Annotated in this window: 47 protein-coding genes (1 of these 47 running past the window's edge); 29 read left to right on the top strand and 18 right to left on the bottom strand. The window is 62.4% G+C overall.

Translation table 11 applies throughout. The features are described 5' to 3' along the window. From EOA78_RS14090 to EOA78_RS14055, 8 genes are all read left to right on the top strand, one after another. Window positions 1-667, top strand: the 3' portion of a protein-coding gene (locus EOA78_RS14090; RefSeq protein ID WP_127315651.1) for an ATP-binding cassette domain-containing protein. It extends 116 nt beyond the left edge of the window; only the last 667 of its 783 coding nucleotides appear in the window; the start codon falls outside the window, past its left edge; the stop codon is at window positions 665-667. Window positions 668-927: 260 nt separating this feature from the next. Further along, window positions 928-3390 (top strand): glycogen/starch/alpha-glucan phosphorylase, encoded by a 2463-nt coding sequence (locus EOA78_RS14085; RefSeq protein ID WP_127315650.1) that lies wholly within the window; start codon window positions 928-930, stop codon window positions 3388-3390. A 58-nt stretch (window positions 3391-3448) separates the two neighbouring features. Then, window positions 3449-5662, top strand: coding sequence for a 1,4-alpha-glucan branching protein GlgB (glgB, locus tag EOA78_RS14080; RefSeq protein ID WP_127315649.1), 2214 nt, complete (start codon window positions 3449-3451; stop codon window positions 5660-5662). 36 nt (window positions 5663-5698) lie between these two features. Further along, window positions 5699-6967: a glucose-1-phosphate adenylyltransferase gene (glgC, locus tag EOA78_RS14075; protein ID WP_127208680.1), complete on the top strand. Its 1269-nt coding sequence runs from the start codon at window positions 5699-5701 to the stop codon at window positions 6965-6967. After that, window positions 6968-8413: a glycogen synthase GlgA gene (gene glgA / locus EOA78_RS14070; protein WP_127315648.1), complete on the top strand. Its 1446-nt coding sequence runs from the start codon at window positions 6968-6970 to the stop codon at window positions 8411-8413. Between the two features lie 3 nt (window positions 8414-8416). Further along, the gene (locus EOA78_RS14065; RefSeq protein ID WP_127315647.1) at window positions 8417-10045 is read left to right on the top strand and encodes an alpha-D-glucose phosphate-specific phosphoglucomutase; all 1629 of its coding nucleotides are present in this window, start codon (window positions 8417-8419) and stop codon (window positions 10043-10045) included. A 211-nt stretch (window positions 10046-10256) separates the two neighbouring features. Then, a complete protein-coding gene (gene glgX / locus EOA78_RS14060; RefSeq protein WP_127315646.1) occupies window positions 10257-12269 on the top strand; it encodes a glycogen debranching protein GlgX in 2013 nt (670 codons plus the stop codon). Beyond that, window positions 12259-13884 (top strand): alpha-glucosidase family protein, encoded by a 1626-nt coding sequence (locus EOA78_RS14055; RefSeq protein WP_127315645.1) that lies wholly within the window; start codon window positions 12259-12261, stop codon window positions 13882-13884. The genes glgX and EOA78_RS14055 overlap by 11 nt, the downstream gene beginning before the upstream one ends. A gap of 16 nt (window positions 13885-13900) precedes the next feature. On the opposite strand, the gene EOA78_RS14050 is transcribed toward EOA78_RS14055, so the two are convergent. Continuing rightward, window positions 13901-15685, bottom strand: a complete 1785-nt coding sequence (locus EOA78_RS14050) for a pilus assembly protein TadG-related protein (protein ID WP_127315644.1) — start codon at window positions 15683-15685, stop codon at window positions 13901-13903. After that, window positions 15686-16120: a TadE/TadG family type IV pilus assembly protein gene (locus EOA78_RS14045; RefSeq protein WP_127315667.1), complete on the bottom strand. Its 435-nt coding sequence runs from the start codon at window positions 16118-16120 to the stop codon at window positions 15686-15688. 415 nt (window positions 16121-16535) lie between these two features. Between EOA78_RS14045 and EOA78_RS14040 the strand changes: the two genes are divergently transcribed. The 7 genes from EOA78_RS14040 to EOA78_RS14015 all read left to right on the top strand — a co-directional run bounded on the left by EOA78_RS14040 (window position 16536) and on the right by EOA78_RS14015 (window position 23244). Continuing rightward, window positions 16536-18128: a peptide ABC transporter substrate-binding protein gene (locus tag EOA78_RS14040; RefSeq protein ID WP_127315643.1), complete on the top strand. Its 1593-nt coding sequence runs from the start codon at window positions 16536-16538 to the stop codon at window positions 18126-18128. Between the two features lie 162 nt (window positions 18129-18290). Next, on the top strand, window positions 18291-19214 hold the full coding sequence (locus EOA78_RS14035; RefSeq protein WP_127315642.1) for an ABC transporter permease subunit: 924 nt from the start codon (window positions 18291-18293) through the stop codon (window positions 19212-19214). Continuing rightward, window positions 19207-20328, top strand: a complete 1122-nt coding sequence (locus tag EOA78_RS14030; protein ID WP_127315641.1) for an ABC transporter permease subunit — start codon at window positions 19207-19209, stop codon at window positions 20326-20328. Before EOA78_RS14035 ends, EOA78_RS14030 begins: the two co-directional genes overlap by 8 nt. 1 nt (window position 20329) lies before the next feature. After that, window positions 20330-21949, top strand: coding sequence for an ABC transporter ATP-binding protein (locus EOA78_RS14025; RefSeq protein WP_127315640.1), 1620 nt, complete (start codon window positions 20330-20332; stop codon window positions 21947-21949). Window positions 21950-22275: 326 nt separating this feature from the next. Beyond that, window positions 22276-22656 (top strand): hypothetical protein, encoded by a 381-nt coding sequence (locus tag EOA78_RS37050; RefSeq protein WP_029355824.1) that lies wholly within the window; start codon window positions 22276-22278, stop codon window positions 22654-22656. Further along, window positions 22653-22790 (top strand): hypothetical protein, encoded by a 138-nt coding sequence (locus EOA78_RS37045; RefSeq protein ID WP_164783748.1) that lies wholly within the window; start codon window positions 22653-22655, stop codon window positions 22788-22790. The genes EOA78_RS37050 and EOA78_RS37045 overlap by 4 nt, the downstream gene beginning before the upstream one ends. A 226-nt stretch (window positions 22791-23016) precedes the next feature. After that, the gene (locus tag EOA78_RS14015) at window positions 23017-23244 is read left to right on the top strand and encodes a hypothetical protein (RefSeq protein WP_127315639.1); all 228 of its coding nucleotides are present in this window, start codon (window positions 23017-23019) and stop codon (window positions 23242-23244) included. 185 nt (window positions 23245-23429) lie between these two features. Here the strand turns inward: EOA78_RS14015 and EOA78_RS14010 are convergent, their stop codons facing one another. Then, window positions 23430-23681, bottom strand: a complete 252-nt coding sequence (locus tag EOA78_RS14010) for a DUF6074 family protein (RefSeq protein ID WP_127315638.1) — start codon at window positions 23679-23681, stop codon at window positions 23430-23432. A gap of 331 nt (window positions 23682-24012) precedes the next feature. On the opposite strand from EOA78_RS14010, the gene EOA78_RS14005 reads away from it, so the two are divergent. Next, window positions 24013-27360, top strand: coding sequence for an AAA family ATPase (locus tag EOA78_RS14005; protein WP_127315637.1), 3348 nt, complete (start codon window positions 24013-24015; stop codon window positions 27358-27360). Window positions 27361-28509: 1149 nt separating this feature from the next. Here the strand turns inward: EOA78_RS14005 and EOA78_RS37935 are convergent. Continuing rightward, entirely contained in the window at window positions 28510-28758 is a 249-nt protein-coding gene (locus EOA78_RS37935; RefSeq protein ID WP_348628478.1) for a hypothetical protein, read from the bottom strand. A 32-nt stretch (window positions 28759-28790) separates the two neighbouring features. Here EOA78_RS37935 and EOA78_RS13990 point away from each other — a divergent pair, with 32 nt between their 5' ends. Both EOA78_RS13990 and EOA78_RS13985 read left to right on the top strand, forming a co-directional pair. Beyond that, a complete protein-coding gene (locus EOA78_RS13990) occupies window positions 28791-29462 on the top strand; it encodes a hypothetical protein (RefSeq protein ID WP_127315635.1) in 672 nt (223 codons plus the stop codon). 4 nt (window positions 29463-29466) lie between these two features. Next, complete coding sequence (locus EOA78_RS13985; RefSeq protein WP_245477495.1) at window positions 29467-29730, top strand: hypothetical protein; 264 nt, start codon at window positions 29467-29469, stop codon at window positions 29728-29730. Between the two features lie 109 nt (window positions 29731-29839). Here EOA78_RS13985 and EOA78_RS13980 read toward each other — a convergent pair whose 3' ends face one another. The 10 genes from EOA78_RS13980 to EOA78_RS13935 form a co-directional block, all read right to left on the bottom strand. Then, window positions 29840-30847, bottom strand: a complete 1008-nt coding sequence (locus EOA78_RS13980) for a formate dehydrogenase subunit gamma (RefSeq protein WP_127315634.1) — start codon at window positions 30845-30847, stop codon at window positions 29840-29842. Window positions 30848-30900: 53 nt separating this feature from the next. Continuing rightward, the gene (gene fdh3B, locus EOA78_RS13975; RefSeq protein WP_127209329.1) at window positions 30901-31497 is read right to left on the bottom strand and encodes a formate dehydrogenase FDH3 subunit beta; all 597 of its coding nucleotides are present in this window, start codon (window positions 31495-31497) and stop codon (window positions 30901-30903) included. Between the two features lie 15 nt (window positions 31498-31512). Continuing rightward, on the bottom strand, window positions 31513-34428 hold the full coding sequence (locus tag EOA78_RS13970) for a formate dehydrogenase subunit alpha (RefSeq protein WP_127315633.1): 2916 nt from the start codon (window positions 34426-34428) through the stop codon (window positions 31513-31515). A gap of 7 nt (window positions 34429-34435) precedes the next feature. Then, complete coding sequence (locus EOA78_RS13965; protein WP_127315632.1) at window positions 34436-34654, bottom strand: formate dehydrogenase; 219 nt, start codon at window positions 34652-34654, stop codon at window positions 34436-34438. A gap of 33 nt (window positions 34655-34687) precedes the next feature. Next, window positions 34688-35266: a molecular chaperone TorD family protein gene (locus EOA78_RS13960; RefSeq protein ID WP_245477494.1), complete on the bottom strand. Its 579-nt coding sequence runs from the start codon at window positions 35264-35266 to the stop codon at window positions 34688-34690. A gap of 196 nt (window positions 35267-35462) precedes the next feature. Beyond that, window positions 35463-36164, bottom strand: a complete 702-nt coding sequence (locus EOA78_RS13955) for a DUF3306 domain-containing protein (protein WP_127315631.1) — start codon at window positions 36162-36164, stop codon at window positions 35463-35465. Beyond that, a complete protein-coding gene (locus tag EOA78_RS13950; protein ID WP_127315630.1) occupies window positions 36161-36673 on the bottom strand; it encodes a DUF3305 domain-containing protein in 513 nt (170 codons plus the stop codon). Before EOA78_RS13950 ends, EOA78_RS13955 begins: the two co-directional genes overlap by 4 nt. 13 nt (window positions 36674-36686) lie before the next feature. After that, entirely contained in the window at window positions 36687-37703 is a 1017-nt protein-coding gene (locus tag EOA78_RS13945; RefSeq protein WP_127315629.1) for a DUF6352 family protein, read from the bottom strand. Beyond that, a complete protein-coding gene (locus EOA78_RS13940; protein ID WP_127315628.1) occupies window positions 37700-38242 on the bottom strand; it encodes a DUF6505 family protein in 543 nt (180 codons plus the stop codon). The genes EOA78_RS13945 and EOA78_RS13940 overlap by 4 nt, the downstream gene beginning before the upstream one ends. Then, a complete protein-coding gene (locus EOA78_RS13935) occupies window positions 38233-38970 on the bottom strand; it encodes a biotin/lipoate--protein ligase family protein (RefSeq protein ID WP_127315627.1) in 738 nt (245 codons plus the stop codon). The genes EOA78_RS13940 and EOA78_RS13935 overlap by 10 nt, the downstream gene beginning before the upstream one ends. Before the next feature lie 102 nt (window positions 38971-39072). On the opposite strand from EOA78_RS13935, the gene EOA78_RS13930 reads away from it, so the two are divergent. Next, on the top strand, window positions 39073-41112 hold the full coding sequence (locus EOA78_RS13930) for a 4Fe-4S binding protein (protein ID WP_127315626.1): 2040 nt from the start codon (window positions 39073-39075) through the stop codon (window positions 41110-41112). A 3-nt stretch (window positions 41113-41115) separates the two neighbouring features. On the opposite strand, the gene EOA78_RS13925 is transcribed toward EOA78_RS13930, so the two are convergent. Next, window positions 41116-42402, bottom strand: coding sequence for a c-type cytochrome (locus tag EOA78_RS13925; RefSeq protein ID WP_127315625.1), 1287 nt, complete (start codon window positions 42400-42402; stop codon window positions 41116-41118). 109 nt (window positions 42403-42511) lie between these two features. Here EOA78_RS13925 and EOA78_RS13920 point away from each other — a divergent pair, with 109 nt between their 5' ends. Then, a complete protein-coding gene (locus EOA78_RS13920) occupies window positions 42512-42718 on the top strand; it encodes a DUF6494 family protein (RefSeq protein ID WP_029350232.1) in 207 nt (68 codons plus the stop codon). Window positions 42719-42760: 42 nt separating this feature from the next. On the opposite strand, the gene EOA78_RS13915 is transcribed toward EOA78_RS13920, so the two are convergent. After that, a complete protein-coding gene (locus EOA78_RS13915; RefSeq protein ID WP_127315624.1) occupies window positions 42761-43636 on the bottom strand; it encodes a helix-turn-helix transcriptional regulator in 876 nt (291 codons plus the stop codon). A 100-nt stretch (window positions 43637-43736) separates the two neighbouring features. On the opposite strand from EOA78_RS13915, the gene EOA78_RS13910 reads away from it, so the two are divergent. The 5 genes from EOA78_RS13910 to EOA78_RS13890 are packed head-to-tail and all read left to right on the top strand — an operon-like array spanning window position 43737 to window position 49122. Continuing rightward, window positions 43737-44429, top strand: a complete 693-nt coding sequence (locus tag EOA78_RS13910; protein ID WP_127315623.1) for an ABC transporter permease — start codon at window positions 43737-43739, stop codon at window positions 44427-44429. Window positions 44430-44431: 2 nt separating this feature from the next. Further along, the gene (locus EOA78_RS13905; protein WP_127315664.1) at window positions 44432-45154 is read left to right on the top strand and encodes an ATP-binding cassette domain-containing protein; all 723 of its coding nucleotides are present in this window, start codon (window positions 44432-44434) and stop codon (window positions 45152-45154) included. 35 nt (window positions 45155-45189) lie between these two features. Next, complete coding sequence (locus EOA78_RS13900) at window positions 45190-46002, top strand: substrate-binding domain-containing protein (RefSeq protein ID WP_245477497.1); 813 nt, start codon at window positions 45190-45192, stop codon at window positions 46000-46002. A 50-nt stretch (window positions 46003-46052) separates the two neighbouring features. After that, window positions 46053-47174 (top strand): molybdopterin-binding protein, encoded by a 1122-nt coding sequence (locus EOA78_RS13895; protein ID WP_348628477.1) that lies wholly within the window; start codon window positions 46053-46055, stop codon window positions 47172-47174. 7 nt (window positions 47175-47181) lie between these two features. Continuing rightward, a complete protein-coding gene (locus tag EOA78_RS13890; RefSeq protein ID WP_127315621.1) occupies window positions 47182-49122 on the top strand; it encodes a molybdopterin biosynthesis protein in 1941 nt (646 codons plus the stop codon). Here EOA78_RS13890 and mobA read toward each other — a convergent pair. Together mobA and fdhD are read right to left on the bottom strand one after the other, a co-directional pair. Then, the gene (gene mobA / locus EOA78_RS13885) at window positions 49106-49738 is read right to left on the bottom strand and encodes a molybdenum cofactor guanylyltransferase MobA (protein WP_127315620.1); all 633 of its coding nucleotides are present in this window, start codon (window positions 49736-49738) and stop codon (window positions 49106-49108) included. The two genes, EOA78_RS13890 and mobA, sit on opposite strands and share 17 nt — an antisense overlap. Then, window positions 49728-50621, bottom strand: coding sequence for a formate dehydrogenase accessory sulfurtransferase FdhD (gene fdhD / locus EOA78_RS13880; protein WP_127315619.1), 894 nt, complete (start codon window positions 50619-50621; stop codon window positions 49728-49730). Before fdhD ends, mobA begins: the two co-directional genes overlap by 11 nt. A gap of 182 nt (window positions 50622-50803) precedes the next feature. Here fdhD and glp point away from each other — a divergent pair, with 182 nt between their 5' ends. The 4 genes from glp (at window position 50804) to fdhF (ending at window position 57121) form a co-directional block, all read left to right on the top strand. After that, entirely contained in the window at window positions 50804-52060 is a 1257-nt protein-coding gene (gene glp / locus EOA78_RS13875) for a gephyrin-like molybdotransferase Glp (protein ID WP_127315618.1), read from the top strand. A gap of 128 nt (window positions 52061-52188) precedes the next feature. Then, window positions 52189-52428 carry a sulfurtransferase TusA family protein gene (locus tag EOA78_RS13870; RefSeq protein ID WP_127315617.1) on the top strand — a complete coding sequence of 80 codons (240 nt, stop codon included), beginning with the start codon at window positions 52189-52191 and terminating at the stop codon, window positions 52426-52428. Window positions 52429-52656: 228 nt separating this feature from the next. Beyond that, a complete protein-coding gene (locus tag EOA78_RS13865; RefSeq protein WP_127315616.1) occupies window positions 52657-54330 on the top strand; it encodes an NADH-ubiquinone oxidoreductase-F iron-sulfur binding region domain-containing protein in 1674 nt (557 codons plus the stop codon). A 1-nt stretch (window position 54331) separates the two neighbouring features. Continuing rightward, complete coding sequence (fdhF, locus tag EOA78_RS13860; protein WP_127315615.1) at window positions 54332-57121, top strand: formate dehydrogenase subunit alpha; 2790 nt, start codon at window positions 54332-54334, stop codon at window positions 57119-57121. Window positions 57122-57671: the final 550 nt, after the last annotated feature.

Here is a 57671-nt window from a genome sequence, read left to right as displayed (position 1 = left end):
CGACAACGGCGCCGGCAAGTCGACGCTGATCAAGGCGATCTCGGGCGCCGTGATTCCGGACGAGGGGATCATCGAGTTGGACGGCAAGCAGGTGCTCTTCAAGTCGCCCATCGAAGCTCGCGAAGCCGGCATCGAAACCGTCTACCAGAACCTTGCGCTGTCGCCGGCGCTGTCGATCGCCGACAATATGTTCCTTGGTCGCGAGATCCGCAAACCGGGTTTTCTGGGCGACTGGCTGCGCATGCTCGACCGCCCGGCAATGGAAAAGCGCGCCCGCGACAAGCTCACCGAACTTGGCCTGATGACCATCCAGAACATCAGCCAGGCCGTGGAAACGCTGTCGGGCGGTCAACGCCAGGGCGTGGCGGTGGCGCGCGCCGCCGCCTTCGGCTCGAAGATGGTCATCATGGATGAGCCGACGGCGGCGTTAGGCGTCAAGGAGAGCCGCCGCGTGCTCGAACTGATCCTCGACGTGAAGAAGCGCGGCCTGCCGATCGTGCTGATCTCGCACAACATGCCGCATGTCTTCGAGGTGGCCGACCGCATTCACATCCATCGGCTGGGCCGTCGCCTCTGTGTCATCGATCCCAAGCAATATACGATGTCCGACGCCGTTGCCTTCATGACCGGAGCGAAGCTCCCGCCGGAGGCGGCGCTGGCAGCCTGATGCATGTCGCCCAAAAGCATGCCCTCGGGCGAGGAACCGAGGGTGCGCAGCGGTTTGGGATGACGACATGCACAAAAATAGGAACTTAAGGCGCGTCGCAGAGGCTGCCCAAACATGACGCGCCTTAAGTTGGCAAATTGCCGTGGGGTAAGCTGCCCCGCGGCAATCTAACTCGATTGAACGCACAACGATATGCGCTAGCATGCGCTGGGAGGAATGGTGAAAGCCGGTATGATCATGGCAACCGCACGAGAGGCAGCATGACGCACGCGATCACATCCAAAGCTCCCATTCTCGAAAACTCCGATCCCAAGGCGCTTGCCGATGAAGTCTTGAAGGCCCTCAAATACAGGCTCGGCAAGGGCACCAATGTCGCGACGCAGTACGACTGGCTTACCGCCTCGATCAAGGTCGTGCGCGACCATATCGTCGATCATTGGATGCAGGCGACGCAAGAGGCCTACGCCCATCAGGAAAAGCGCGTCTATTATCTGTCACTGGAATTCCTCATCGGCCGCCTGATGCGCGACGCCTTCTCCAATCTTGGCCTGATGGATAATATGCGCGAAGCGCTGCGGTCTCTCGGCGTCGACCTCGACCTCATCGCGGCCCTCGAACCAGATGCAGCCCTTGGCAATGGCGGTCTTGGCCGGCTCGCCGCCTGCTTCATGGAAAGCATGGCAACCGTCGACATTCCCTCGCATGGTTATGGCATTCGCTACGCCAACGGCATGTTCCGGCAGGAAATCCATGGCGGCTGGCAGGTTGAGCTGCCTGAGACTTGGCTCGATCACGGCAATCCTTGGGAGTTCGAGCGGCGCGAACGTTCTTTCGAGGTCGGTTTCGGCGGCTCGGTCGAATCGATCACATCGAAGGACGGCAGGCTTGAGCGCCACGTCTGGAAGCCGATCGAACATGTTCTGGCGGTTGCCTACGATACGCCGGTGGTTGGCTGGAGGGCCAACCGCGTCAACACCCTGCGGCTCTGGTCCGGCATGCCGATCGATCCGATCCTGCTCGACAAGTTCAACGCCGGCGACCACATCGGTGCACTCGCCGAAAGCAACAAGGCCGATGCCTTGTCGCGCGTCCTTTACCCCGCTGATTCCCATAGGGCCGGGCAGGAACTGCGGCTAAGGCAAGAGTATTTCTTTTCCACCGCATCGTTGCAGGACATCATCCAGCGTCATCTCAGCCAGTATGGCGACCTGCAGTCGCTGCCCGACAAGGCGGCGATCCATCTGAACGACACCCATCCGGCCATCGCCGTGCCCGAGCTGATGCGCCTGTTGATGGACGTCCACGGTATGGATTTCGACCAGGCCTGGAGCATCACCAAGCGCACCTTCGGCTACACCAACCACACGCTGCTTCCCGAGGCGCTCGAAAGCTGGCCGGTGCCGCTGTTCGAGCGGCTGTTGCCGCGCCATATGCAGATCGTCTACGCCATCAACGCAGAAGTGCTGCTGGAGGCGCGCGCCTCAGACCAGTTCTCTGACGAGCAGATCAGCCAGATCTCGCTGATACAGGAAAATGGCGAGCGCCGGGTGCGCATGGGCAATCTGGCCTTTGTCGGCTCGCACTCGATCAACGGCGTCTCTGCCCTTCACACCGAGCTGATGAAGGAAACGGTGTTTGCCGAACTCCACAGGCTCTACCCCGACCGCATCAACAACAAGACCAACGGCATCACGCCGCGGCGCTGGCTGATCCAGTGCAATCCCGGTCTCACCGCGCTCACCCGCGAGGCGATCGGCGACCGCTTCCTCGACGATATAGACGCAATCAAGGAGCTCGATGGTTTTGCCGACGACGCCGCCTTCCGCGACAAGTTCGCGGCAGTCAAGCGGGCGAACAAGGCCAAGCTTGCCAATCTCGTCGCCGACCGCCTCGGCATCAAGGTCGATCCCTCCGCGCTGTTCGACATCCAGATCAAGCGCATCCACGAATACAAGCGTCAGCTTCTGAACATCCTCGAAACAGTCGCCCTCTATGACCAGATCCGCTCCCATCCGGAGCGCAACTGGATGCCACGCGTCAAGTTCTTTGGCGGCAAGGCAGCGCCCAGCTATCACAACGCCAAGCTGATCATCAAACTTGCCAACGACGTCGCCAAGGTCATCAACCGCGACCCGGCCGTTCGCGGCTTGCTCAAAGTGGTGTTCGTGCCGAACTACAATGTCAGCCTGGCCGAGATCATGATGCCGGCCGCCGATCTTTCAGAGCAGATATCGACCGCCGGCATGGAAGCCTCCGGTACCGGCAACATGAAGTTTGCGCTGAACGGTGCGCTGACCATCGGCACGCTTGACGGCGCCAATGTCGAGATCAAGGAATGCGTCGGCGACGACAACATCTTCATTTTCGGCCTGACCACCGAAGAGGTCGCCGAGCGGCGCAGCAACGGCTACGATCCGCGATCGGTAATCGGAGCGTCTCCCGAACTGGCGCAGGCCGTGGCTGCCGTTTCGTCGGGCGTCTTTTCGCCTGACGATCCGGAACGCTATCGCGACCTGATGAACGGCCTCTATCAGAGCGACTGGTTCATGGTCGCCGCGGATTTCGATGCCTACGCCGCCACCCAGCGCGATGTCGACGCCGTCTGGCGCAACAGCCCGGATTGGTACGCCAAGGCAATCCGCAATGTTGCCCGCGTCGGCTGGTTCTCGTCCGACCGTACGATCCGCCAATATGCGAAAGAAATCTGGAACGTGCCGGTCTGATATGATTGCATGAGGCCACGAACAACGTGGTCCGGGTGCCGGGGAGGGTCACTGCCTGATGAGGAAGCCGCGCGCGACCGCTGCGACAAGCGGGCCGGATGGACTGGCTTCAGCCGGTGATGTCGCGGCAATTGTCGCCGGTACGCATAGTGATCCTTTCGCTGTCCTCGGTGTGCACGAGGTTGACAACGGCTTTGTCGCCCGCTGCTTCGTCCCTCATGCCGAGTTCGTCACTGCCTATACGCTGACCGGCAAGAAAGCCGGCGAACTCTCCAGGCGCGACGAAGGCGGCTTCTTCGAGGGCCTCCTGTCGCTCAGAAAGCGTCAGCCGCTGCGCTATCACGCGCGCAATGCCGGCGGTGACTGGTGGCTGACCGATCCCTATTCGTTCGGTCCGGTGCTCGGTCCGCTGGACGACTATTACATCGCCGAAGGTTCGCACCTCAGGCTGTTCGACAAGCTTGGTGCGCATCTCATCGATCACGAGGGTGCGTCCGGCGTGCATTTCGCCGTCTGGGCGCCCAATGCAAGGCGCGTTTCGGTGGTCGGCGACTTCAACGAATGGGACGGCCGCAGGCATACGATGCGCATCCGTCGAGACACCGGCATCTGGGAGTTGTTCATTCCCGATATCGGCGCCGGCCGGCCGTACAAATACGAGATCATCGGGCCCGATGGCGTGAGGCTGCCGCTGAAGGCCGATCCGTTCGCTTTCAAGTCCGAACTGCGCCCGGCCACCGCTTCGGTGACGGCGCTTCCGCCGGCGCATCAATGGGGTGATGAGGCGCACCGCAATTTCTGGCGCAACGCCGATCCCAGGCGCGAGGCGGTGTCGATCTACGAGGTCCATGCCGGCTCCTGGCAGCTTCACGACGACGGCAGCTTCCTGTCATGGGACGAACTCGCCGGCCGGCTGATCCCCTACGTTGTAGACACGGGTTTCACCCACATCGAATTCATGCCGATCTCCGAACATCCCTATGATCCGTCCTGGGGTTACCAGACGACCGGCCTCTACGCGCCGTCGGCCCGCTTCGGCGATCCGGACGGTTTTGCCCGGTTCGTCGACGGCGCCCACCGCGCCGGCCTCGGCGTCATCCTCGACTGGGTGCCGGCACATTTTCCGGTGGACGCGCATGGCCTGGCCAATTTCGACGGCACCGCGCTCTATGAGCATGCCGACCCGCGCAAGGGCTTCCATCCCGACTGGAACACCGCGATCTACAATTTCGGCCGGCGCGAGGTCGTCTCGTTCCTCGTCAACAATGCGCTGTTTTGGGCCGAGAAGTACCACGTCGATGGTTTGCGGGTCGATGCCGTCGCCTCGATGCTCTACCTCGACTATTCGCGCAAGGCCGGCGAATGGATTCCCAACGAAAAGGGTGGGCGCGAGAACCTTGAAGCGGTCAGCTTCCTCCAGAGAATGAACAAGGAGGTCTACGGCCATCATTCTGGCGTGATGACGATTGCCGAGGAATCGACCTCATGGCCAAAAGTTTCGCAGCCGGTGCATGAGGGCGGGCTGGGTTTCGGCTTCAAGTGGAACATGGGATTCATGCACGACACGCTGGAGTATTTCTCCAAGGAGCCAATTTTTCGCAAGCATCATCACAGCGACATCACCTTCGGCCTGGTCTACGCCTTCAGCGAGAATTTCGTGCTGCCGCTCTCCCATGACGAGGTCGTGCACGGCAAGGGGACGCTGCTCGGCAAGATGGCCGGCGACGACTGGCAGAAATTCGCGACGCTGCGCGCATACTACGCCTTCATGTGGGGCTACCCCGGCAAAAAGCTGTTGTTCATGGGGCAGGAATTCGCCCAGCGCCGCGAGTGGAGCGAGGCGCGCGCGCTCGACTGGAACCTGCTCGATTTCCAGGCCCATCGCGGCGTCTGGCAGACGGTGCGCGATCTCAACTATCTCTACCGCTCACGCCCGGCCCTGCATGCTCGCGATTGCGAGCCGGAAGGCTTTTCCTGGCTGATCGTCGACGATAGCGCGAACTCTGTCTTTGCCTGGCTGCGCAGCGCGCCGGGCGGAAACCCGGTCGCCGTCATCTCCAATTTTACACCGGTGCCCCGTGACGATTATCGCGTGCCGTTGCCGACGGCTGGAAGATGGCGCGAGATCATCAACACGGACGCCACCGACTATGGCGGTTCCGGCAAGGGCAATGGCGGTGCCGTCGAGGCTCGGGCGGAAGGAGGAGGCATCTCGGCGACGATCCTGTTGCCGCCGCTGTCGACGATCATGCTCGAATTTGCTCCGGACTAAGCGATGTCTCGCAGCGCGTAACTTGGGAGGATAAAAATGGCAGAGATAAAACGGACCCAGCCGCTGGCGCGCGATGCCATGGCCTATGTTCTGGCCGGCGGCCGTGGCAGCCGCCTCAAGGAATTGACCGACCGGCGCGCCAAGCCCGCAGTCTATTTCGGCGGCAAGACGCGCATCATCGATTTTGCGCTCTCCAATGCGCTCAATTCCGGTATTCGCCGCCTCGGCGTCGCCACTCAGTACAAGGCACACTCGCTAATCCGCCACCTGCAGCGCGGCTGGAACTTCCTGCGGCCCGAGCGCAACGAAAGCTTCGATATCCTGCCGGCCAGCCAGCGCGTGTCGGAAACGCAGTGGTATGAGGGCACGGCCGACGCGGTCTACCAGAACATCGACATCATCGAGGCCTACGGGCCCGAATACATGGTCGTCCTGGCCGGCGACCATATCTATAAGATGGATTACGAGCTGATGCTTCGCCAGCATGTCGACGCCGGTGCCGATGTCACTGTCGGCTGCCTCGAAGTGCCCCGCATGGAGGCGACCGGCTTCGGTGTCATGCATGTCGATGCCAAGGACACCATCATCTCCTTCATCGAAAAACCGGCCGATCCGCCCGGCATCCCCGATAAACCGGACTTTGCCCTGGCCTCGATGGGCATCTACGTGTTCAAGACCAAGTTCCTGATGGAGCAATTGCGCCGCGACGCGGCAGAGCCGGGCTCCAGCCGCGACTTTGGCAAGGACATCATCCCCTATGTCGTCGAGCACGGGAAGGCGATCGCCCATCGCTTCGCCAAATCCTGCGTGCGCTCGACCGCAGAGAACGAAGCCTACTGGCGCGATGTTGGGACCGTCGACGCCTATTGGGAAGCCAATATCGACCTCACCGACATCACGCCGGAGCTCGACCTCTACGACCGCGACTGGCCGATCTGGACCTATGCGGAGCTGAAGCCGCCGGCAAAGTTCGTGCATGACGAGGATGGCCGCCGCGGCTCGGCTGTGTCGTCGCTCGTCTCAGGTGATTGCATCGTCTCTGGTGCTTCGCTGAAGCGAAGCCTGATCTTCACCGGCGCGCGCATCAACTCTTATTCGACGCTCGAGGAAGTCGTCATGCTGCCCGACTGCCAGGTCGGCCGGAACGCAAGATTGAAGCGCGTGGTGATCGACCATGGCGTGAGGATACCGGAGGGGCTGGTGGTCGGCGAGGATCCCGTTCTCGACGCCAAGCGCTTCCGCGTTTCCGAAAAGGGCATCTGCCTCGTCACGCAGGCGATGATCGACAAACTGGGATTGCAATGAATGCAGGTTCTGTCGGTCACGCCCGAAATATTCCCTCTGATCAAAACTGGCGGGCTTGCCGACGTGACCGGCGCGTTGCCCGTCGCGCTCGCCGGCAAGGGCGTGACGATGCGCACGCTTGTTCCCGGCTATCCCCAAGTGATGGACACCTTCAAGAAGAAAAAACCCGTTCACCAATATCCGCTGCTGCAGGGCGGTAAGGCGTCGGTCCATGCTGTCCAGATTGCCGGGCTCGACCTGTTCGTGCTCGACGCGCCGCATCTGTTCGATCGTCCCGGCGGTCCCTATGGCAATGCCACCGGCGCCGATTGGCCGGACAATTGGCGGCGTTTCGCGGCCTTGAGCCAGGTTGGCGGCGACATCGCCGGCGGCGCCATCTCGGGCTACCAGCCGGACATCGTCCATGCCCATGACTGGCAATCGGCGATGACGCTGGCCTATATGCGCTACGGCAAGGCGGTCGGCACGCCGTCGATGATCACCGTCCATAACCTCGCTTTCCAGGGTCAGTTCGGCGCCGCCATCTTTGGCGAGCTTGGCTTGCCGGCGGCGGCCATGGCGCTCGACGGCGTCGAATATTATGGCGGTGTCGGGTTTCTCAAGGCCGGCCTGCAGGCCGCCTGGGCCATCACCACAGTCAGCCCGACTTATGCGCAGGAGATCCGCTCGCCGGAATTCGGCATGGGGCTCGATGGGCTCGTCAACATGCGATCCGTCGATCTCTATGGCATCGTCAATGGCATCGATACCGAAATATGGAACGCTGAAACCGACAAGCATCTGGTCTCCAACTACACGGCCAAGACATTGAAGGCGCGGCATCCCAACCGGACCGCGGTCGAGGATCGTTTCAATCTCGACCGCGACGACAGTCCGATCGTCTGCGTCATCAGCCGGCTCACCTGGCAGAAGGGCATGGACATACTGGCGACGGTGATCGACGGGATCATTGCGAGGGGCGCACGCCTGGCGATCCTGGGGTCCGGCGACGCCGGCCTCGAAGGCGCGCTGCTGGCCGCCGTCGCCCGCCATCGCGGTCGCATCGGCGTCGTTGTCGGTTACGACGAGGGGCTGTCCCACATCATGCAGGGCGGCTGCGACGCCATCGTCATCCCGTCGCGTTTCGAGCCTTGCGGGCTGACGCAGCTCTACGGCCTGCGCTATGGCTGCGTGCCGGTCGTCGCCCGCACCGGCGGCCTTGCCGACACGGTCATCGACGCCAATGAAGCGGCCGTTTCGGCAGGTGTGGCGACCGGCTTCCAGTTCGCGCCCGCCGATGCTGGCGCCTTGCTGCACACCATCCGCCGGTTGGTGGAAGCGCATGCCAGCCCCACGATCTGGACGTCGATGCAGCGGCAAGGCATGAAGGCCGATGTGTCGTGGCATAAAAGCGCAGAAAAATACCTCGAACTCTATCGCTTGCTGCTTTCGAAAAGGGCTGTCTGACGCATGATACGCACCATCGCCACCAAACCCTACTTAGACCAGAAGCCCGGCACTTCCGGGCTGCGCAAGAAAGTACCGGTGTTCCAGCAGGAGCACTATGCCGAGAACTTCATCCAGTCGATCTTCGATGCGTTGGACGGGTTCGAGGGCAAGACCCTGGTGATCGGCGGCGACGGCCGCTTCTACAACCGCGAAGTTATCCAGAAGGCCATCGCCATGGCGGCGGCAAACGGCTTCGGCAAGGTGATGGTCGGACAGGGCGGCATCCTGTCGACGCCAGCAGCGTCCAATGTCATCCGCAAATACAAAACCTTCGGCGGCATCATCCTGTCGGCCAGCCACAATCCGGGCGGCCCGCACGAGGATTTCGGCATCAAATACAATGCCGGCAATGGCGGCCCTGCGGCGGAAAAGCTGACTGATGCGATCTTCGCCAAGACCAAGGTGATTTCGAGCTTCAAGATCGCCGACATCGGCACGGTCGATCTCGACACGATCGGCACGGTAGAGGCGGGCGGCATGACGGTCGAGGTGATCGACCCGGTCGCCGACTATGCCGAGCTGATGGAAGGCCTGTTCGATTTCGATGCCTTGCGCGCACTGTTCAAATCGGGTTTTCGCATGCGCTTCGACGCCATGCATGCCGTGACCGGCCCTTACGCCAAGGATATCCTGGAGAACCGGCTCGGCGCACCGAAGGGGACCGCCCGCAACTTCATTCCCCTGCCGGATTTCGGCGGCCACCATCCCGATCCCAACCTGGTCCATGCCAAACACCTCTATGACGAGATGATGGGACCGGATGCGCCGGATTTCGGCGCTGCTTCCGACGGCGACGGCGATCGTAACCTGATCATCGGCAAGGGCATTTTCGTCACTCCGTCGGATTCGGTGGCCATGCTCGCCGCCAACGCCCATCTGGCACCGGGCTACAAGGCCGGCCTGAAAGGCATCGCGCGCTCGATGCCGACCAGCGGTGCGGCCGATCGCGTCGCCGAAAAGCTCGGCATCGGCATTTATGAAACGCCGACCGGCTGGAAATTCTTCGGCAATCTGCTCGATGCCGACATGGCAACGATCTGCGGCGAGGAAAGTGCGGGAACCGGCTCCAACCATGTCCGCGAAAAGGACGGGCTGTGGGCGGTACTTTTGTGGCTCAATATCCTTGCTGCCCGGGGCGAAAGCGCCAAGCAGATTGTCACCGAGCACTGGGCCGCCTATGGCCGCAATTACTATTCGCGCCACGACTATGAGGAGGTCGAGACCGACCGCGCCAACGCGCTGGTCGACGAATTGCGGACGAAACTCGCATCACTGCCCGGCACCAGCGTGCGTGGCATGAAGATCGCCAGCGCCGATGATTTCGCCTACCACGACCCGGTCGACGGCTCGATAGCCAAGAACCAGGGCATCAGGGTGCTGTTCGAAGGCGGATCGCGCGTCGTCTTCCGTCTTTCCGGCACCGGCACCTCGGGCGCGACGCTGCGCGTCTATATCGAGCGCTACGAGCCGGACACGTCCAGGCATGATCTCGACACGCAGGAGGCGCTTGACGATTTGATTGCGGCAGCCGATGATATCGCCGGAATTCGTAGCCATACCGGCCGCGCCAAGCCAAGCGTGATTACGTGAAGCTGGCGCGGCGCGCCTTTCATTCTCCCCTTGTGGGAGAAGGTGGATTGGCGCGTAGCGCCGAGCCGGATGAGGGGTGTTGGACGGAGTGCTGTCGGTGCCTAGCTGGAGCACCCCTCATCCGTCGCCTTTGGCGACACCTTCTCCCACAAAAGGGGGAGCCAACCTGCCAACGCCTCAAACTGTCTATGATCTGTTGCTGTGAGTGCACGTGACCTCGCTCGGCGCGACCGTCACCCGCGAAGGCATTCGCTTTGCCGCATGGTCGTCGGCGGCCCGCCGGCTCTGGGTCTCAATCTTCGACGAGCAGGGTAACAGGGAGATCGACCGGCTCGAACTCCGGCCGGAAGGCGAGGGCGTTCACGGGCTTTTCGTTGCCGGCCTCGCTGCCGGCACCCGATACGGGTTTCGCGCCGATGGCGACTATGCGCCCGACAAAGGGCTCTGGTTCGATCCCGACAAGCTGCTGGTCGACCCATATGCCGTCGAGATCGACAGGCCTTATATCTATGATATCAGGCTCGCCGCACGACGGGGCGAGGGCACCGATACCGCGCCGCTGCTGCCGAAAGCGATTGCCGCCACCCTGCCGCAACCGGTGCCTGCCTTGCCGCCGCTATTCCAGCCCGGTGGCCTGATCTACGAAGTGCCGGTGCTCGCCTTCACAATGCTGCATCCGGACATCCCGAAGCCCCAGCGCGGAACGATTGCAGCTCTTGCCCATCCGGCCATCGTCGAGCACCTGAAAAAACTCGGGGTCGGGACGGTCGAACTGATGCCGGTGACGGCATCGATCGATGAGCGGCATCTGCCGCCGCTCGGGCTGCGTAATGCCTGGGGCTACAACCCCGTGACCTTCATGGCGCTCGATCCGCGCCTGGCGCCCGGCGGTCTCGCGGAATTGCGGCAGACGGTCGCCACGCTGCGTGAGGCCGGCATCGGCGTAATCCTCGACCTCGTCTTCAACCACACCGGCGAAAGCGACAAGCTTGGGCCGATGCTGTCGCTGCGCGGCCTCGACAGCCGCGCCTACTTCCGACATTGGCCGGACGGCAGCTTGGCTAACGACACCGGCACCGGCAACACGGTCGCCTGTGATCATCCGATCGTCCAGGAAATGATCCTCGACACGCTTCGTCACTTTGTCCGCCATGCTGGCGTCGACGGTTTCCGCTTCGATCTGGCGCCGATTTTGGGTCGTGTCGATGGCGTGTTCGACGCCGCGGCACCGTTGCTCAGGGCTATTCGGGACGATCCGGCCCTTGGCGACCGGGTGCTGATCGCCGAACCCTGGGACATCGGCCCGGACGGCTATCAGCTTGGCAATTTTGCGCCGCCCTTCCTCGAATGGAACGACAAATATCGCGACGACATCCGCCGGTTCTGGCGCGGCGATAGCGGCATGGTCGGCGCGCTGGCGACCCGGCTTGCCGGCTCGTCCGACGTGTTTGCCAAGCCAGGCCAGCAGACAAGCCGCAGCGTCAATTTCATCGCCGCGCATGACGGCATGACGCTGGCCGACATTGTTGCCTACGAGCACAAGCACAATGAGGCCAATGGCGAGCAGAACCGCGATGGCCACGACGACAACTTGTCCTGGAACAATGGCGTCGAGGGTGATACCGGCGACCGGGGGATCGTTACGGCCCGTTTCGATGACCAGTGTGCGCTGCTCGCGACACTGTTTGCCTCGCGCGGCACGGTCATGCTGACCGCCGGCGACGAATTCGGTCGCACCCAGAAGGGCAACAACAATGCCTATGCGCAGGACAACGAGATCACCTGGCTCGACTGGACCGGGCGTGACCAGGCGTTGGAACAATGCGCCGTTTTGCTCGCCGCGATGCGTCGTTCCGTGCCGGCGCTTTCCGACACGCGCTTCCTGACCGGAGAGCCGCGGCCCGGGTCAGAAATACCGGACGTCGTCTGGCTCACTGAAACCGGCATGCCGCTCGATGAGGCAGGCTGGCACGATTCGGGGCGGTACCGCCTGATCATGATGCTCGGCGGCGATGATTGCCGCCTTGCCGTGGTCATCAATGGCGATCGCCGGGCGTGTATGTTCACGCTGCCGGAGCGCGACGGATTTCGCTGGGAGCCAGCCATCGAAACACCGGATAGCGCAGCAGGAGTTTCACGGCCGGTGCCGGGGCGAACGGTGAGTTTTATGATCGAACACAAAGCCGCGCAGGCTCAGATAAAGGAGAACGGCGGTGGCAAATGACAACGCCGAGTGGTGGCGCGGCTGCATCATCTACCAGATCTACCCGCGCTCCTTCCAGGACACGGCAGGGGACGGCAGTGGCGATCTGCGCGGCATTGCCTCAAGGCTGGCTCATGTCGCATCGCTTGGCGTCGACGCCGTCTGGCTGTCGCCCTTCTTCAAGTCGCCGATGGCCGATATGGGTTACGACGTGTCCGACTATACAGCCGTCGATCCGATGTTCGGCACATCAGAGGATTTCGAGGCGGTGGTCGCCGAGGCGCACCGTCTCGGCCTGAAAGTCATTATCGACCAGGTCCTGTCGCATTCGTCCGACCGGCACGAATGGTTCGTCGAAAGCCGCGCGAGCCGCGATAACCCTAGGGCGGACTGGTATGTCTGGGCCGATCCGAGTCCTGACGGCACCGCGCCCAACAACTGGCTGTCGGTCTTCGGCGGCCCCGCCTGGGAGTGGGACGCGACCCGCAGACAATACTACATGCACAATTTCCTCGCCTCGCAGCCGGACCTCAATTTCCACAATCCGGAGGTTCAGGACGCCCTGCTGGAGACGGTGCGGTTTTGGCTGGAGCGCGGCGTCGACGGGTTTCGGCTCGATACGGTCAACTACTATGTCCATGACCGCTGGCTGCGCAGCAACCCGCCCCTGGCGTCGAGCGTCGCCGGCACGAACACCGAAACCAATCCCTACCTCTATCAGGAGCATTTGTTCGACAAGACGCAGCCCGAGAACCTCGCTTTCCTCAAGCGTTTTCGGGCGCTGCTCGACGAATATGAGGGCCGCGCCGCTGTCGGTGAGGTCGGCGACGAAACCCGCTCGCTGCAGACGCTCGCCGCCTATACCGGCGGCGGGGACAAGCTCGACATGTGCTACACTTTCGACCTGCTCGGTCCGCAATTCTCGGCGGCGCATGTACGTGGATGCGTCGAAGCGTACGAGAGTGCTGTCTCCGACGGCTGGGTCTGCTGGGCGTTTTCCAACCACGATGTCGTTCGCCACGCGACCCGCTGGACTAGGCCCGGCGGCGATCCGGAAAGGGTGGCGAAGTTCTCGATCGCGCTGCTGTCGTGCCTGCGTGGATCGATCTGCCTCTATCAGGGCGAGGAGCTCGGGCTGGAGGAGGCGGAATTGGCGTTCGAGGATCTGCGCGATCCTTACGGCATCCGCTTCTGGCCGGGATTCAAGGGCAGGGATGGATGCCGCACGCCGATGGTCTGGGAGAAAGGCGCCGACAATGCCGGGTTTTCAACAGGCGAGCCGTGGCTCCCGATCCCGGAAAGCCATCGCGCCCGCGCGGTTGATGTCCAGAGCGCCGAGGAAAAGTCGGTTCTAGCCAGCTACCGGGCGATGCTGGCGTTGCGCAAGCAGCATGCCGCATTGGTACAGGGTTCGATCCGGTTCCTCGATGCCGAGGGCGATGTCCTTGCCTTCATTCGTGAAGGCGACGGCGAGAAGCTGCTCTGCGTTTTCAATTTCGCCGACGAGCCGGCCAGTTGGCCGTTGCCGCAGGATATCGATGTCGCAGAGACGATCGATCTTGGCGCTGGTGCCGCCTTGCAGGAAAAAACTCTGTCGCTGCCGCCCTTGAGCTGTTTTCTCGGACGAGCCGGCTGACCTCTCTACTTGGTCCTCATTGAACGAGCACGGAGCGCCCGCAAGTCGCGCCCATGACCCGGACGTCTGCCTCGCCGACATGCACGCCCAGTGCCGCAAGCACGTTGTAAACCAATTCGTCGACCGGCGCCGTCACGCCGTTCAGCAGCGCCACCACTGCCGGCTTCACCGTTCCAAGCAGGGCGGTTACATCAAGCCCGAGGCCCAGCGCACTGACCGAAAGCGACAAATTGCTGACCAGCGACGTGGTGAGAGATTGCGTCAGGTTTTTCGTGGAAGCGGTTTTTATCGTCTTGTTTGCGATTTCGGTGTTGTTGAAGGTCAGTATCGTCGGATCGTTGTTGGCGATCTCAAACGCCGCAGACCCATTCACGCCGATCAGATTCAGGGTGAGAAACAGAAGCTTCACGCTGACCTGCGCGATTTCGGCATTTTGAAACGACTGTGGGTTGCTGAAATCGGCGAAGGCGGAGGGGCTGTTGTCGGCATCGCTGGCGCCAAGGTGCAGCGAGGCAAGGCCCGGACGTGCGGCAATGGTAACCTTCAAACTGTCGGGGTGCCCCGTCGGGCAGCTGATGTCGGTCAGCTTGGCTTCGGCAGAGGCCACCTCGACATGCAGCGGCAGTTTGACGGCCAGCAGGCTGATGCCGCCACCGAGATTTGCATTGCTGCCGCCGACGGACGCCACCAGCTTGATCCGCGTCTGCGCCGTACGCACCACGGCGCCCTTCTCGCCGATTGTCAGCCATGGCGAGAATTGCGCCGGTTCGCCGATGGCTACGGCAAGCGTGGTCGAGGTAAGCCCCGGAATGGTGGCTCCGAGATTGACCTGGACCTGGTTCGAACCGTTGGCCAGTGCAGCGGCGGTGGTCAGCATGCCCATGGCGCTTGCATCGACGGAAAGGCCAGCCGGCTTTTGTCCGAGGCCCAACTGGCCAATTGATCCAAGGTCGACAAGATGATTGAGCGGGATTTTGACCGTGCTGGTGGCTCTGGACGCGATTGTCTGCAGAACGAGCTTGCTGCTGCTGCCAACCGTTGAAACGTTAGCTAGGGCCGTGGCCACCTGGCCCACAGTCGCTTTTGATGCCAGCACGTCTGAATAGCTGACGCCTGTCAGTTGCAACTGGACGGCAAGAGCGTCGACGAACGAAAGCACATTTACATCGGCCGAGATCAGGGCGTTATAGTCCATGACGCTGAGCGAGATGTTAGTGCCCAGGAGGCCGCTGAGAAGCGAGTTCAAGATGCCGCCATTGACGCTGAGAAGTCTGGACCCGACCGAGAACATCGCCTGTGGCGTGACGCTGGCAAGGGCTTCGGTGCCGATGACCGGCGTAGGGATAAGCGAACTTGCGAAATAGCGGGCAGGAATCTTTTTCAGTGCGACATGGACGGCATTGTACGGCGTCTTGCCGGCCTCGAAGCGCTTGTCGACGCCGAGCGACGACTCTGGTGAGTATCGGCCGGCGGTGACCGACACGACGGTTTTTCCGAGGGCAGGGGCGATCGTCTGTCCTGCCTTCTGAACCACGATACCCGGCATTCCGTTGTCGCCGAGCGTGGTCACCACCGCAGCCTCAATGTTGTTGATGTTGGAGGCGGCGGTGATTGCCGCCAGATCGGTCATTGCCTGGGCTTCCCGGCGCTCCGTGTAGATCGAGCCTTCGTCGATGGCGAAGGCGGCCAGCGCCAGCGCGAACGGTGCACACAGCGCTGTCATGACGGTGAAGTTCGCCTTCAGGTCGCCAAGCATTGAGCAGGCGACCCGGCCGATCCTCTCCAGCAAGGGTTCCGACATTCAGATGCCTCCAACCCGGATTGTCGACTGGCGTGAGATCGTGGTTCCAGGCATGGGCAGTGCCGGGAACAGGTTCCAGACTGGCAGGTTACGGGCATCATATTGGATGGACACGACGAACTGGTTTCCGTCGGCTGTGCTGTCCTTGGCCTGATAGGTCAGCTTGTCGGATTTGACGAAGGGATATCCGCCGGCATTGTTGTTGACGAAACTGGTCACCAGCGCCTGGCGCTCGCCTTCGTTCAGCCCGGCAATCGCCGTGCGGGCGGCGTCCGCCGCGATTTGCTGCACGGAGTGGCTTGCACCGAAATAGATGCCATACGCAACCATTCCGAGCAAAAGTAAGATAAAAATGGGTGAAAGCAGCGCGAACTCGATCGCGGAAGTTCCGGACTGGTCTCTAAACTGGCGAAATTTGAGTGTTAACGAGTGCATTTTACACCGCAGTACAGAGATTGTCTTAGTTTCTGTGCTGTTCATGTCCTTCGCCCGTCGAGACATACCGAACCCTGCAAGTTGTAACCCCTGGTTGCTTAAGGCCGGATTAAGACATTTCGGCAAAGTGGAATCGACGACCAGTTTCTTGCCGGAAACGAGTGCTTGAAGCGGGAGAAACGGCGCCAAGCGCATGGCTTCGACTGCTGTTCTGCCGGTCCCGAGGTGGCTGTCGCTGCGCCTTACTTAAGGTGACCTCACGAGCCTGTTGAAATAAAAAATCGCCGCGTTACTGTTTGGCCACCAGCTGCCGGAAAGGGAACCGGCGGCGCGCTCAAAGGGGCCATCTAATCGGTTTCGGGGCGTCAACACTCAAGAGGCGCAGCTGAACGGCCGCCTCGACAGGGAGAACTCCATGCTGAAAAATATGCTGAAGGCGACGGTGTTCGCCACAACCATGGCCTTGGCTGCCGGCACGTTCTACACGCCGGCCTTCGCCGAGGTCGTCTATAACCGCGGCACCGCCGCCGAATCGGAGTCGCTCGACCCGCACAAGACCTCGACAATTTACGAAGCAAATATTTTGCGTGACCTGTTCCAGGGGCTGACCATGCAGGACGCAAAGGCGAACCTCATCCCGGGCGCCGCCGAAAGCTGGACAGTATCGGACGACGGCACCGTCTACACCTTCAAGCTGCGCAAGGGCGCCGTCTGGTCGGATGGCGCTCCGGTCACGGCAGATGACTTCGTCTACGCTTTCCAACGGCTGGAAGATCCGGCCACCGGCGCCGAATACGCTTCGATGCTCTATCCCGTGAAGAATGCCGAGGAGGTGAACACCAAGAACGCCAAGCCCGAGGAGATGGGCGTCAAGGCAATCGACGCAAATACACTGGAAGTGACGCTGAAGGCGCCCACGCCCTATTTCCTTGAAATGCTGACCCACCAGGCGGCCTATCCGGTCAGCAAGGCCTCGATCGAAAAGCTCGGCGCCGATTGGATCAAGCCGGGCAATCTGGTCTCCAACGGCGCCTTTACACTGGCGGAGTGGGTTCCCAACGACCACATCAAACTGGTCAAGAATCCGAAATTCTGGGACGCTGCGAACGTCAAGCTCGACGTCGTCAACTACATCCCGACCGAAGATCGTTCGTCGGCGATGAAGCGCTTTGAGGCCGGCGAACTCGACAGCTACGACGACCTCCCGACCGAGCAGCTCGCCGACCTCAAGGCCAAGTTTGGCGATCAGATTCGCGTCGGGCCTTACCTCGGTACCTATTATTTTGCGATCAAGACCGACAAGGCCCCGTGGGACAACGTCGAACTGCGCAACGCCATCTCCATGGCAGTCGACCGCGATTTCCTTGCCGAAAAGGTCTGGCAGAACTCGATGCTGCCCGGCTATTCGATGGTGCCTCCAGGCATTGAGGGCTATACGCCGGCAGTGGCCAAATACGCGGATATGTCGCAGATCGACCGCGAGGATGAAGCCAAGAAGGTACTCGAGAAGCTTGGCTATACCCCCGAGAAACCGCTGAAGATGGAAATCCGCTACAACACGTCGGAAAACCACAAGAACACTGCGGTCGCCATCCAGGAGCAGTTGAAGCCGCTCGGCGTCGAAATCACGCTGCTCAACACCGACACCAAGACCCACTACTCCTTCCTTGAGCAGAAGGGCGACTACGACGTGGCGCGTGCTGGCTGGATTGCCGATTACAAGGATCCGGAAACCTTCCTCGGCATCTCCCGCAAGGCAAGCGGCAACAACTATTCGGGCTACAACAGCCCGGAATTCGAGAAGGCCATGGACGAGGCGGCCGCCGCCGGCGGCAAGCCCGAAGAGCGCATGAAAGAACTCGCCGAGGCCGAGCGCATCCTCGTCGACGAGGTCGGCAACATCCCGCTTCTCTACTATAGCTACAAGGATATCGTTTCTCCGAAGCTTCATGGCTTCGAGGATAACGTTATGGACGTGCATCCGTCCCGCTTCATCTCCAAGGACTGATCTCCTTGGCCGGACTGCCGCTCCTTTACAGCGCCGCGCGTCCTTCGGGACGTGCAAAGGGCGCTGTAACGCCTTGATTTTGCGCGTGATCCTTTCCGAACCTTCGGTTCGGGTCATGCGTTAGGGGCGGCGGCTCCGGTTTGCTAGCAAAGCGGGGAACCGATGCTGCGATACGTATTCCGGCGGCTCCTGACCGCCATCCCGACGCTGTTCGTCATCGTGACCATGGCGTTCTTCCTGATACGTGTCGCGCCTGGCGGCCCGTTCAATCAGGAGCGGGGCCTCAGCCCCGAGATCAAGGCCAATCTTGAAGCGCAGTTCGGCCTCAACGACCCGCTCTGGCTGCAATATGTCCACTATCTCGGCAATCTGCTGCGCGGCAATTTCGGTCCGAGCTACAACATGCCGGATTTCACCGTCACCGAATTGTTTGCCAGGGGCCTGCCCGTTTCAATCCAGATCGGCGCCTCGGCCCTGATCCTGGCACTGCTGCTCGGCGGCCTCCTCGGCACTGTTGCCGCGCTCAACCAAAACAAGCTTGCCGACTACTCGGTGATCGCGCTGGCCGCTGCCGGCAGCACCATCCCGACCTTCGTCATCGCCCCGGTGATCCAGCTTGTGTTCGGCCTGACCTGGAAGCTGCTGCCGATCGGCGGCTGGGGCGATGGCGCCTTGCTCAACAAGGTCGGGCCGGTGCTGACGCTCGCATTGCCGCAGATCGCCATCGTCGCTCGCCTGATGCGCGGCTCGATGATCGAATCGTTGCGCTCTCACCACATCCGCACCGCACGCGCGCTCGGCCTGTCGGCCTGGTCGGTCATCGTCAAGCATGCGCTGCGCGGCGCCATACTCCCGATCGTCTCCTTTACCGGCCCGGCGGCGGCGGCGCTCCTCACCGGTTCGATCATCGTCGAGACGATCTTTTCTATTCCCGGCATCGGCCGCTATTTCGTCGATGCCGCGCTCAACCGCGACTACACGCTGGTCATGGGCACCGTGGTGGTGATCGCGCTGTTCACCATCGTCTTCAACCTGATCGTCGACGTCATGTATGCCTTCGTCGATCCGAGGGTGCGCTATGACTGACATCGCAGCCAGCGCTCCGGCCGTCGTCGGCCGCTCCCTATGGGGCGATGCCTGGGCACGGCTCAAGGCCAATCGCGCCGCCATGTTCAGCCTGTATTATCTTGCCTTTATCGCCGTAATCAGCGTGTTCGGGCCGTCTTTGCTGCCGCATCGATACACCACCATCTACGCCGACCATGTGCGCACGCCGCCAAGCTTCTCGGCCTATCCGAAGGCCGACATGATAGAAACCGCGCTCAATGAGGCGATCAAGCGCATGCGTGTCGACATCAAGGAGTGGCGGCAGGAAGGCAACCGCATCTTCGTCACCGTCACATCGCCCAAGCCGATCGACGACCGCAATGTCCGCTACCTCGACCGTTCGGATGCCTTCGATGATACAAAGATCGAGGGTAAATCGCCTGACGGCCTTGAAACGGTGATGAGCGCTTCGATCAGACAGCAATATTTCCTGTTCGGCACCGACAATACCGGCCGCGATCTGCTGTCGCGAACGCTGATGGCCGGGCGCATCTCGCTGGCCATCGGCCTGCTCGCCGGGGTTGTCGCGGGCGTCATCGGCGTGCTCTACGGTGCTACGGCCGGCCTTGCCGGGGGCAAGGTCGACGAGGTGATGATGCGCATTGTCGATGTGCTTTACTCGCTGCCGTTCATCTTCTTCGTCATCATGCTGGTGGTGTTCTTCGGCCGCAACTTCGTGCTGATGTTCCTGGCGGTCGGCGCCGTGCTGTGGCTCGACATGGCGCGCATTGTGCGCGGCCAAGCGCTGTCGATCCGGCGGCAGGAATACGTCCAGGCGGCGGAGGCGATGGGCGTCGGCCAGCGCGGCATCCTGATCCGCCACGTCATTCCCAACCTGCTTGGCCCGGTGGTCATCTACATGACGCTGCTGGTGCCGCATGTCATCATCCTGGAGAGTTTCCTGTCCTTCCTCGGGCTCGGCGTGCAGGAACCGATGACCAGTTGGGGCGTGCTGATCTCGACCGGCGCCAAGAACATCGGCACCGCCAACTGGTTGCTTTTGTTCCCTGCCTTCTTCCTCGTCTCGACGCTGTTCGCGCTGAATTTCGTCGGCGACGGCCTGCGCGACGCGCTCGACCCCAGGGATCGTTGAGATGGACACTTCCGAAACCATCCTCAGCGTCAAAGACCTTCGGGTCCGCTTCCGAACGCTCGATGGCGCGGTCGAAGCCGTAAAAGGCATCAACATCCACGTCAATTCAGGCGAAACCGTTGCCGTGGTCGGCGAATCCGGTTCCGGCAAGAGCCAGACGATGATGGCGGCGATGAGCCTGCTGGCCTCGAACGGCGAGGCGACAGGCGTCGTCGACTATCGCGGCCGCAACCTTTTGACCCTAAGCAAGTCCGAGCTCAATCAGATCCGCGGCCGCAAGATCAGCATGATCTTCCAGGAGCCGATGACCTCGCTCGATCCGCTCTATTCGATCGGCAATCAGCTGATCGAACCGATCCGCCGGCATCGCGGACTTGGCGCGGCGCAAGCGCGCGAAGAGGCGCTCAAGCTCTTGCGGCTGGTTCATATTCCCGATCCCGAGCGGCGGATGAAATCCTATCCGCACGAATTGTCGGGTGGCCAGCGCCAGCGGGTCATGATCGCCATGGCGCTGGCCAACGATCCCGACATACTGATAGCAGACGAACCGACGACGGCGCTCGACGTGACGATCCAGGCGCAGATCCTCATGCTGCTCGCCGAACTGCAGCGCAAGCTCGGCATGGCGATCGTCTTCATCACCCACGATCTCGGTATTGTCCGGCGCTTTGCCGACCGCGTCTATGTCATGCGCTACGGCGAAGTCGTCGAGGAGGGCGAGGCGGAAGCGATCTTCGTCAATCCGCAGCATGCCTATACCAAGATGCTGCTGGCCGCCGAGCCGACCGGAACCAAAGCGCCGCCACCGCCAAATGCGCCGGTCCTGCTCGAAGGCAGCAATGTCGAAGTGACCTTCAAGATCGGCGGCGGGTTTCTTGCTGGAGAGCCGCTGATCCTGCGCGCAGTCGATCACATTTCGATCAGGCTGAAACGAAACCAGACCATCGGCATCGTCGGCGAATCCGGTTCGGGAAAATCGACGCTCGGCCGAGCCTTGCTGCGGCTCCTGCCAAGTGATGGCCTCATCCGCTTTGGCGATCGCGATATTTCCGCCGCCGACCGACAGGCCATGCGGCCGCTGCGGCGTGAATTGCAGTTGGTCTTCCAGGACCCGTTCGGTTCGCTGTCACCGCGCATGACCGTCGGCCAGGTCATCACCGAAGGGCTGCTGGTGCATGAGCCGACCCTGTCGGGCAGGCAGCGCGATCTGCGCGCCGTCGAGGCCCTGCTTGAGGTCGGGCTCGATCCGAATGCGCGCAATCGCTACCCGCACGAATTCTCTGGCGGCCAGCGCCAGCGCATCGCCATCGCGCGGGCGATGATCCTCAAGCCCAAGGTGGTCGTCCTCGACGAGCCGACCTCGGCGCTCGATCGCTCCGTCCAGAAACAGATCGTCGAGCTGCTGCGCAAGCTGCAGGCCGACCATGAACTGTCGTATCTGTTCATAAGCCACGACCTCGCTGTCGTGCGCGCCATGGCCGACTACATCATCGTCATGAAGCAGGGCAAGATCGTCGAGGAAGGGCCGACCGAGGCGATCTTCAGCAATCCGCAGGCTACCTACACGCAGACGCTAATGGCCGCGGCCATCGACGTCACACGGTTTCGCTTGAGCGCATAGCGCAGCCGCTGAGGGCCGCGGTGGTTGAAGGCACGTCCCTCGGTATCCTACATCCAGAAACGCACGAGGCAGCGCTGAAGCGCGAGGTCGAAACGGAAGCTCAGGCTATTCGCGTTAACGTTTAGGGCAATTCCAGGAAAAGTGTTAAACGGTTTCCCGTCCGGAATTGCGCAAAACAAAGAGATAGAGCGGTTCGGCATTTCCGTGAAACGATGAACCGCTCTAAGATGATAAGTTGGACCTTGAGGGCAAGGCGACGCTTGGCCCGAGTGTTACCGAGCCTGGACGCCGCGCAAGCGGTCGGCACAGGGGATGGCGGGCGAGGCATGTCAGCTGTTCAAGATGGCGAGGGCGGCATGACCTCACATCAGGTCTTCAGCAACCCGGTCAAATTTCTTCAGGCCTATGCTTGGAGGCTTTCGCTTAAGAAGCCCCTGTTCAGTTGCGGCCGTCTGGAAGGCAGCGATCGCAGCGTGTTGGCTGCAGTGTCCGGCCAGGCATTCGTCAACCATTCGGATTGCTTCAAGTCGGGATGGCTTGCCCATGACTGGCCACGGTTGCTGAAGCGCTGTCTTAGCGTCGGCTATCGACGCGACCACCACCGGCTTGTGATTCAGGTAAATTGTAATCGGAATAAACGCCGTCATTTCTATCGCTCGCCAGGATTGAAGGTGGCTAAACGCGAAGGCATGGCGGTGGTTGCATGAACGCGCATCATCGTGCATTCAGATTGCCGCTGCCCGATGCCGTCGAGGCTGAACTGAGCATCTCCAACCGCAAAGTCCGTCTGCCGCGCCTGCTTCGCGAATGTGCTGTGCGCATAGACTGGCGCCATGGTTAGCGTAGCAGCGCCGGAAAGCCGCTCACCCGGACCTGCAGACTCGACGGATGGCGAACGTCCTCGCCCGAGTGACGGCGGCCCTTTCGAGGCTAGTAGCCGCGGCCGGTACAACCCCGGCCGGTATATCATTGTTAAATGACGGCTACGACGTAGGGTGCGATAGAACGTAGTCAGCAGCCACCCCTGAGCTTCTGAATGAGGGCGTTGGCTCTCCGAGGAATACCGCATGCCTATGCGTCACCCAGCAGACATCGCCATTTACCCTAATGACCTCGAAATGCTGCAACGGGTATTTATCCGGCATTGCACAGCCAACCAGTGCAGCATGGCATCGACCATGGCCCATGACGCAGCATCTGAGCTAATATCATTGTTCCAGGCCGGCATCGAGGACGAAGCCGAACTCGATCTCATCCTTTCTCGCCGCTCTCAGCCGTTTCGGAAGGCGGGCTAGGCTTATCGGCTTCGGTCGGCGAAGACGCCTTGGCCATGCCGCGGGTGAGATGCCGCCTAATCTGGTCAGCGGGAATGGAGAAGGTTGGAAGCCAGCTCCGTTCCCTCAGCCAGAATTTCACCATCGCAGTCTTTGAATGCTGCGCATCCTGTCTCCACGCGGCAATCCCTCGTCCTGAGCCGATTCTATTCTGCAAGTTTCGCAGCACTGCGGGTGGCTATATCGCCTAAGACAGCGTGAAGAAGCATTCCAACTTCCTGTTTGGCCAGCCCCGGTGCAATTCCTGATTCGGACAGTTGAATGAGAATTGTCTTGGCGGTACTGCGCCAGAAGGCATTCGCGTCCTCCCCGGTCTTCGATTCCAGGACCCGGGCGATACCTTGAACCAATTTTCGCCGCCGATGCAGCGGAAACACGGTTATGTTTGAATCACACATGATCACCTCACCCCTCAGTCTCGCGAATAAGCATCGGCGGGTTAAAAAATTTGGTTAACAGGCTTTTTTGACAGTGGTCGGCAATGGAATAGGGCGTCCGCCAGGCTCTGCGGACGGTGCCGCGATCGCCCCACTGGACGCGGCGGCATGGGCGAGTGCGAGTTCCTGCCAAGAAACATTGATGATGATGAGCGGCGGGGGATCGCGCCGGATAACGCCCAGAAGCTGCCCTTCGCCGCAGTCGGCTCGTGAGGTTTCCGCGCGCATTCCCTGCCGTTTTGCGGTAGGCTGAAGAACCTGGCGATACGAAACGACGAAGCCGGGGGAGCCCATGGACATCAGCGCATGGCTGCGTGATCTCGGCCTGGGACAGTACGAACAAGCGTTCCGCGAGAACGACATCGATGCTGAGGTCGTCGCCGACCTCACAGCCGACGATCTGAGCGGGCTCGGCATCACCTCAATCGGTCACCGCCGTAAGCTGCTCGCCGCCATCGCGGCCCTGCGTGCTGGCTTAGTTCCGGCGCCCAGCCCTCCCGCGGTGGCACCCACGGCCGTCTCCGGGACCGCCCTGCCGTTTCCCGAGGCTGAGCGGCGGCAGCTCACTGTGATGTTCGTCGACCTCGTCGGCTCGACGGCGCTCGCCAGCCGCCTCGACCCAGAGGACATGCGTGAGGTCATCGGGAGCTACCACCGCTGCGTGGCGGAGGCGGTTGGCCGCCTGGGCGGCTTCGTCGCGAAGTACATGGGTGACGGGGTACTGGTCTATTTCGGCTGGCCACATGGTGACGAGACTGATGCCGAGCGTGCCGTGCGCGCAGCCTTGGCTGCGCTACAGGCGGTCGCCCAGGCCGCGCCAGCCGGTGAACGGTTGGCCGCGCGCATCGGCATAGCCACCGGCCTCGCCGTAGTGGGCGACTTGCTGGGCGCCGGCGCTGCACAAGAGCAGACGGTGATAGGTGAGACTCCAAACATCGCCGCGCGACTACAATCGCGCGCTACTCCCGGCTGTGCAGTGATTGACGCAGAAACACGGCGGCGCATCGGCGGAATGTTCGAGTGCCGCGAACTTGGCGCGCTCAATCTAAAGGGCCTGTCTGGCCGCGTGGGCGCCTGGCAAGTGCTGGGCGAGGCTGCGGTTCAGAGCCGCTTCGAGGCAATGCACACCGCCTCCCTCGCGCCGCTGGTCGGGCGCGATGACGAACTCGACCTGCTGCTGCGCCGCTGGCGGCACGCAAAGGACGGCGAAGGGCAGGTGGTGCTCATCTCCGGCGAGCCCGGCATCGGCAAGTCCCGCCTGATCGCTGCGCTTGAGGAGCGCGTGGCCGGGGAGGCGCATCTAAAACTTAAGTACTTCTGCTCGCCGCACCAGCACGACAGTGCACTGCAGCCTATCATCGCACGGTGGAGGAATGAGGCAGGCTTTGTGCGCGGCGAGCCGGCGGACGTACGGCTCGACAAGCTGGAAGCCCTGCTACTCCCCCTCGGCGCCACCGCCGAAGAGCTGACGCTCATTGCCGAGATGCTCGGCGTGCCAGGTGGAGAGCGGTATCCACCACTAGCGCTCGGCCCGGAGCGCAAGAAGGAACAGACGTTCAGAGCCTTGCAGCAGATTCTCGACGAAAGGGCCCGCCGGTCCCCCCTGCTGATGCTGTTCGAGGACGCCCATTGGGCCGACCCAAGCTCCCTTGAGTTGTTTGACAGGTTGATCATGCGCTTAGCCTCGCTGCCGGCGCTGGTGGTAATCTCGTTCCGGCCAGAGTTTCAAGCGCCTTGGGTCGGCCAATCCGGCGTGATCTTGATTGCGCTGAGCCGTCTCAGCGATCGCCAGGCAGCGATGCTCGCAAGCCAGGTAGTCGTCGGCCAGACGCTGCCGATCGGGATGCTGGAGCGCATTGTGGCGGAGACCGACGGTGTGCCTCTTTTCATCGAAGAATTGACCAAGGCCGTGCTCGAGGGGGCCAGCCAGCCCGGTGTCCTTGACTCTGCGCTTCCAGTGCCCAGCACCTTACAGGGCTCCCTTATGGCGCGGCTGGATCGGCTGCCAGTCGCAAAACAGGTTGCGCAGACCGGTGCGGTAATCGGCCGAGAGTTCGGCCATGAGCTGCTGGCCGCGGTGGCGGGACTTCCCGACGTGGCATTGGCGCAAGGATTGGACGAACTTTTAAGTTGCGGTCTCGCGTTCCGCCGCGGCACGCCGCCCGAAGCCACTTACTCGTTCAAGCATGCGCTCGTTCAAGACGCCGCCTACGCGAGCCTCTTGCGTAGCACACAACGGAAGCTGCATGCCCGCATTGCTACAGTGCTGGAAGAGCGGTGGTCGGAGGCGGTCGAGACCCAACCCGAACTGCTCGCCCATCACTTCACCCAAGCGGGTTTGGCAGAGCGTGCCGCGGAATATTGGCAGCTGGCAGGCGAGCACGCGTTCCGGCACTCGGCCGCTGCGGAGGCCATAGGCCATCTCACCAAGAGCATCGACCTCGTGCGAAGTTTGCCCGAAAGCGGCGCTCAAGCAGAACGCGAGCTGCATCTCCAGACGATGCTCGGCCAGGCATGCATCGCTCGCTACGGTTACGCTGCGCCGGAGACCGCCGCGGCTTTCGCCCGTGCCCGGGACCTGGTTGAGGCCGTTGGCGACATCCGACAACAATTTCCCGTGCTGTATGGGTACTGGGCTGTCCAATACGTTCGGATGGCTTTACGCGAGCAAAACGCGCTGGCCGAACAGACTCTAGCATTAGCCGAGCAGCACCGCGATCCGGAGCGATTGTGCGTCGCGCACCGGGTTTGCGGTGCAACCAACGAGATGATGGGCGAATTGCTTGTCGCCCGCGAGCACCTCGAGCAAGCCGTTGAGCTTTACGATCGAGAGCGGCACGGCTCGACTGCTTTTACTTTCGGCCAGGATCTCGGAGTTGCAGCGCTATCGCACCTCAATTGGGTGCTGTGGCTACTTGGCTATCCCGATCAGGCAGCTGGCCGGCAAGCCGACGCACTGAGCTTGGCGCACCGTGTTGGCCACAAGAACACGCTGGGATTTGCGCTGATGTACAGCGCGATGGCGAGTGCTTATGGCCGCACCGCGGGATCAGCCGCGGAACACTCGGAAGCATTACTGGAGTTGGCCCGGGAGCAGAAATTTGATCTGTGGACTGCAGGTGCGACGGTGGTCAAAGGCTGGGCCATTGCCCGCCAAGGCCAGGCAGCAGCCGGCGTTGCAGCGATCCAGAGTGGGCTCGCGCAGTGGACGAGCAGTGGCGCGGAGTGGATGCGCCCCTTCTTTCTAGGCCTGCTTGGCGAGGCTTGCGCACTCTCCGGGGACGTGCGACGGGGGCTCGGCGCATTGGACGAGGCTCTGGCGGCGGACGAACGGACGGGGCAATGTTGGCCGGACGCTGAACTGCATCGATTGCGAGGCCAGCTTGTCGCAGTTCTTCCCGACGGCGGCAGACCAGACGAGGCGATCGCAGCGTTCCAGCGCGCGATCCAAATCGCCCGGCGTCAATCCGCGAAGTCCTGGGAATTACGTGCTGCCACCGATCTTGCTCGCCTCTGGCGCCATCAGGGCAAGCACGCCGAGGCCAGCGATCTGCTCGCGCCCGTGCATGCCTGGTTCAGCGAGGGCTTTGAGACACCAGACGTCCAAGAGGCCAAGGCGCTTCTCGACGTCCTGAGGTGACTGGAGCCTCGGCTATTCCCAGCCGCGCCCGAACCTCAATGCGTTATCTTGACTCTTCTCTGCCCTGCCTTTGCAGCGGCAAGGCTCTGCCCAAAACAGTCGATCAAGTCTACTGATTTCTGACCCAACGCGCCCATTGGATGGATTACGGATTAGCCCCGGAACATCGAGCTATGATATCTTTCCACCCGGTGTCATTCGCATAACGGACTGACGCTCCGCGGGTCCTCGCCATGCAACGCAAGCTTGCGCCCTATCCGTTCCGCTCAATGAGAATTCGTCGGCTTGATCCGTGCGCCTGTTGGTCTCGATGCGTCATCGGAGGCAGATGTTCACCAGGCAGATGCGCTGGCCGAGACAGCAGGTCCGCTCTAAGGAGCAGACGCTCCCGCCCTGCAACCCGTTGCCTGTCTCCGCGACGACGGCCCAAGCGTCTTCGCTCCGGCTATAGTAGGTGAGAACAACGTCACCGCCGCGGTGTCCGATGCTGAGTGCGGTGTTGGCCCCAGCCCGCGGCTGGCGCCATAACGAGGATGATCTTGGTCCGATAAGGGGTCGTAGAACGAACCCGAAGCGGCCAAATAGCAGATGGAATATTCGACCATGTGCGGGGGGCGTCAGTGCTAAAAGATGACGAGCGGGTTTGTGCGCGACCTGTCGTCCCGTGTATTCGCCATGGCGCAATTGTACGAAAACTCCCAGCGCTGGCATTGCGCTTTATCGATGACATGTGGCTGCTGCTGTCCGCCGGTTTTCTATGCTTGATGGGGTAGGAAAGCAAAATGAGCGATGTGGATGAACACCTCGATCTGACGGAGATCAACGCCGTCCGCAGGTTGTTGACGTCAAAGCCACGCCAGGCGGGCTGACCCGGCTCGCCATCATGTACAAGACGGATTTTGCCACAAGTGTTATCGTAGCGCTGGAGGAGAAGCGGACGCTGCGGCAAGCGTATGGAAAAGCCCTAACAAATTCGCGGCTGGCGACGCTCTGAGGAGCGCAGGTAAGTCGGCTAGCAGACCAGCAGGGATGAAAGTGGCGGCCGGATCGGCTCGGAACTAGTCGCCGTCGATTAGGAGCAGGCCAAGGAATTGTCGATCAGGTGGCGGGCAAGGGCCTTTCGGAGTCGCAGAACTGTCCTGGGGAGCCTCAAAACGCCTTGAAGGTTAGCGTCGTCAGCGAGCAGACGATGCCCGGCACATTGGCGACATTCTCGTTAATGAATTTGCCGATATCAACGCCATCTTCGAAACATGCGAACGAACTACGTGGAGGAATTCCGTTGGGCCGAAAATCCATGAAGGCCGCCGCCCAGACCGCGGCCGAATTACGGGGCAGGTTAGGCCTTGCAAGTCCATGGATCGTTCGGGCACCCTCCGGCGTTATGCTGTCAGCCAAGCGGGTGATTTCATCAGGGAAGGAGCAAAGCGATGAAAGAAATGGTTCTCGCAGGAATCGTCGCGCTGTCGGCGTCAACATCGCTGGCGCAAACGAGCACTGCCCCCGAGCCTACGGCTCCAGCGACCGAAACTGCAACGCCTGCTGCCGCGCAGGCAAGCGGGCCTGCAAATCTCTGCCAAGAGCTCCTCGCCTTCATGAAGGCGCCTGCCGAAGTGGCTACCCCGACAGCTGCTGCCCCGGCTCAGCAGCCTGGCACATCTACTAGCAGCACAGCCGCGCCCGCCAAGCCGGAGACCGGGACGGGCTCGGCGCAGAAAATTACGGGGCAATCTGGAGTTGCCACCGATTCTCCACAACCGAACAAGGAGAAGGTGGCCAGCGGATCGGCGACGAACGCGCCCCAAAAGGAAAGCAGGGCCGCGCCGTTGCCCCCCTCCGATACGTCGAGCACCCCCAAGGATTCCGTGATAAATGTCGCGAAAGCGGAGGAACTGGCCGCCGCCAAGGACATTGCGCAATGCCAGAAGACCGCGCGGCAAATGAGAGTGGCCGGCGTCGCCATGCCGCCGCCGTTGCTTGCACTGGCCGCGCTCGACCTCAAGTATCAGCAAAAATCCGGTGAGGCCCCCCAGTTATCCGGATCTGGCAATCCACCTGCGACGGGGCAAGGTCCAGCGCAGCAGACGCAGGCGCCACAATGAGTGCATGACTGCGGATTTTGAGCAGGTGAGAAAGGGAGAAGGCGGGATGGGTATGATCTTTACCGGAATTGTCGTTTCGATCGCAATTGCGTTCGGGGTCGGCTATTTTCTTCTGAGCGCGCAGCAGCAACAGCCAGCATGGCAGGTTTACAGCAGCGAGAGCACTCGCGTGGGCGATCCGGGACACAATCTGGTCGGTCAAAACTGGACGGGCGAGCCGGGCGACAACTCTACCGCAGCCGTGGGCGGGGAGGAAACGCCTTCCTAGATCTTCGCTCGCTGACGTGGGTTTCGAGGCACCGCCTCGCGCAATGAAAGCCGTACGAGCACGCCAAAAGAACCAAAGGCCCGGGCATTTCGATTTTGCGCAGAAGTTACTATTCGGCCGCTTCGGCCGCCGAGCGCGGCTTTATCGTACCTTTCGCCTCCTGCCCTTCAACCCAAAGGCTATGATGCTCCTTTGCCCAGTTCATATCGACCGTGCCCGAACCCATTGCTTCATAGGCGCCTTCCATCCCGAGCGTGCCGATATAAATGTGAGCGATAAGAACAGCGATCAGGATTATGCCCACAGTCGCATGAATATACTGGGCCGTCTGCATGCCGTTTATGTCGGTGAATGCGAACGGAAACAGCATGAATACGCCCGATACCGACATCGCAATTCCGCCCAGGACGACGGCCCAGAAGATGAGCTTCTGGCCCGTGTTGAAACGGCCGGCCGGCGGATGCGTCCTGTTGGTTTTGTCGAGAAAGCCGCCGCCGACTCTGAGCCAATGCGCGTCATGGCGATCCGGAAGGTTGTCCCAGGCCCATGTCACCAGCATGACTAATATGCCGAGCATGAACGCCCAGGAGACGAAGTCGTGGGCATATTTCGCCCAAATCGACCAGGTTGAAAATGCATCGGGCCCGATCAGCGGCATCAGCAGACGCTTGCCGAAGATAAAGTTCAAGCCGGTGATGGCTAGGATGATGAACGCCGTGGCAGTCATCCAGTGGGTCAGCCGCTCAAGAGCACCGAAGCGCAAAATCTTCACGCCCGATTCGGGCGCCAGTGTGCGGATGCGGCCCCTGTAGAAATAGAACAGCGCCAGCAGCAGCAAAATGCCGAGTATCGCGATGCCGCCGATCCACGGCAGCCAGCCCTCGTGGAAGCTGCGATAATCGCGGCCTTGCGGCTGCTCGAGCAAGCCGGCGGCCGTATTTGGCAGGGTGACGCGCCCCTCGATCTTTTGCAGCTCATCAAGAAGCTGCCGTTCGCTCACCGCCTGTGCGGTTGGGTTGCTCCCGGATGGGGTTTGCGCGTAGACGGGCCCTGCGACCAGCAGCGTGAGCGTCATGAACGCTGCGACAGCCACTCGACCAAGCCTGTTGTCCGGCATTTGTCCGTCCTCCGTGATAGCTCCGTTGCGCGCGGGACGATCCCGACTACCTCCTAGACGTCGATTGTTTCTCGATAGGCCGTCTGCCAGCCCCAGGCTCCCGAACCATAGCCACGCTGCGTTACACGCTCCTTGTAGATCGCCGCGATGATCTCCCCGTCGCCGGCCAGGAGCGACTTGGTCGAACACATTTCGGCGCAAAGCGGCAGCTTGCCTTCGGCCAGCCGGTTGGCTCCGTATTTGGCATATTCAATTTCGGTGGAATCCTCTTCCGGGCCCGCGGCGCAGAAGGTGCATTTGTCCATCTTGCCGCGCGAACCGAAGTTGCCCACACGAGGATATTGCGGCGCGCCGAAAGGGCAGGCGTAGAAGCAATAGCCGCATCCGATGCACAGATCCTTGGAGTGGAGCACCACCGCGTCCGCCGTGGTGTAGAAGCAGTCGACCGGACAGACCGCCGCGCAGGGCGCGTCGGTGCAATGCATGCACGCCATCGAGACGGAGCGTTCGCCGGGCTTGCCGTCATTGATGGTGACGACGCGGCGGCGGTTGATACCCCAAGGCACGTCGTGCTCGTTCTTGCAGGCGGTGACGCAGGCATTGCACTCGATGCAACGATCAGCGTCGCAAAGGAATTTCATCCGGGCCATTTCTGTTCCTCCCGTTCACGCCGCAACGATTTGGCAGAGCGTGCACTTCGGCTCCTGCATGCCCGTCACCGGGTCGTAGCCGTAGGTGGTGATGCTGTTGGCGCTCTCTCCCAGAACATATGGATCGGAGCCCTGCGGATAGTGAGCCCGCAGATCCTTACCCTGGAACCAGCCACCGAAGTGGAAGGGCATGAAAGCGACGCCCCGGCCGACGCGCTCCGTGACCAAGGCCTTCACCCGCGCCTTCGAGTTGTTCTCCGCACCATTCACCCAAACCCAGGTCCCATCGCCGATGCCGCGTTCGGACGCATCGGCCGGGTTGATCTCGACGAACATCTCCTGCTGCAGCTCGGCCAGCCATCTGTTCGACCGCGTTTCCTCGCCCCCGCCTTCATATTCAACGAGCCGGCCGCTGGTCAGGATCAGCGGGAACGTCTTGGCGATGCCCTTTTCCACCGCCGCCTGCTGCACGCTGAACCCTATGTTCGGCAGCCGGAACTGTGTGGCGTCGGGATAGGTCGGGTATTTTGCGACCAGGTCCACCTTCGGCGAGTAGATTGGCTCGCGATGGATCGGCACTGGGTCGGGCAGGTTCCACGCTACTGCGCGAGCTTTGCCATTGCCGTAGGGATGGCAGCCATGGCTGAGTACGACGCGCTGGATGCCTCCTGACAGGTCTGTCGACCACGAGACCTTGTTGAGGTCGTCGCCGATCGTTTCGATCACGGCGAGTTCTTCCGCCGTCAGATCCTTGTCCCAGCCGAGTTTCTTGAGCACGGCCATGGTGAACTCCGGATAGCCGTCGGTGAGTTCCGAGCCTTGCGTGTACGAACCTTCCGCCAGGAGGGTCTTGCCGTTGCGTTCGACGCCGAAGCGGGCGCGGAACGGGCTACCGCCGTCCATGACATGCAGGCCGGTGCTGTAAAGATTGGCCGTACCCGGGTGGCGGATCTCCGGCTTGCCCCAACATGGCCAAGGCAGGCCGTAATAGTCGCCACCGACCTCGGGATCATCCTTCGGAGCCCGCATCGTCACCAGGTCGAACTTGTGCTGGTTCTTCATATGCGCCTTGAGCCGCTCCGGCGACTGACCGCAATAGCCCGTCGACCAGCTCCCGCGGTTCATCTCGCGCAGCACGTCCTCCGGCACCGGCCGGTCGCCTTCGACTTCTATCTTCTTGAACATCTTGTCGGCAAGCCCGAGCTTCTTCGACAAGAGATAGATGACCTGGTAGTCGTCCTTCTGCTCGAAGCTCGGCTTTACGATCTGCTCGCCCCACTGGATGGCCCGATTTGACGCGACGCGCGAGCCTGACGTCTCGAACTGCGTGCAGACCGGCAAGAGATAAGTGTTGTCCTGACGCCCCGCCTCCACGGCCAGTGATGCCCAGGTCGTGGGATGGGGATCGGCGACAACAAGCAACTCCAGGCCTGTCAGGCCCTTCATCGATTCCGGAATACGAGCGATACTGTTGCTGGCGTGGCCCTGAATGAACATAGCACGCATGCTGTCGCGCTGGCCTATCTTGTCCTTGGGCAGCGAGACGGAATCGAACCACCTTGTCAGCGGAATGCCCGGGGTTTCCATCGCTTCCTTGGAGTCGAACTGGCTCAGCAGGTCCTCGTAGGGGATCTCCCAGACGCGCGACCAATGCTTCCAGGCGCCTTCCGTCAATCCGTAATAGAAGGGCAGGGTGACCACATCGAGCCCGATATCCGTCGCGCCCTGTACGTTGTCATGGCCACGGAAGATGTTCGCGCCGGTACCCGGCTTGCCGACATTGCCGGTGGCGAGACACAGGATGCAGCTCGCGCGCGTATTGGCGGTACCAACCGTGTGGTGTGTCTGGCCCATGCACCAGATCATCGTCGACGGCTTCTGCGTGGCGAACAGCTCGGCTACGCGCTTCACCTGATCGCCAGGCACGCCGGTGATCTGCTCCACCTCCTCCGGCGTGTACTTGGCGACTTCCTTGCGGACCTCATCCATCCCGTAGACGCGCTGCGCGATGAATTCCTTGTCCTCCCAACCGTTCTCGAAAATATGCCAAAGCATGCCCCACAGCAGCGCTATGTCAGTGCCAGACCGGAACCGGACATACTCGGTCGCATGGGCGGCGGTGCGCGTGAAACGGGGATCGATGACGATCAGATTGGCTTTGTTGAGTTCCTTGCCTTCCAGCAGATGCTGCATCGCTATCGGATGCGCCTCAGCCGGGTTGCCGCCCATGATGATCATGGTCTTTGAATTGCGAATATCGTTGAAGGAGTTCGTCATCGCGCCGTAGCCCCAGGTGTTGGCTACGCCGGCGACGGTCGTCGAATGACAGATGCGGGCCTGGTGGTCCTGATTGTTTGTTCCCCACAGGGCCGCGAGCTTGCGGAAGAGATAGGTTCCTTCGTTGGAAAACTTGGCCGACCCCATCCAGTAGACGGATTCCGGGCCGGACTTTTCACGGATCTCGAGCAGTTTGTCGCCAATCCCATTGATCGCGTCGTCCCAGGAGACACGCTCCCACTGCCCCGCGGTGAGCTTCATCGGGTATTTCAGTCGGCGGTCGCTGTGTACGAGCTCGCGTACGCTTGCTCCCTTGGCGCAATGGGAGCCACGGTTGATCGGGCTGTCCCAGGAAGGCTCCTGACCGGTCCAAACCCCGTTCTGGACTTCGGCGGTAACGGTGCAGCCGACCGCGCAATGCGTGCAGACGCTTTTCTTGAGTTCAATGGGCTCGCCCGGCTGCGGCGGACTGATGACCGCCGCAGCCTTCTGAACAGTGCCGAGCTGGAACGACCCGATTGCAGCCATTCCGCCGGCCACGAGACCGGAACGGCGAAGGAAGGTTCGCCGGTCGATGGGAGCGGAGGCGACCGTTCCCATCAGCGTGTGCAATCTTGTGCGGCTCGCCTGACCGCTCTTGCGCTTGGTCAGCATGGCGCCCTCATTTCTTCAACGTCTCATAACCGTTCACACGGTAGAATGCCTTGACGTGCTCGGTCTCGCGGTAGCGGGCCCTCGCCTCCTCCTCGCCGGGATCATAAGCTTGCGCTTCTCCGGGGGTGAGCGTCACGGCGGCGGCGGCCACGGCGGTCGTGGACGCGCCGCCGAAGGCGCGAAGGAAATTGCGGCGGTTCATTGCCGTCTGTTTCTTTTCCTGCATCTGCGATCCTCCCTATGTGTCGACGCGATCAGGTCACGAGCTTCGTCGCGCCTCCATGGCGAAGCCTTCGGCTTCGATGTCGATGAAAATCCGCCCCAACACGCCCACTGCCCGGTAAAACCTGGCGGACGCCGCGTTTTCCAAATCGGCGAAGAAGCGGCTCGCCCAGGGCGCGATGTGACGTTCAAAGAAGTCCCGCTCCTCGCCAGCGGGAACCACGAAATCTGTGGCGGCAAAGCCGCTCATGATCTCGAATAGCGTGCCGAGATGATCTTCCGGGTCAAAATGACCGTCCGCGCGTTCAAGGCCGAGGCGCTTCATGTCCCCGCGCAGACGGGCAAGCGGCCGTTCGTTGAGGAACCCGGTCAGATAGTATGAGGCGTATGGAAGGAGTTCGCCGCGCCCGACCCCAATGAAGAGCTCGAAATACTCGCGATTGACCGCTGCCGGGGAGGCCGCAGCCGCGGCCTGGCCGAGGGCGGCATGAGCCACGCCGAGCGGGGTCTCGGTGTCGCCCCGCAAACCGGAAAGCCGCGCCATAAGGTTTGCATCCGGAGCGGCCAGGAGAAGCGTGGCGAGCAGCGCGTACTCATCCGCGCGTGCGCTGTTCACGTCGTCGATGTCAGCATCTTTAACGCCGGGAACCAGAGCGTCAGCTCCGCGCGACGTGCCGATTGCCTCCTCTAGGCGCAAGTCTGGGTTCATCTACTGACCTCGACCGTGCCCCTCAACGAGTGGGTAAAGTGAATACTAGTCCCCCGCCCAGCAATTGCAACAGCAACTGTGCCAAAATGGCCACATATCCAGATCAGCGCGGCACGGCGCCGCCATGGCGCCGCTGGCGATTGCTCGGGGGTGATGTCGCGGCGCCGGCGGCTTCGTCGCGGCCGGTGGCGGTCTCGGCGACGTCGGCCGAAGGGGATTGGGGGAGTGCGGGCTCGATCGAACTGTCCGGCGTGATAGGCTGCGACCCATCGGGTGAGGCGCTCGCGTCCTCGTCCGCCAACACGGCGGTCGCCGCAGGCGGCTTCTCCGGTGCCTCCGAAGCCATGGCGGCGCGTGCTGGATCGGCCGGGTTGCCGCCGCTCAACGTCGACAGGAAATCCACGACAGCTTCGCTGGATGCTTTCAGGGGGCCGAATCCCGCCATGGATCCCGGCCTATTGAAGTCCCAGGCATATTCGGAAGGTCCGATATGGTCACGAATTGCTGGATCGAGCGACCACATCTTGCGCAATGCGGCGCGCTTCAACATCTTGGGCACGCCTTTGTGCAGGAAGGCCGAAAGGTCGCTTTGGGCCGTCAAATCCTCGACACGAGGGAGGGGCTCGGCGGGCTCGGCGGCCTCCGGCTCCACAATTGCTGGTGCAAGCTGCTCCCCAATACCGGCTGGCGCCGCAGCTGCATCAGCCGCAAGCTGATCCTTTTCCGGCTCGGCAGTCGCGCTGTAACGCGCCGCCCGTTTTCGGCGCGACCAGCGGGCGAAGACATTGTCACTTCCCGCGCTCATTCGGCATCATCCCTCGTTCCGGAGCGAGGACCGCGCCTCGCCAGGGCATTGCTGTCCGCCCGATCGCGCTTGCGCTTGATGAAAGGACGCTCAACGTGATGCGTCTCGATGAAGGCGGCCACCCATTGCTGAAGCTCGATCGGCATCGGCACGGCCTCGATGATGTCGGGGCCAGCCTCTGTCAGCGACTCGCCTTCGAAAGGGTCAGCCGTCACCAGGTGCAGCACAACTCCGGGTGGAGCATCGCTCGACCGGAGCGCGATCCAGAGGCTAGGCTGCCCCGAACAGAGGTTGTCCCGGTACATGCCCGTGTCGCACCCGAAGAGCTCGAGCGTGAAAGTACCGGCATAGAAGCGCGTCAGCCCCTCGGATTCGTGCAGCACTGACCATGGCGCCGCGCTCGGCGCGCCCGCCAGCACGGCCACGGGCACCCAGACATGGTCGATCCATGGGTTGTTCAGAGCCCGTCGCTCGACGATCACCCCGACTTCCCTAGTCTCCCGCACCATGGCACCAATCCTCTTAGTTCACCGTCCCCGGGGCGCGAAACGGCAGGCCTGCGATGAGGTTCTGCGGCTTCATGCGGATCGTTCGGTCGGGGGTCATGGCCATTATGAGCCAGACGGGCCTGGCGCCCACTTCCGGCTGAACTTCGCCTATGTTGGAAAAGGTGAGCCGGAATAGTGCAATGACGCGCTTTGCTGTCTCCGGGTCGAGTTCGCCGCCGGCCCAGAGCGTATTGCCGATGCGGGTCGCTTCGGCGTCGAGGCCGACGAACCAGGCCCAGTCCTCGTCCTCGATCCGCTCCACCGGCTCGATCTCCACGCCCACCGCAACAAGATGGCGAATCCAAATCTCCATTGCGGTCGCAAGGCCGCGTCGGGCCGGACCCCGGGCGCTGCCGAGCTTGAGCACCATATCGAAAGCGTCGCTCCTGGCGAAGTAACTCTCGGGATTCCTCTCGTCGAGTATCTCGAGTTCCGTGACAGCTGGGCCACCTAGCATGTTGAGGAGCGGCGAGGCATGGCGGTTCTGTTCATGCAGTGCAATTATTTCGGCATCGGCGAGAAGCACAGCCCCCTCGTGAGACGTCACGCGTTGCGGCCGATAAAACAGCTCAGCGGCTCGCAGAACGCAGGCGTCATGCTGACCATCCAGCGCATTGCGCAGCACGACCTGCGCAAGCTGGTTCATGAACACCGGGGGAATATTTTCCGCCGAGCCGCGCGCCAGCGCGAGGTATGCGGCTTCGAGTGAGGGAGCGGCCAGCACATGATCGCGAAAGGCAATCATGAACTCCCAGTTCTCGCGCGCATCCGGATCCTCCAAGGCGGCGATCTCCTCCTTTGCGACCGGCCGGCGCGGATGATGCATCAAAAGCTCGTGATGCAGGCGCAACTCCGCCGGGCAGGCGGATTCAGGGGGGAGAAGCTCTGGCCGCGCAAAATATGCCTTCAGAAAGGAGTCGGTCACGAGCAGGCGCCCGGCCTCATCTCTGTCGAGAAGGTGATGACCTGAGGAAACCCAGAAATCCTTCACTTCTGCCTCCCGGCGAATGCAAGGAGATCGAACTTTTCCGCCGACGCGTCTTCGCCCTCGATTTCGACGAAGCGGAATGCCGTTGCCGGCTCCAGCCGGCTCGCCTTACGATGCAAGGTGCGGAACGACTCCCGGATGCCGGCCTGTTCGCTGGTACGGTTGACCCCAATTAGCGTGTTCGGCGGGTGCTCGCACAGCGATTGCGCGAAGGCTATCTCCTCTTCGGCGGCGGCGCGCGCCGTTTCGATGTCCGGCGCACCGCATCGCACCACAAGCTGCTCGGCCAGCCGATCGACGGCTGCCGCGCGATCATGCGCGGTCGCGTCCGTGACCACGACGAGGGTGGACCAGCCGAAGCTGTCAATGCCCAGGAACCCGGCGCGGAACGCCTGCCGTTCCTTGCCGGAAAGCGTGGCCGTATCGGCGCCGAAGAACAGGAAGGTGCCGGTCACGGCCCATTCGCCTGGTTCTGCAGCGCGCGAATAGACAAACGTGTCCGAAGCATCGAGGCGGATCGTTCTCGGCAGCTTCAAAGCCATGGCGTTCCCGTCCTCGGATCGAGCCAGGAAGGTCTGGCAAGCGCTTCAGGCAGGCTTTTTCGCTCGCCAAGCCTTTGAGAGGTCCTGTGGGAAATCAGTAGATCCCCATTGCCGGCAAGCTCTGGATGCTCATCGCCCTTTCGGGGCAGTCGGTCGAGCCAGCGGCTGGCGATCGAACCGAAGCCGGTGTCGCTCCATTCGTGGAATGCGGCCATCAGATGGCGGGAGAAGCTCGCAACGATCTCACCGGCATCGAGCGCAGCGAAGCCTAGTTCGTCAAGCGCGCCAAGCAGCGGACGCAGACCGGGCTCGCCGGCCCGGATGACGGCGGTGCGGATCATGCCGGAGAAGACGAGCCAGTCGGGGATTTCGTGCTCCCGTGCTCCTTCTGGCCAGCCCAGGCGGGCGCCGCCGACGAGAACTCCGTCGACGCGAATAGTGTCTGGCCAGTCGAAGGTGATGGGCCGCGACGGCGGAGCATGGACCGCAAGCGCATCGGCGAGCGCGTTCATGCCTGCATAGATCGCGCGACGCGCTTCCTCCAGGGGCTCCTCAGGCTCAAGCACCACTGCGAATTCGGCCAGATCGTAGCGGCGCACCCAGGCGAGCGTGCCTGCGCCTTCCTCCGCCGCGATCGCGCAGGCATGCGCGAAGGCGTCGCCTGCCTCTCTCAGCGGCACGAGGCTGTAAGGCGGTGGCAGTTGGAGGTCGCTGACAGATGGGCGCATAGTGCCGATCCATATTTTGATGACGGCGACTGTAATGTCTTTATAATACTTCCGAGGAAGAGGCGCTACCGCGTGGGCAAGGAAGATGCCACGGGAGTCGGAATGAGCCTGGCCAAAAGACCCACGGTCCTGGTCTGCTCCTGCGAGCGGAGCATGCCGGGCTTCGGCGCCAGCGTCGCCCGCGGATGCCCGGGCGCACGGGTCGAGGCGGGGGACCAGTTCTGCGGCGCGGAGCTCGATCGGGTGCGCAGCGCACTGGGCAGCGGCGAAGCAGTCACCATCAGCTGCACGCAACAGGCGCCGCTTTTCGGCGAGCTCGCCGAGGAACTCGGTTTCGCAGGCGATCTGGTTTTCGCAAACATTCGCGAGACAGGGGGCTGGTCGCAAGGCGCTGCTGGCGCCGGCCCGAAAGCGGCGGCTCTGCTCGCTATGGCGGCCGAACCCGCTTCGGCGCCCGCCCTCGTTACGCTTTCGAGCAATGGTGTCGTCCTGGTCTATGGCTGCGACGCGATGGCGATCGATGCGGGCCGGCAACTCGCCGAGAAGCTGGACGTCACGGTGTTGCTTAGCCGTCCGCGCGAAATTGCGCCGCACCGGGTCTGGGATTTTCCCGTCATGCAGGGCACGATCCGCAAAGCGCGCGGCCATCTTGGCGCCTTCGAGCTGACGGTCGACGATTTCGCGGCGCCCAGTCCATCTTCGCGCGAGCGGCTTCGTTTCGGGGTAGCGCGCGATGGAGCGGTCTCGAACGCCGACATCATCCTTGATCTCTCCGGCGGAGTTCCGCTTTTCCCTGCTCATGAATTGCGCGACGGCTACGTGAAGGCCGATCCCGGCGATCGCGCCTCCGTCGCCATTGCCATAGCAAGGGCCGCCGACTTGGTTGGCGAGTTCGACAAGCCGCGCTTCATCGATTTCTCCGCCGATCTGTGCGCCCATTCGAGATCGCGCATCACCGGCTGCACGCGGTGCCTCGACCTGTGCCCGACAGGGGCGATAACGCCTGCCGGCAACCACGTCGCGATCAATGCGGAAGTATGCGCCGGCTGCGGCAGCTGCGCGGCGGCATGTCCCACGGGTGCTGCGGCCTACGCCGTGCCGGATGCAGAGTCGCTGCTCCGGCGGCTGCGGACGCTTCTGTTCACCTATCGGGAGGCGGGCGGCCTGGATGCGATCGTGCTTTTCCATGATCTCGGCCATGGCGAGCCGCTGATCGACGCTCTCGCCCAGTTCGGCGCGGGTCTGCCCGCAAATGTCCTGCCGGTCGCCGTGAACGAGATAACCCAGTTAGGGGTCGAGGCGTGGACCGCGCCGGTCGCCTGGGGCGCTTGCGCCGTAAGGGCGCTGTCCTCGGCCAAGCCAAGGCATGAGCTTACGGGAATCGCCGCAAACATCGCAATCGGCAACCTTCTGAGCCGGTCTCTCGGTTATGGTGCGGAGGTCTGCGGATTGATCGAAGCGGACGATCCCGACATCCTCGCCTCGGCGCTCGACCTGATTACCCCAGACGTTGCATCGCGGCGTCCGGCGGCATTCCTGCCGCTCGGCAAGAAGCGCAGCTTGCTGACGAGCACCATGGTCGAGCTCCATCGAGCTGCGCCGACGCCGGTCGACCGCGTGGCGTTGCCTGCTGGAGCTCCGTTCGGCGGCCTGGACGTCAATGTCGACGGCTGCACGCTCTGCCTCTCTTGTGTTTCGGCCTGTCCAACAGGGGCGCTTTCCGACAACGAGCAGCAGCCGGCCCTATATTTTTCCGAGAGCGCCTGCGTGCAGTGCGGCCTTTGCGCCGCGACCTGCCCGGAGAAGGTCATCTCCTTGACGCCGCAGGTGGATTTCCAGGCATGGGGCGCTCGCAGCCGCATCTTAAAGCAAGAGGAGCCGTACAACTGCATACGCTGCGCGAAGCCGTTCGGCACAAGGAGCACTGTCGAGCGGATCGTCGCCAAGCTCGAAGGCAAACACTGGATGTTTGCAGGCGAGAACGCACGGCGGCTCGACCTTGTACGGATGTGCGACAATTGCCGTGTCGATGCGGCCATGAATGAGGGCTTCGATCCTTATGCCGGCCCTGCTCGCTCGCCGCCGCGAACCACGGAAGACTATCTGCGGCAGCGCAAGAGCTCGAGCGATAAGGCGGTCTGAGCCCTAGTCAGTACGTGTCTCGGCCTGAAGAAAGCGGATTAGGGCTGCCCGATCCTCGGCGTTGCTGATCGTCTGTTCAGGCATCTTGGTGCCGGGGGTGTAGGCGTTCGGACCCAACTCGAACAGCTCTGACACTGTTTCCGGTGTCCAGACGATGTCCATCTTTCGGAAAGCGGGCGAATAGTGGTAACCCGGCACGGATGCTATTTTGCGCCCGAAAATGCCATGCAGCGTCGGCCCGGCTCGATGGCCGTCCTTCGGGTCGAGCGTATGGCAAGCTACGCAGGCGCGAAATACTTCCGCGTCCGGGTTACCCGCGTATCTGGCCATCGGATCGGCCCCGCCGGCCGTAGCGGCCCCAAGGCGCTCGCCCGTCTCGATATTCCATTCCCGCACCAGATGGTCGGCGCCGCCAGCCAGAAGCGTCTTGCCACCAGCCGCGAAGGCAAGCGACCATACCGCCACTTGGGATGTGTCGAGAGTGCGGATGGTGGAGAGGCTCATAGCGTCCAGCAACAGGATTCCATCACCGATGCCGGCGGCGGCGAGATAGTTCGCGTCTGGCGTAGCGGCGAGAGCAATCACCGGTTTGCGTAAGACCTGAACTTCCAACTGCACTTTGCCGCGTCGATCGAGCAACCGTACCCGCCCGTCCGCACCTCCGACGAACAGGCGGTCGCCGGGCGCTCTTACCAGCGTGTTGAGCGGCGTCGGCATGACGGTCCGAACCGGCGCCGCCCCAGCCTGGCTCGGCCAAAAGATGACTGTGGCGTCATAGCCGGCGCTGACGAGGGTTGCGTCCGCCAGGAAGGCGAGTGCATTGACGTTTGCGCCATGGCCTTCGAGGACGCGCGCTTGCCCACCAGCAAGGGGCCAGAGCCGGACGGTGGTGTCCCAGGACGCCGAAGCCAGCATCGATCCGTCGGGTGACAGTTCGAGGTCGGCGACAGGTCCGGTGTGACCCTCCAGAATGTCGGCCGGATCGCCTCGGCCGGTTTGCCAGATCGCGATGCGACCATCCGCACCCGCACTGGCAAAGCGCCCGTTCGGCAGCGCAGCCACAGCACTTACCTCACCTTCATGAAAGAGCAGCACGTCGCGCGCTTCGCCGGTCTCCAGCGACCAGATGATCGTCTTGGTGTCAAAACTGCCGGTTGCCACCGTCTTCCCGTCCGGCGCCACAGCAATCGCCCGCACGGGACCGCCATGCCCGCGCAGTTCCGCGCCATGTGTCGTCGCGCCGGCGAGGAAAACAGCAGCGAGCAAAGCTATTGCCAGCGTCTTATGCATTGCGCATCGTACGTTTCCGTGTTCCGCTGGCCGGCAGCGCCTTCGCCGGAGAGCAGCATGCGATCGCAACCCGACCAGCCGCACCGTCACAGCTATTAGAGGCAATCATATGACCCAAAACATGGAAACCGATCCCTTCAACGTGTCGATGCGCAAATTCCTGAAGCAGGTCGGCGTAACCTCGCAGCAGGCGATCGAAAAGGCCGTGGCGGATGGGGGACTGAAAGGGCAGGGGCGCCTGACTGTGAGGGCCGTGATTACGGCTGAACGCGCCGGTCTGCACCACGTCGTCGAAGGCGAAATCGACCTTGGCTGAATAGGTGCGGCGGCGCTCCTGGCGCCCCATTGACACCCAATCTCAATGGAAGAACCGGACCTGCCCGGCCGGGCTCATGTCATACCCCGTGAGTTCTGCGGCGCGCCGGGCGAAGCTGTCCTGAGCCATGAGGCGGATCAGCGCCTGGATCGAAGGCTGAAAATAGGTTCGCTGCCGCATCAGCAGATCGAAATTCTCCCACGCCAATGATACGAACTCTAGGCCGGCGGCGCGCGCGGCGGCGCGTGTGGCGATGCCGCAATCGGCCCTCCCGGTCCGGATCGCGGCTGCGAGATCTGGCCCTGTCAGGCATGGCGGCGCGAGCCAGTTCAACCGCTTCTGGCTGGCGCCGGTGCGCGCGACCAAGACATCCAGCAGCATTTGGGCCCCGGCCCCGGTTTGACGCACCGCCATTTTGGCGCCGCTTTCAAGGACATCGGCCAGGCTGTTGAGCGATCGGGGGTTGCCCGGCGGCAGCAGCAGGCCCTGTTCGCGCCGCGTGAAACCGATCAGCACCGCATCGTGCAGCCGCGGCATTGCGCGCGCGGCCTCCACATTGGGATCAGCCGCATCATTGTGGAAATGGATCGCCGCAGCGGCGACTTCGCCACGCAAGAGACGCGCAACGCCGGCTCCCGTCCCCTCGGTCAGCGAGGCGAGGCCGGAGCCTGCCTGGCGAAGGCTCCATTCGAGCAGATCGTCTTGGCTACCGCCGACTATGGGCGGCGGCTCGGGCGGAATCATTCCCTCAGGATGCGCCAATCCCGAGAGAACCCACCGGTCAAGTTCGGTGCGCGGAAACAGCCACTTGCCCGTTACTTTGCTGCACGGGATCCTGTTTTTGGCGACCAGTTCGTAAAGCTTGCGCTCGCCCAGGCGCAAATAGTCTGAGGCCTCCGCAGTCGTCAGCAAATCCATCCTGCAATATTATGCATATTCCTGCGCAAGTTCAATTGTTTGACGAATGCGGAAGGAATGCAGCAGAAATAGCAGGATGACGCGGCGCAGGTGAAAGGGAATGTCAGAAGGCCTAAGTGCATGGCAGCTCATCGCGAACGGCGACGCGACGCTGATCTCGATAGTGCGTCTTTCGCTAACCATCACCCTGGCCGCCGTTGCAATTGCGGCCGTCGTGGGACTGCAGCTCGGGGCGTTGCTGGCACTGACGCGTTTTCCGGGACGTTCCGCGCTCGTCGTACTCGTTAACGGCTTCATGGGCCTGCCGCCCGTTGTCGTCGGCCTGACCGTTTACCTGCTGTTATCCCGATCAGGGCCGCTCGGCGAGTTCGGCCTGCTGTTCACACCGGCCGCCATGGTCATCGCGCAGGCGCTTCTCGTCCTGCCTATCATCGCGGCTCTGACGCGCCAGACCATCGAGGATTTGTGGCGCGAATATCGCGACGAACTGACAGCGATGGGCGTCGGTCCGACAGGCAGGGTGGCGACGCTCTTGTGGGACAGCCGTTTCAGCCTCATTACCGCAATGCTCGCCGGCTTCGGGCGGGCGGCGGCCGAAGTCGGCACAGTAATGATCGTCGGCGGCAACATAGAGGGCTTTACCCGAACCATGACGACCACGATCGCGCTCGAAACCTCAAAGGGAGACCTGCCGCTCGCGATGGGGCTCGGCGTCATCCTGATCGGCCTCATTCTTGCCATCAATGCCGCTGCCTGGGGCCTGCGATTGTGGTCGGAGCAACGGGTGGCTTGATGATGCGTGCCTCGCTTGCCGACCTTCCTCTCATTCTGGACCGCGTCTCGCTCAGCGCCGGCGCCACGACAATGCTTAACCGCGTGAACCTAGCGATTACTCCTGGCGCGCCGACACTCGTGCTCGGTCCCAACGGGGCGGGTAAGACGTCACTGCTTCGGGTTTGCATGGGACTTGCCGCGCCTTCCGCAGGAACTGTGAGCTGGGGTGGGCGCACCGATCGCGGGCTAGGGCGCCGGGCAATGCTGCTCCAGAAACCGGTTATGCTGCGCCGCTCCGCCGCCGCCAACGTGGCCTACGGACTGGCGCAAGCTGGTTGTCCGCGCCACCGTCGCGCGGCGCGCACCGAGGAACTTCTCGACCGTGTGGGCCTTCTGGGCCTGGCGGCGCGACCTGCGCGGCGCTTATCCAGCGGCGAGCAACAGCGCGTGGCGCTTGCCCGCGCACTGGCGCGCGAACCCGAGATCCTGCTGCTCGATGAGCCCACTGCCAGCCTCGATCCCGCGGCTACCCGCCATGTCGAGGAGATCATCCTCATGGCCTCCCAATCAGGCACAAAGATCGTCATGGCTTCGCACGATCTCGGGCAGGTGCGCCGGCTCGCGGAAGATGTCGTCTTCCTCGTTTGCGGCCGACTGTGCGAGCACGCCAGCGTCGCTGATTTTTTTGATCGCCCCTCATCCGCAGAAGCTGCCGCCTTTATCCAAGGAGAGCTCGTCCTTTGACTGCGGAAGTGCTCAACCCTCGACTGTTTGCCGCAATTGCGGTCATTTTGACTTCCCTCGCCTCCAGCGGCGCATTGGCCGGCGGGCAGGAGCGCTCGATTGTAGTGGCCTCGACGACCTCGACGCGAGATTCCGGCCTTTTCGACCACATACTGCCTTTGTTCGCCACGAAGTCCGGTATCGAGGTGAGGGTGGTCGCGCAGGGAACCGGCCAGGCCCTCGACGCCGGCCGCCGGGGAGATGCAGACGTGGTCTTGGTCCATGCCAGGGAGCAGGAGGAGAAATTCGTCCAGCAAGGCTTTGGCGTGAGACGATTCGATGTGATGTACAATGATTTCGTCCTGATCGGGCCCAGAAGCGACCCGGCCGGCATCAAGGGTTCGCCGGACATCGCAGTCGCCTTGAGATCGATCCGGAGCAAAAAAGCTGTTTTTGTTTCCCGCGGCGACAAATCCGGAACCCACTTTGCAGAACTCGGACTTTGGAAGACGGCAGGCGTCGATATCGCGGTGATGAGGGGGCCCTGGTACAAGGAGATAGGGCAGGGCATGGGCGCTGCGCTCAATACAGCCAGCGCCATGGATGCCTATGTGCTTTCCGATCGCGCCACATGGCTGGCGTTCAAGAACCGCGGCGAACTGGAGATCGTGGTCGAAGGCGACAAAAGGCTGTTCAACCAGTACGGCGTCATGCTTGTGAATCCCGCGAGGCATCCGAGCGTCAAGGCTGAACCCGGCCAACGCTTCATAGATTGGCTGATCTCGCCTGAAGGACAGCAGGCGATTGGCGAATACAATATTGACGGCCAGCAACTCTTCTTCCCGAACGCTGAGCAGGAGCGCTTCTGAAGTCGGTTGCAAAGCGGTTCGCATCTGCCCCATCATCGGACATGACGAGAATGCAGCCTTCCATCGGCGCGCTGACCGGTCTCGAAGCGGCTGTCGCCGCTCTCCTCGACGGGGTGGTGCCGGTTGCGCCCACTCTTTTGCCGCTTCACCAGACGCTTGGGAAGATTGGGGCCGCTATGCCGCCCCTGGCATATCCGCAGCCCATCCGCGACACGGCAAAGACAGATGGCTGGGCGTGTCGCGCGCTCGATCTTGCCGGTGCGTCGGCCTACTCGCCGCTGCCGCTGATGGCAATTCCGGTCTGGGTAGAGGCAGGCGGCGCCATGCCGGAGGGATGCGATTGCGTTCTCGATGCCGATCTTATCGATTGCAGCGGGCCGATGCCCCAGGCGCTCGAGGAAGCAGCACCGGGCCAGGGCGTGCGACGCGCTGGCGAGGACATGGAGGCGGGCCGACCGCTCATTATTGCAGGGCACAGGCTGTCAGCCGCAGACCTCCTAGCCGTGCGAAATGTAGGGATTGGCGAAATTGCGGTGCGGGCGCCGGAGGTGCGCCTGATCGATGTCGCCGCGCCGGCGAGCGATACTTTCACGGCGCATCTTGTCGCCGACCTCGCAAGAGCCTCTGGCGCGACGGTGTTCGATATCGAAACGGTTAGGCGCGACGCCAGATCCGTCGCCCAGGCCCTTGCGAGTGCAGCCGGCGATCTGATCATCCTGATTGGAGGCACTGGTGCGGGTCGCGCCGACGCAACAGCCGACGCGCTTGCGGCGCGCGGCGCGCTCATCGCCCACAACATAGCGCTGCAGCCCGGCCGAACCGCGGCGATCGGCCGGCTCGACGCGGTCCCGATCATTGCTCTGCCCGGCGCGCCCGATCAGGCCTTTGCCGCCTTTCTTGCGCTGGTTCAGCCGGCTATCGATCGCCTGTCGGGCAGGAACGCCCGGCGAGAGACGGTCCTGGCGCTGGAGCGAAAAATCTCCTCTACGGTCGGGCTGGCCGAGATCGTCCTCCTGAAGCAGGAACAAGACAGATGGGGGCCACTTGCGATAGGAGATTTTTCCCTGGACGCGATCCGCATTGCGGATGCATGGCTTGCTATCCCAGGCGGCAGTGAGGGGTGTGCTGCGGGAACACCTGTCGGCGCCCTTGTCTTCGATGATCCCAGATGAGTAAGTCATGACCAGATCCACCCGCCAAGATACCGGCCAGGAGCAGTTCCTGACGGTCCTGTCGCGCGACGAGGCGCTCGCCCGTTTTGAGGCGGCGCTATCGCCGCGAACGATTCCAACCGAAGAGCTGATGCTTGCGGATGCCCTTGGGCTGGCGCTTGCCGATGATGTCACGGCTCCTATCGACGTGCCGCCCTTCGACCGTTCGAACGTCGATGGTTTTGCCGTGCGCGCCGCCGACATGGCCACCGCATCGGAGGCCCTTCCTGCCAGGCTCCTGCTCAACCACGAAACTATCGCCTGCGGTGTCGCCCCGCAAATACCTGTGCTCGCAGGCACCGCCACCTCCATCTCGACGGGCGGGCCCGTGCCGCGCGGCGCCGATGCCATCGTCATGGTGGAGCACACTCAACCAACCGAAGGTGATGCCATCGAGGTCAGGCGCGGAGCCTCGCCCGGCCAGTTCATCTCGCATGCCGGATCCGACATTGCCCGCGGTGAGGTTCTGCTGCGCGCCGGAACGGTGATCGGCTCACGAGAAATCGGCATGCTTGCCGCTTGCGGAATTGCGCTGGTGACGGTGGCGCGCAAGCTTCGCGTGGCAGTATTGTCGACTGGCGACGAACTTGTCCAACCGGGCGACACTTTGCGGCCCGCCGGCATTTACGACGCCAATGGCGCAATCGTCAGCGCCGCGATAACTGAAAGTGGCGGCGAGGCGAGCTTTCTCGGCGCGTATCCGGATGACGAAGCCAAGCTGGAAGCCGCCATGCGCGAGGCGCTAGCGGCCCATGACGTGCTGATACTGTCGGGCGGGACGTCCAAGGGCGCGGGTGATGTCAGCCACCGCATCGTGAACCGTCTCGGTGCGCCCGGCATCGTTGCCCATGGCGTGGCGCTGAAGCCGGGAAAGCCGCTTTGTCTCGCCGTTTGCGACGGCAAGCCGGTCGTCGTGCTGCCGGGATTTCCGACTTCGGCCATGTTCACTTTCCACGACATGATCCTACCTTTGCTGCGCCGCATCGCGGGCCTGCCGCCTCGGACGGAAGCGAAGGTCACGGCAAAGGTTCCGCTGCGTATTCCTTCTGAACTCGGCCGCACGGAGTTCGTGATGGTATCGCTGGTCGAGGGTGAGCAGGGGCTGGTCGCCTATCCCACTGGCAAGGGCTCGGGGGCGATAACGTCTTTTGCCCAGGCGGATGGCTTCATCAGCATCGAAGCTTTAGCCGACAATATGCCTGCCGGAAGCGAGGCGTCGGTGACGCTGTTCACACCGCACGTCCGTGTTCCCGATCTCGTGGTGATCGGCAGCAACTGCACGGGCCTGGATCTCGTTGTGGGCATTCTGTTTCGCGCCGGCCTGACGGTGCGGTCTATCGCGGTCGGGAGCCTGGGCGGCCTGGCCGCGGCAAAGCGAGGCGAGTGCGATATCGCGCCCATCCACCTCTTCGACACCAAGACGCAAAGCTACAATGCGCCGTTCCTGAGCGACGGCCTCGAACTCGTGGAGGGATGGCGGCGCATGCAGGGCATCGTGTTCCGCCCGAGCGACGTGCGCTTCCAGGGGGCCGACCCGCAGGAGGCGGTGCGTGCCGCACTCGCCGATCCCAATTGCATGATGGTCAACCGCAACCAGGGCTCGGGTACGCGCATCCTGATCGACCAACTGCTTGGTCCGGCGCGGCCCGACGGATATTGGAACCAGCCCCGCTCGCACAATGCCGTCGCGGCGGCCGTGGCACAGAACCGAGCAGACTGGGGCGTCACGATTGCGCCGGTGGCGCAATCAGCCGGGCTCGGTTTCATTGCGCTCAAGGAAGAGCATTATGATTTCGCGCTTGTCTCTGCCCGCAGAGAGCGACCGGCGGTGCAGGCCTTCCTTGCCGCGCTCACTTCGCCTGAATTCAACGAGGGGATCGAGCGGATGGGTTTTACCCGACCTGGCTAAGGTGCCAGAGCCGTTCCGCCTCGACAAAATCTTCGACCGTGTTGACATTGAAGAATGGATCCACCGGCTTGGCAGGCCAGGACGCGGTGGCAACCTGGTAGCGAGCCGTCCAGAGGTCGATCTTGCGAATGCCCTCTTCGACGAGTGCATGGCGTAACTCATCGCGCATCGCAACTTGCCAGAGTCCGATGACAGGATGCGTCCGATGCGCTGACATCGCCACCGCCAGATCCGCACCTTTCGCCATGCGCGCCCGATGCAGCCGTTCGACAAGGTCGCGCGGCAAAAAAGGACAGTCCGCCGCGACGCTGACGATCCATTCGACGTCGGGCCTGTTCTCCTCAGCCCAGTCGAGGCCCGCAAGCACGCCAGCGAGCGGCCCCGGATAGTTGTCGACCGGGTCGGCGACGACTGGAAGGCGAAAGCGGTCAAAGCGGGCGGGGTCGCCATTGGCATTCAGCAAGAGCCCGTCGCATTGCGGGCCGAGGCGATCGAGGACACGATCGAGGATCGTCAGTCCGTCGATCTGACGCATGGATTTGTCGCCACCGCCCATGCGCCGGGCGAGCCCCCCGGCGAGAACGACGCCTAGGGTGGGCACCTTCTCATTCGCCATCGGCGGCTCCCTTGCGTCTGTGACGAGGAGCTTCCTCGTCGACGGAAGCGAGGTCCTGGTCGAAGACGATCCGATCCTCGCCCGACAGCACGGCGAACCGCTTGCCGCGCGCCCGGCCGACGAGCGTCAAGCCTGCCTGACGCGCCAAATCCACGCCCCAGGCGGTGAAACCGGAGCGTGAGACGAGGATCGGAATGCCCATTCGAACCGTCTTGATCGTCATTTCCGAGGTCAGCCTGCCCGTCGTATAAAGGATCTTGTCGGCCGGATCGATGCCGTGGCGATACATCCAGCCGGCGATCTTGTCGACGGCATTGTGGCGCCCGACATCCTCCATATAGCAAATCGGCGTGCCTTCCTTGCAAAGCACGCAGCCATGAATCGCGCCCGCTTCAAGATAGAGCGACGGCGTCGTGTTGATCGTGCGGGTCATTTGGTAAAGCCAGGAGGTGTGCAGTACGGCTGCCGGCAGAGCGGTCTTCTCGAGCGCCTCGAGAAGATCGCCGAAAGCCGTACCTTGCGCGCAGCCTGAAGTCTGCGTCCGTTTCTTGAGCTTCTGCTCGTAATTCGTGTTGCGCTCGGTACGAACAATCACAACTTGCAGGTCGTCGTCATATTCGACTTCGGTTACGACGTCGTCGAATTTGAGCATATTCTGATTGAGCAGGTAGCCCAGTGCCAGATATTCGGGATAGTCGCTGATCGTCATCATCGTTACGATCTCCTGCGCATTCAGATAGAGCGTCAGCGGGCGTTCGACGGGGACGCGGACTTGAATAGCGGCGCCCGTATGATCGATGCCGCTGACCTGTTCGGTCAATCGGATGTCCTCCGGGTTCGGCATGATGATGGCGGGGTCTGGTCGGCTTTTCATCTGCTGCATGGCGCTCTCTTGAAACTTGCAATCCCGCTCGCCGGGGTGGATGCCTTACCTTCGGCTTGACGTCTACTATATACCCTGTTCAAACGAAGGCCGGTCGACAAAAGCGCCTATAAGCGCAGACTGGGCTTGCCGGATGGCGCCGAGCTGCCGGTTCGGCCAGATCCACAGAGGCTGAAGGCTCGATGGCGCAACTTTCAGACGACTGCTTCGCTTTCGGCGGCCCGATGCGATCGGTCGATGATACCGCCGCACTGATTGCTTCACGGCTGACCGTTGTTGACGGGACCGAAACCATCCAGCTGGCGATTGCCGATGGGCGAGTCCTGGCCCGAGATTTAGTGGCGCCGCTGCCCCTGCCGCCTTTCACCAACTCAGCCGTCGACGGCTATGCACTGCGCGGCGACGACCTGCCGGGAACTGCTGAAAAAGCTTTCCTCGTGAGCGACAGGATCCAGGCTGGGGTGGCGCCGGATCGGCCCGCCGCGCCCGGACAAGCCATACGCATATTCACCGGCGCTCCGCTGCCGGAGGGGGCAGACACGGTTTACATGCAGGAAGATGTCCGTGTCGACGAGACCGGCAGGGTCATTCTTCCGCCCGGCCTGAAAAGGGGAGCCAACGTGCGGCCGGCGGGCGAGGACGTCGCAGCAGGCAAGGTGGTCTTGCAGGCCGGCCAGCGCATGCGCCCGCAGGATGTTGCGCTCGCCGCGGCTCTCGGCATGACGCAGGTCGATGTGCGGCGCAAAATTCGCGTCGCGATCTTCTCGACCGGCAACGAGATCGTCGCGCCGGGAAATGTCCGGGGACCGGCCCAGCTTTTCGATTCGAACCGTTTCATGCTGATGGCCATGCTCGCAAGATTGGGCTGCGAGACCACCGATTTGGGCATTCTGACTGACGACAGCAGCCTGATCGCGGATGTGCTGAGCGAGGCTGCCCCAGGGCAAGACCTGATCCTGGCGTCCGGCGGGGTCTCGACCGGGGAGGCCGACTGCGTCAAGGCCGCCGTAGAGAATGTGGGCACCCTGGTATTCTGGCGGGTGGCCATAAAACCCGGCCGGCCCGTCGCCATGGGGGTGATCAGGGGAACAGCCTTCATTGGGCTGCCCGGAAATCCGGTGGCGAGCTTCGTCACATTCGCCCATATTGCGCGCGCCGCGATCTTGGCACTGGCCGGCGCACGGCAGCAGCCAATAATTTCGCGGCCTGTGCGGGCCGCCTTTTCCTACCGCAAAAAGCCGGGGCGACGCGAATATGTGCGGGTGAGCCTGCGTGGGACGCAGGACGGCACATATGAAGCCGTCAAATTCCCGCGCGAGGGCGCGGGCCTGCTGTCTTCTTTGGTTCAAACGGAGGGCCTTGTCGAACTCGGCGAGGAAATAGCCCAGGTTGAGCCGGGTCAGACCGTTCAGTTCCTTGCCTATTCGGACCTGAATTGACGAACGCCATCGGGCCGGCGGCACGCAGTGTGCCAGAAATGCTGTGCGACGCCTGGCGCTCTCATTTGCAACAGCCGGGAGGCCGTGGCCGTTGACGGCCTGTGACCGGTCCGCCATGGTGCGCCACCATGACAACTAGACAGCTCGATCTGACGGGATTGAAATGTCCCTTGCCGGCGCTGAAAACCCGCAAGGCGCTGAGCGGCATAAGGCCAGGCGAGCGTCTTGAGGTCCGTTGCACCGATCCGCTGGCGGCCATAGACATTCCCAATCTGATCAACGACACGGGCGACCGCCTGGAGGCGATGGAACGGGATGGGGACCACATCATTTTCTTGATCGTGAGGGCGCAAGCTGCCCCGGTATAAGCCGTGCGACAAATCAGGGCGCAGATCAGTTCTGTCGCGGCGCCCCCGGGATGCTAAAAATTGCCGGACCGGCATTGCTTCAACTCGTGTGCCAGGTCCTTGATTCAAGGTGCGCCGGGCTCAAGGGCAGATACGGCTCACTTGAACCTGTAATGCGGGAAACTGACAACGATATGGTGGCTTGAGCCGCCTTCCTCAGACGAAGGGTTCGCCCCGGGAGGAGAGAGGATGACAATGCAGCAACGGCGGTCCCCGGATCGCGGACCCAAAGGGCGGGCGCTGGATGATGTTGCCCTGGCCGAGGTCCGGGAACTTCTTGGCCATCGCGAACGGCGCGGGGATCTCTTGATCGAGTTCCTGCATCTGATCCAAGACCACTACGGTTGTCTGTCGGCCGCGCATCTGCGAGCGCTTGCCGAGGACATGCGCCTGTCCCAGGTGGAGGTTTACGAGGTCGCGACCTTCTACGACCATTTCGATATCGTGAAGGAAGGCGAGGCGCGGCCCGCGCCGCTGACAATCCGGGTTTGCGAATCGATAAGCTGCATGCTGGCGGGCGCGGAACACCTGTTTGGCGAACTGGCCACCGACGCCGACCCGCAGACCATCCGCGTCATGCGTGCGCCCTGCATGGGCCGCTGTGCCACCGCCCCAGCAGCACGCGTCGGCGACCGCGAAGTCGACCACGCGACAAGCCACAAGCTGTTGGCGATGGCGAGAGACGGGGACACCAGCGCAGCCGCGCCTGACTATGTCGGCTTGGATGCCTATCGCGCTGCCGGTGGTTATCAGCTTTTGCAGAAAGTGCGCGATGGCGTGCTGACCACGAATGCCATTATCGAAATCATGGAGCACGCCGGTCTGCGCGGTCTCGGCGGCGCCGGCTTTCCGGCCGGCAAGAAATGGGGCTTCGTGCGCGCCTATCCAGGGCCGCGGCTGATGTCGATCAATGGCGACGAAGGCGAGCCTGGCACTTTCAAGGACCGCGTCTATCTTGAAAGCGATCCGCATCGTACCTTAGAAGGGGCGCTGATCGCTGCCTACGCGGTGGAGGCCGAGCGCATTTATTTCTACATGCGCGATGAATACCCAGCCGTGCTCGCCATTTTGCGCGCCGAGATCGCGGCGCTCGAGGCGGCCGGCATCGTCAAGACCGGCTTCATCGAACTGCGGCGCGGCGCCGGCGCCTATATTTGCGGCGAGGAAAGCGCGATGCTGGAAAGCATCGAGGGCAAGCGCGGCATGCCCCGCCACCGGCCTCCCTATATTGCCGAAGTAGGCCTTTTCGGACGCCCGACACTCAACCACAATGTCGAGACGCTGTGGTGGATTCGCGACATCGTCGAGAAGGGGCCCGAATGGTTCGCCGCGCAGGGCAAGCCCGGCCATCAGGGAATTCGCTCCTGGTCGGTTTCCGGACATGTGAAGGAGCCCGGTGTGAAGCTGGCCCCGGCCGGCGTGACCGTGCGCGAACTGATCGAGGATTATTGCGGCGGCATGGCGGACGGGCACGAATTCAAGGCCTATCTGCCAGGTGGAGCCTCGGGGGGCATCCTTCCGGCGTCGATGGGCGACATTGAACTGGATTTCGGGGGCGAACTCGCCAAGCAGGGCGCCTTTGTCGGCTCACATGCGGTGGTCGTGCTTTCGCAAGCCGACAACATCAAGGATGTGACCCTCAATCTCATGAATTTCTTCAGGCATGAGAGTTGCGGGAAATGCACGCCGTGCCGGGAAGGAACCGAAAAGCTGGTTACGCTCTTGAAAGAGAAGGGCGTGCCCAACGAGACGGCGATGCGCGACCTTGAAACAGTGATGCGCGATTCCTCCATCTGCGGTCTCGGCCAGGCGGCGCCGAATCCGGTCAATCACCTTTTGACGCATTTTAGGGATGATCTTTGAAATGGCAGATGGCGTCACATTCACCCTCGACGGTAAAACGGTCACAGCCGCTGACGACGAGACCATTTGGGACGTTGCAAAGCGCGAAGGCACCAGGATACCCCATCTGTGCCATGTCGATATGCCGGGCTATCGGCCAGACGGCAATTGCCGCGCGTGCATGGTCGACGTCGAGGGCGAACGGGTGCTCGCGGCCTCCTGCATTCGCAAACCTTCCGCCGGAATGGTGGTGAAGACGGATACCGAACGGGCCAGGAAATCGCGCGAGATGGTGTTCGAGCTTCTCGCCAGCAATATGCGGCCGGCGGCCGACGGTCCGGATCAGCAGTCGATGTTCTGGCAGTGGGCTGGTTCGATGGGGATTTCCGGCGATCGCTATAGCTCAAAATTTGCCAGCGACGATGTTCGGCCGGAATTCGACATCACTAATCCCGCCATCGCCGTCAATCTCGATTCCTGCATCACTTGCGGCGCCTGTGTGCGGGCCTGCCGCGAGGTCCAGGTCAACGATGTGATCGGCATGGCCGAGCGCGGCAATCACTCGCTTCCCGTCTTCGACATGCACGATCCGATGGGCCTGTCGACCTGTGTCACCTGCGGTGAATGCGTGCAGGCCTGCCCGACCGGCGCGCTCTACGAAAAGTCGCTGATGGACAAGGCAGGCAAGACCCGCGTCATCCAGGAATTCGACAAGGTCATCGACACGCTGTGCCCCTTCTGTGGCGTCGGCTGCCAGACCAGCGTTGCCGTCAAGGACAACAAGATCGTCCAGGTCGATGGCCGTAACGGCTATGCCAACGAGAACCGGCTCTGCGTCAAGGGGCGTTTCGGCTTCGATTATGCCATGTCGCCTGAACGGCTGACCAAGCCGCTGATCCGCCGCGACGACGCCCCGAAATCCGGCGATTTGGACATGCGCGGCGTCGATCCGCTGACCGTGTTTCGCGAGGCTACCTGGGAAGAGGCGCTCGCGCGCGCCGCCGGCGGGCTGAAGCGCATTCTCAAGGATCATGGCGGGCAGGCGCTGGCCGGCTTCGGCTCGGCGAAAGGCTCCAACGAAGAGGCTTATCTGTTCCAAAAGCTGGTGCGCCAAGGCTTCGGCACCAACAATGTCGACCATTGCACGCGGCTGTGCCACGCATCGTCGGTGGCAGCACTCATGGAAGGCGTCGGTTCGGGAGCGGTTTCGGCGCCCTTCAACGACGCACTGAAGGCCGAATGCATCATCGTCATCGGCGCGCGGCCGACCACCAACCATCCGGTCGCCGCGACCTATTTCAAGCAGGCGGCCAAGCGCGGCGCCAAGCTGATCGTCATTGACCCGCGCGGCCAGGACCTGATGCGCCATGCGTCGCATTCGCTGCGGTTCAAGGCCGGCAGCGACGTCGCCATGCTGAACGCGCTGATCCACGTCATCATTGAGGAAAAGCTCTACGACGAGCAGTATATCCAGGCCAACGCCTCCGGATTCGAGGCGCTGAAGGCCAAGGTGAAGGATTTTTCGCCCGAAGCGATGGCTGAGGTATGCGGTATCGAGGCGAGCGTGCTGCGCGACGTCGCCCGCACCTACGCGACCGCCGAGCGGTCGATCATCTTTTGGGGCATGGGCATTTCCCAGCACACACACGGAACCGATAATGCGCGCTGCCTGATCGCTCTGGCGCTGATCACCGGACATGTCGGCCGGCCGGGAACCGGCCTGCACCCGCTGCGCGGCCAGAACAACGTGCAGGGCGCATCCGACGCCGGGCTCATCCCGATGTATTTCCCCGACTATAAATCGGTCGAGAACATCGACATCCGCGGCGCATACGAGAATTTTTGGGGCCAGACGCTGGACCCGAAACGGGGCCTGACGGTCGTCGAAATCATCGACGCCATCCATGAAGGCGAAATCAAGGGCATGTACATAATGGGCGAGAACCCCGCCATGTCCGATCCGGACCAAACCCATGCCCGGCAAGCACTGGCCATGCTCGACCATCTCGTGGTGCAGGACATCTTCCTGACCGAGACCGCTTGGCACGCAGATGTGGTGCTGCCGGCCTCGGCGCATGCCGAAAAGCTCGGCACATACACCAACACCAACCGGCAGGTGCAGATTGGGCGTCCAGCGCTCGAACTGCCAGGCGAAGCGCGTCAGGACTGGGAACTGATCGTCGAACTGGCGAGGCGCATCGGTCTAGACTGGAATTACGGCCACGTCTCGGATGTTTATGCCGAGATGGCCGGCGTCATGCCTTCGCTCAAACACATCTCCTGGGACCGCGTCGATCGCGAGGGATCGGTTGTCTATCCGGCCGACGGTCCCGACAAGCCTGGCAACGAAATCATCTTCTCGTCCGGATTCCCGACCGCGGACGGACGCGGCCGCATCGTGCCGGCCGATTTGCTACCGCCCGACGAGGTGCCCGATGAAGAGTTTCCACTGGTGCTCACCACCGGCCGCCTGCTCGAGCATTGGCACACCGGCGCCATGACGCGCCGGGCGGGCGTGCTGGACGCGATCGAGCCACACGGCATCGCCGCGATGAACCCTTATGAGATCAAACGGCGCGGCCTACGCCAAGGGGAGATGATTGCGGTCGAGACGCGGCGCGGGACGGTGGACGCCATCCTCCGCGCCGATCGGGAGGTCGCCGACGGCATGGTGTTCATGCCGTTCTGCTTCAACGAAAGTCCGGCCAACATGCTCACCAACCCGATGCTGGACCCCTACGGCAAGATCCCGGAGTTCAAATACTGCGCCGCGCGAATTGCGCCGGCAGCGAAGGCCGAAGCTGCCGAATGAAACCGATATCACGCCATCTACACGACCCAGAGGGCTGGACGTGCCAGGCAGATGCGCTGGCCGAGACAGCAGGTCCGCTCTAAGGAGCAGACGCTCCCGCCCTGCAACCCCGTTGCCTGTCTCCGCGACGACGGCCCAAGCGTCCTCGCTCCGGCTATAGTAGGTGAGAACAACGTCACCGCCGCGGTGTCCGATGCTGAGTGCGGTGTTGGCCCCAGCCCGCGGCTGGCGCCATAACGAGGATGATTTTGGTCCGATAAGAGGTCGTAGAACGAACCCGAAGCGGCCAAATAGCAGATGGAATATTCGACCATGTGCGGGGGGCGTCAGTGCTAAAGGATGACGAGCGGGTTTGTGCGCGACCTGCCGTCCCGTGTATTCGCCATGGCGCAATTGTTACGAAACTCCCAGCGCTGGCATTGCGCTTTATGGATGACATGTGGCTGCTGCTGTCCGCCGGTTTTCTATGCTTGATGGGGTAGGAAAGCAAAATGAGCGATGTGGATGAACACCTCGATCTGACGGAGATCAACGCCGTCCGCAGGTTGTT

It is taken from the genome of Mesorhizobium sp. M5C.F.Cr.IN.023.01.1.1, assembly GCF_003997585.1.
Taxonomy (GTDB): domain Bacteria; phylum Pseudomonadota; class Alphaproteobacteria; order Rhizobiales; family Rhizobiaceae; genus Mesorhizobium; species Mesorhizobium wenxiniae.
The sequence above is the reverse complement of the archived record's forward strand: the minus strand, read 5'-3'. Positions and strand labels throughout refer to the sequence as shown.

Bases quoted from the DNA above. Each gene is read 5' to 3' on its own strand.
- EOA78_RS14085 (WP_127315650.1), top strand. From the start codon at position 928: ATGACGCACGCGATCACATCCAAAGCTCCCATTCTCGAAAACTCCGAT.
- glgB (WP_127315649.1), top strand. From the start codon at position 3,449: ATGAGGAAGCCGCGCGCGACCGCTGCGACAAGCGGGCCGGATGGACTG.
- glgC (WP_127208680.1), top strand. From the start codon at position 5,699: ATGGCAGAGATAAAACGGACCCAGCCGCTGGCGCGCGATGCCATGGCC.
- glgA (WP_127315648.1), top strand. From the start codon at position 6,968: ATGCAGGTTCTGTCGGTCACGCCCGAAATATTCCCTCTGATCAAAACT.
- EOA78_RS14065 (WP_127315647.1), top strand. From the start codon at position 8,417: ATGATACGCACCATCGCCACCAAACCCTACTTAGACCAGAAGCCCGGC.
- EOA78_RS14050 (WP_127315644.1), bottom strand. From the start codon at position 15,685: ATGTCGGAACCCTTGCTGGAGAGGATCGGCCGGGTCGCCTGCTCAATG.
- EOA78_RS14045 (WP_127315667.1), bottom strand. From the start codon at position 16,120: ATGCACTCGTTAACACTCAAATTTCGCCAGTTTAGAGACCAGTCCGGA.
- EOA78_RS14040 (WP_127315643.1), top strand. From the start codon at position 16,536: ATGCTGAAAAATATGCTGAAGGCGACGGTGTTCGCCACAACCATGGCC.
- EOA78_RS14035 (WP_127315642.1), top strand. From the start codon at position 18,291: ATGCTGCGATACGTATTCCGGCGGCTCCTGACCGCCATCCCGACGCTG.
- EOA78_RS14030 (WP_127315641.1), top strand. From the start codon at position 19,207: ATGACTGACATCGCAGCCAGCGCTCCGGCCGTCGTCGGCCGCTCCCTA.
- EOA78_RS14025 (WP_127315640.1), top strand. From the start codon at position 20,330: ATGGACACTTCCGAAACCATCCTCAGCGTCAAAGACCTTCGGGTCCGC.
- EOA78_RS37050 (WP_029355824.1), top strand. From the start codon at position 22,276: ATGTCAGCTGTTCAAGATGGCGAGGGCGGCATGACCTCACATCAGGTC.
- EOA78_RS37045 (WP_164783748.1), top strand. From the start codon at position 22,653: ATGAACGCGCATCATCGTGCATTCAGATTGCCGCTGCCCGATGCCGTC.
- EOA78_RS14015 (WP_127315639.1), top strand. From the start codon at position 23,017: ATGCCTATGCGTCACCCAGCAGACATCGCCATTTACCCTAATGACCTC.
- EOA78_RS14010 (WP_127315638.1), bottom strand. From the start codon at position 23,681: ATGTGTGATTCAAACATAACCGTGTTTCCGCTGCATCGGCGGCGAAAA.
- EOA78_RS14005 (WP_127315637.1), top strand. From the start codon at position 24,013: ATGGACATCAGCGCATGGCTGCGTGATCTCGGCCTGGGACAGTACGAA.
- EOA78_RS13990 (WP_127315635.1), top strand. From the start codon at position 28,791: ATGAAAGAAATGGTTCTCGCAGGAATCGTCGCGCTGTCGGCGTCAACA.
- EOA78_RS13985 (WP_245477495.1), top strand. From the start codon at position 29,467: ATGACTGCGGATTTTGAGCAGGTGAGAAAGGGAGAAGGCGGGATGGGT.
- EOA78_RS13980 (WP_127315634.1), bottom strand. From the start codon at position 30,847: ATGCCGGACAACAGGCTTGGTCGAGTGGCTGTCGCAGCGTTCATGACG.
- fdh3B (WP_127209329.1), bottom strand. From the start codon at position 31,497: ATGGCCCGGATGAAATTCCTTTGCGACGCTGATCGTTGCATCGAGTGC.
- EOA78_RS13970 (WP_127315633.1), bottom strand. From the start codon at position 34,428: ATGCTGACCAAGCGCAAGAGCGGTCAGGCGAGCCGCACAAGATTGCAC.
- EOA78_RS13965 (WP_127315632.1), bottom strand. From the start codon at position 34,654: ATGCAGGAAAAGAAACAGACGGCAATGAACCGCCGCAATTTCCTTCGC.
- EOA78_RS13955 (WP_127315631.1), bottom strand. From the start codon at position 36,164: ATGAGCGCGGGAAGTGACAATGTCTTCGCCCGCTGGTCGCGCCGAAAA.
- EOA78_RS13950 (WP_127315630.1), bottom strand. From the start codon at position 36,673: ATGGTGCGGGAGACTAGGGAAGTCGGGGTGATCGTCGAGCGACGGGCT.
- EOA78_RS13940 (WP_127315628.1), bottom strand. From the start codon at position 38,242: ATGGCTTTGAAGCTGCCGAGAACGATCCGCCTCGATGCTTCGGACACG.
- EOA78_RS13935 (WP_127315627.1), bottom strand. From the start codon at position 38,970: ATGCGCCCATCTGTCAGCGACCTCCAACTGCCACCGCCTTACAGCCTC.
- EOA78_RS13930 (WP_127315626.1), top strand. From the start codon at position 39,073: ATGAGCCTGGCCAAAAGACCCACGGTCCTGGTCTGCTCCTGCGAGCGG.
- EOA78_RS13925 (WP_127315625.1), bottom strand. From the start codon at position 42,402: ATGCATAAGACGCTGGCAATAGCTTTGCTCGCTGCTGTTTTCCTCGCC.
- EOA78_RS13920 (WP_029350232.1), top strand. From the start codon at position 42,512: ATGACCCAAAACATGGAAACCGATCCCTTCAACGTGTCGATGCGCAAA.
- EOA78_RS13915 (WP_127315624.1), bottom strand. From the start codon at position 43,636: ATGGATTTGCTGACGACTGCGGAGGCCTCAGACTATTTGCGCCTGGGC.
- EOA78_RS13910 (WP_127315623.1), top strand. From the start codon at position 43,737: ATGTCAGAAGGCCTAAGTGCATGGCAGCTCATCGCGAACGGCGACGCG.
- EOA78_RS13905 (WP_127315664.1), top strand. From the start codon at position 44,432: ATGCGTGCCTCGCTTGCCGACCTTCCTCTCATTCTGGACCGCGTCTCG.
- EOA78_RS13895 (WP_348628477.1), top strand. From the start codon at position 46,053: ATGCAGCCTTCCATCGGCGCGCTGACCGGTCTCGAAGCGGCTGTCGCC.
- EOA78_RS13890 (WP_127315621.1), top strand. From the start codon at position 47,182: ATGACCAGATCCACCCGCCAAGATACCGGCCAGGAGCAGTTCCTGACG.
- mobA (WP_127315620.1), bottom strand. From the start codon at position 49,738: ATGGCGAATGAGAAGGTGCCCACCCTAGGCGTCGTTCTCGCCGGGGGG.
- fdhD (WP_127315619.1), bottom strand. From the start codon at position 50,621: ATGCAGCAGATGAAAAGCCGACCAGACCCCGCCATCATCATGCCGAAC.
- glp (WP_127315618.1), top strand. From the start codon at position 50,804: ATGGCGCAACTTTCAGACGACTGCTTCGCTTTCGGCGGCCCGATGCGA.
- EOA78_RS13870 (WP_127315617.1), top strand. From the start codon at position 52,189: ATGACAACTAGACAGCTCGATCTGACGGGATTGAAATGTCCCTTGCCG.
- EOA78_RS13865 (WP_127315616.1), top strand. From the start codon at position 52,657: ATGACAATGCAGCAACGGCGGTCCCCGGATCGCGGACCCAAAGGGCGG.
- fdhF (WP_127315615.1), top strand. From the start codon at position 54,332: ATGGCAGATGGCGTCACATTCACCCTCGACGGTAAAACGGTCACAGCC.